This window comes from Kitasatospora sp. NPDC032757, assembly GCF_055579305.1.
Window position 1 is genome coordinate 15,770 of the sequence record NZ_JBVINN010000017.1, and the last position, 56,470, is coordinate 72,239.

A 56,470-nucleotide genomic window follows, 5' to 3' on the forward strand; every position below is an offset into this window, starting at 1 on the left:
GCCTTTCGGGGAGTTTTTTTTGACCTTGTCCCCCCCCCCCAAGAGTCCCTCGCTCCCCCCGGGGGGTCGACCCTCTGTGGGGGGTGGGGCGCCCCCCCCGTGCCCCCCCCCGCCCCTGGCACATCGGCGGAACCGGCGACGGCATCTGTTCGGTATCAATTCGCCCAGGGCGTAGGGCAGACCTGGCGAAGAGGACGGAATCAGGGGCCCGGCAGAGTACCGTCGGATAGCGAGACCGATCGCCGTCGGCGTTGACGGTCCACAGCACCAGGCCCCGGAACCCCCGCGGGGCCCCTGGCGAAGGGGAAGCACCTCGTGGCACGCATCGGAGACGGTGGCGACCTGCTCAAGTGCTCGTTCTGCGGCAAGTCGCAGAAGCAGGTGAAGAAGCTGATCGCCGGCCCAGGCGTGTACATCTGCGACGAGTGCATCGACCTGTGCAACGAGATCATCGAGGAGGAGCTCGCCGAGACCTCCGAGGTGCGCTTCGAGGAGCTCCCGAAGCCGCGCGAGATCTACGAGTTCCTGGACCAGTACGTGGTCGGCCAGGACCTCGCCAAGAAGGCGCTGTCGGTGGCCGTCTACAACCACTACAAGCGCGTGCAGGCCGGCGAGGCGGGCCGCAGCGGCGGCAACGGCCGTGAGGACGCCATCGAGCTGGCGAAGTCCAACATCCTGCTGCTCGGGCCGACCGGCTCCGGCAAGACGCTGCTGGCGCAGACGCTGGCCCGGATGCTGAACGTGCCGTTCGCGATCGCCGACGCCACCGCCCTCACCGAGGCCGGGTACGTCGGCGAGGACGTCGAGAACATCCTGCTCAAGCTGATCCAGGCGGCCGACTACGACGTCAAGAAGGCCGAGACCGGGATCATCTACATCGACGAGATCGACAAGGTCGCCCGCAAGAGCGAGAACCCGTCGATCACGCGCGACGTCTCCGGCGAGGGCGTGCAGCAGGCGCTGCTGAAGATCCTGGAGGGCACCACCGCCTCGGTGCCGCCGCAGGGGGGCCGCAAGCACCCGCACCAGGAGTTCATCCAGATCGACACCACCAACGTGCTGTTCATCGTGGGCGGCGCGTTCGCGGGCCTGGAGCGGATCATCGAGGGCCGCGCGGGTGCCAAGGGCATCGGCTTCGGCGCCAACATCCGCTCCAAGCGGGAGCTGGACGCCAGCGACCACTTCCGTCAGGTGATGCCGGAGGACCTGGTCAAGTTCGGCATGATCCCGGAGTTCATCGGCCGTCTCCCGGTGATCACCAGCGTGCACAACCTGGACCGCGAGGCGCTGCTGCAGATCCTCACCGAGCCGAAGAACGCGCTGGTCAAGCAGTACCGCAAGCTCTTCGAACTGGACGGCGTGGAGCTGGAGTTCTCCCGCGACGCGCTGGAGGCCATCGCCGACCAGGCGATCCTGCGCGGCACCGGCGCGCGTGGCCTGCGGGCCATCATGGAGGAGGTGCTGATGTCCGTGATGTACGAGGTGCCCTCGCGCCAGGACGTCGCCCGCGTGGTGGTCACCGGGGACGTCGTCTCCAAGCACGCCATCCCCACGCTCGTCCCGCGGGACATGATCAAGCGGGAGCGGCGCGAGAAGAGCGCCTGACCCGGCCGGCGCCCCCGGCGTCGGTGCGCATGGGACAGGGCCCCCGGAGACCACGGTCTCCGGGGGCCCTTCGCTGTTCCGCGGGGTGCCGCCGGACTTACTTCGGTACCTCGGAGGCGGCGCGCAGGTCACGGGCGTCGGCGGCCAGCTTGTCGAGGTCCGGCTGCTTGCCCTCCTCGGGCGCCTGCATCATCAGGATCAGGCTGCTGTTGTCGGCCCAGGCGCAGATGCCCAGGTCGGTGCCCTCCTGGGTGGCCTTGGCGCACTCCATGGTGCCGCCCTTGGGGCCGGCGTCGACCGCGTGCCGGTTGCTGACGGTCGGGCCACCGGCCGAGAAGCCCTTGAACATGGCGTCCAGCTCCTGCTTGGGCAGCAGCACCTTGCCGTAGCCGCCGACCACGATGAGCTTCGGGTCGTCCGACGGGTCCAGGTAGACGGCGCTCACGCCGGTCGGGTGCCAGGCGCCGTCGCCCTTGCCGAACTCGGAGGTGATCTCCTCCTCCATCTTCCGGGCGATCTCGTTGTCGTCGTCCTTGGAGAGGTCCTTGAACTTGGCCGGCAGGACGATCTTCTGGGTGCCCGCGTTGGACGTCACGTCGAAGACGAAGTACGCGACGGCGCCGCCGATCAGCGCCAGCAGCAAGGCGAAGACGCTGAGCAGGATCCAGAGCGTCTTACGGGACTTGCGCGGCGGCACCGGGGCGTAGGCGCCGTACCCCGGGAGGCCGGGCTGGCCGCCGGGAGGCGGGCCCTGCGGCGGCACGGAGCCGTAGGGCGCGGCGGCGGGCGGCGGGGGCGTCGCCCCGTAGCCGGGCTGCTGGGGCGGCACGGGCGCGCCGTCGTACGGCTGGCCGGCGGGCGGCGGCGGGGTGCCGTAGGGGTTCTGCTCGGTCACGATGGCCCTTTCTGGGGCGGGACGGGCGGGACGGACGGGAGCCGACCTGCGGCCGCGGCGCACTCCCGCCCGGGACGGGGTGGCAGTCGCGGCGGCCGCGCGGGTGTGGCGGTGGCGCGGGTGTGACGACCGCGCGCGGGTGTGACGGTGGCGCCGGCTACTTGGCGACGACCATCGCGGAACGGATCGCCCGCGTCTTGTCGGCGGCCTGGGCCGGGGTGAGCGGCGTCGAAGCGGCGCCGCTGAGGCTGGACTTGAAGAAGGTGACCCGGGCCGTGGTCGACTTGTCGGCCCAGACGCAGACGGTGGACTGGGACTTGCCGCCGAGCACGCTGAAGACGCCGCAGGAGAGCTTCCCGGAGGAGTTGTGGCTGTCCTGGGCCGGGAAGTCCGTCAGCGGGGTGGCCCAGCTGCCGCCCTCGCTGGGCTTCTTGGAGTCCTCGATGATCTTGTCAGGGTCGCTGAGGTTGCCGTAGACGCCGATCACGCTGATCGTGTCCAGTGCGTCGGAGCCCTTGGCGTAGCTGGCGACCAGCACGTTCAGGTCGGAGCCGAGCTTGGACGTCTCGGCCTTGCCCGGGTCGGCCGCCTGCTCCTTCGCCGACTTCTGGGTGTAGCCGTCCGGCAGCGACTGCGCGGCGGTGATCTTGTACTTGCCGCCGGAGTCCCCGCCGAGCAGCTTGTAGAGGCCGAAGCCGCCACCGCCCAGCACCAGGGCGCCGATCACCAGGCCGACGACCAGCCCGCCCTTGCCCTTCTTCGGCGCAGGCGCCACCGGGTAGCCCGGCTGGCCGTACGGGGCCTGCTGCGGCGGCACCCCGTAGGGCGGCTGCGGGGCGCCGTACTGCGGCTGGGGCGCGCCGTACTGCGGAGCGGGGGCGCCCTGCTGCGGGTAGCCGTACTGCGGCTGCGGCGCGCCGTAGGGCGGCTGCGCCCCGTACGGCGGCTGCGGCTGCGGCGCCCCGTACGGCGGCTGTGCCCCGTAGGGCTGCTGCGGCTGACCCTGCGGATACTGCTGACCCTGGCCGTACATCTGCCTCTGTGCTCCCCCGCCGCACCTGCGGCCTGTCGCGATCTGGAGTCGTCCGTGTCCGTACGAAGGACCGGACGAGTGTGCGGGCACGCTACCGCACCGGGCCGACGGCCGTCCGGACCGGACGCGCGCAGCGCGCGGACCGAAAGCGGTTCGTAACCCAGGTCCCCGGTTACGTAAACTGTGCGTCGTGACCGACAAGAACCAGCGCCCCGTGAGCAGCCATGCCGGGGACGACGCAGCCACCCTCCCGACGACCTACGCCCCGGCGGAGGTAGAGGGCGAGCTGTACGAGCGCTGGGTGGAGCGCGGTTACTTCACGGCCGACGCCAAGAGCGAGAAGCCGCCGTACACCATCGTCATCCCGCCGCCGAACGTCACCGGTGCCCTGCACCTGGGCCACGCCTTCCAGCACACGCTGATGGACGCGCTGACCCGCCGCAAGCGCATGCAGGGCTACGAGACGCTCTGGCTGCCCGGCATGGACCACGCCGGCATCGCCACCCAGAACAAGGTGGAGCAGCAGCTCGCCGAGTCCGGCCTCTCCCGCCACGACCTGGGCCGCGAGGCCTTCGTCGAGAAGGTCTGGGAGTGGAAGGAGAACTACGGCGGCAGGATCCTCGGCCAGATGCGCCGTCTCGGCGACGGCGTCGACTGGTCCCGCGAGCGCTTCACCATGGACGAGGGCCTCTCGCAGGCCGTCCAGACCATCTTCAAGCGCCTCTTCGACGACGGCCTGATCTACCGGGCCGAGCGCATCATCAACTGGTGCCCCCGCTGCCTCACCGCGCTCTCCGACATCGAGGTGGAGCACGAGGAGGTCCCCGGCGAGCTGGTCTCGATCCGCTACGGGGAGGGCGACGACTCGATCGTCGTCGCCACCACCCGCGCCGAGACGATGCTCGGTGACACCGCCGTCGCCGTCCACCCGGAGGACGAGCGCTACCGGCACCTGGTCGGCCGGACCATCAAGCTGCCGCTGACGGACCGGGAGATCCCGGTCGTCGCCGACGAGCACGTCGACCCGGAGTTCGGCACCGGCGCCGTCAAGGTGACGCCGGCGCACGACCCGAACGACTTCGCCATCGGCCAGCGCCACAACCTGCCGAACCTGAGCGTGATGGACGAGCACGGCGCGATCACCGTGCACGGCCCGTTCCTCGGCCTGGACCGGCTGGAGGCCCGCTCGGCCGTGGTCGGCGCGCTGCGCGAGCAGGGCCGGATCGTCGCCGAGAAGCGCCCGTACATGCACGCCGTCGGCCACTGCTCGCGCTGCCACACCGTGGTCGAGCCGCGCCTGTCGCTGCAGTGGTGGGTCAAGGTCGCCCCGCTGGCCCAGGCCGCCGGCGACGCCGTCCGCGACGGCAAGGTGGAGATCCACCCGAAGGAGCTGGAGCGCCGCTACTTCGACTGGGTCGACAACATGTACGACTGGTGCATCTCGCGCCAGCTCTGGTGGGGTCACCGGATCCCGGTCTGGTACGGCCCGGACGGCGAGGTCGTCTGCGTCGGCCCCGACGAGCAGCCGCCGACCGGCGAGGGCTGGCACCAGGACCCGGACGTCCTGGACACCTGGTTCTCCTCCGGCCTCTGGCCCTTCTCCACCCTCGGCTGGCCGGAGAAGACCCCGGACCTGGCGAAGTTCTACCCGACCGACGTCCTGCTCACCGGCCACGACATCATCTTCTTCTGGGTCGCCCGGATGATGATGTTCGGCCTGTACGCGATGGACGGTCAGGCGCCGTTCAAGACCGTCGCCCTGACCGGCCTGGTCCGCGACGAGTTCGGCAAGAAGATGTCGAAGTCCTCCGGCACCGCCGTGGACCCGCTGGACTGGATGGACGCCTACGGCGCCGACGCCGTCCGCTTCACCCTGGCCCGTGGCGCCAACCCCGGCGCCGACGTGCCGATCGGCGAGGACTGGGTCAAGGGCTCGCGCAACTTCTGCAACAAGATCTGGAACGCGACCCGCTTCGCGCTGATGAACGGCGCCACCGTCGAGGGCCCGCTGCCCGCGCCGGAGGAGCTGACCGCGGTCGACCGCTGGATCCTGTCGCGGCTGAACGCCACCGTCGCCGAGGTGGACGCGCTGTACGACGACTACGAGTTCGCCAAGGTCTCGGACGCGCTCTACCACTTCGCCTGGGACGAGGTGTTCGACTGGTACGTCGAGCTCTCCAAGACCACCCTGGCCAAGGGCGGCGCGCAGGCCGACGCCTCCCGCCGGGTCCTGGGCGAGGTCCTGGACGTCACGCTGCGACTGCTCCACCCGGTCGTCCCGTTCGTCACCGACACGCTGTGGACGACGCTCACCGGCGCCGAGTCCCTGGTGGTCACCGAGTGGCCCAAGGACAGCGGCTTCCGGGACGCCGAGGCCGAGGCCGAGGTCGCCACGCTCCAGCAGGTGGTCACCGAGGTCCGCCGGTTCCGCTCGGACCAGGGTCTGCAGCCCGCGCAGAAGGTCCCCGCCCGGCTCGGCCTGGACGGCACCGTCCTGGCCGTCCACGAGGACGCGATCCGCTCGCTGCTGCGCCTGACCCTGCCCGAGGACGGCTTCACGGCCACCGCCTCGCTCCCGGTCGCCGGCGCCACGGTGGCGCTGGACCTCTCCGGCACCATCGACGTCGCGGCCGAGCGCAAGCGCCTGGCCAAGGACCTCGCGGCCGCCGAGAAGGAGAAGGCCCAGACCACCGCCAAGCTCGGCAACGAGGCGTTCCTCGCCAAGGCGCCGGACGACGTGGTCGCCAAGATCCGGGTCCGCCAGGAGGCCGCCGAGGCCGACATCGCCCGGATCACCGCTCAGCTCGCGGCGCTGCCGCAGGCCTGACGGACCGCAGCTCCCGAGGGGCCGCATCCCGCCGACGCGGGGTGCGGCCCCTCGGCGTTTCCGGGGGCGGCCCGCGGCGGTGCCCCGTGCCGACGGCCATTTCCGCGGTTCCTGCCCCGAATAGCGCACGGTCATTGCTCTGTTCCGGCGAATATTCATCCTGGACCGGGTGAAGTCCTATTCCGCCCGAATTCATTCCGGTCTTGCCCGCGCGGGTTCGCGGAAGTTAGCAGGTGGGATGTGTACGGTGTGCAGGAGTTCCGCTGAGCCGACGGCACCGAACGGGAGGGCATGGCGTGGTGGTGACCAAGGAGTTGGCCGACGAACTGCCTGTTGAGGCGGTCGAGGAGGCCAAAGCCCGGGCAGCGACGCTGCTGCTCGCGTTCCGGCACGGAAACCAGTTGGCGTTCGACGACGAGCTGGACCGGATTTTCGAGGAACACGCGCACCGCGAGGTCACCACCCTGCTCACGTGGATCGCCGCCGAGGCGGTCCGCAAGGCGTACGCGCCCGAGGTCGGCGACCGGGTGCTGCGCGCCATGGCCCGCCGTGCCCCGGCCGACACCGCAGCGGTGGACGTGGACGAGGAGACCGCCGACGCGGCCCGGCTGATCGAGGCCGTCGCCGGCGGCCGGGTCACCGAGGTCCGCGGGCTGGTGGCGGCCACCGCCGACACCACCTTCCTGCTCGGCGGTCTGCTCCAGGGCGTCGCCATGATGCTGCCGTTCCTGCCCGAGGGCGAGCTCGCCGAGATCGCAGCCGAGCTGCGCCGCCGGCACTGCGGCCCGTGTCCGGAGATCCCCGAGGCCCGGGCCGGGGTCTGACACCCCGGTACCCGGCCCCGGGCCGGTTACGGCATCGCGTGCAGGTGCGAGCCGATGGTGCCGGCGATCCCGCCGCCCGCCTTGGCGTCCCAGTTGGTCGACCAGGTCATCGCCCCGCCGATCCCGGGCCAGGTGGTGTCGGGCCTGAAGCTCCCGCAGTTGGTGCCGGAGGCCAGGCAGTCGAGCGCGTTGTCGACCACGCCGGGGCTGACGTAGCCGCCGCCCGCCGCGCTGGTGGAGGCCGGCACGCCGAGCCCGACCTGGTCGGGCCGCAGCCCGCCCTTGAGCTGGATGCAGGCCAGCGCGGTCAGGAAGTTCTCGGTGCCCTGCCCGTAGACCTGGCCGTCGCAGCCGAGCATCGTGCCGGAGTTGTAGTACTGCATGTTGACGATGGTGAGGACGTCCTTCACGTTCAGCGCCAGCTTGAAGTACTCCGTCCCGGTCGACTGCATGTCGATGGTCTGCGGCGCCATGGTGAGGACGAACCCGCTGCCAGCCCTTGCCGCCAGCGTGTGCAGTGCCTGGCCCATGTAGGTGGCGCTGACCCCGTTCTCCAGGTCGATGTCGATCCCGTCGAAGCCGTAGCTCTGCATCAGCGCCCAGGCCGTGTCGGCGAAGGTGGTGGCGGAGGCGGAGCTGTTGACGGAGACGGTTCCGTTCTGGCCGCCGACGGAGAGCACCACCTTCTTGCCGGCCGCCTTCTTGGCCGCGATGTCGGCCTTGAACTGGGCGTCGGTGTAGCCGCCCAGCCGGGAGGAGAGCGTGCTGTCCAGCGTGAAGCTCAGGCCCCCGGGCGTGCTGGTGGCGTCCGCGAAGGAGACCGCGATGACGTCGTAGGCGGCCGGGACGTCGCTGATCCGCTGGACGGTGGCGCCGTTGTCGAAGTTCTGCCAGTAGCCGGTGAGGATGTGCTTGGGCAGGCCCGGCGGCCGGCCGGTCGGGGTGGCGGTGGGGGACGCCGTTCCGGTCGGCGAGGCGGTCGCGGTGGTGGTCGCCGTCGGGGTGGGGGCCGGGGAGGTGGAGCTGGGGGAGGGCTTCGGGTCGCCCGGGCCGATCAGTGACACGTCGTCGGCCAGGAAGGCCGGCTGCCCGTACCAGCCGTGCAGGAAGACGGTGACGCTGGTGGTGCCCGCCCCGGTGGTGAAGGTGGTGCTCAGCCTGGAGTACCCGGTCGAGGTCGTCCAGGTGCTCGGGTCGGTCCCGCCGGTGCCGCGGGCGCCCAGGTAGACGTAGGAGCCCTGGACCCAGCCGCTCAGCGTGTACGTCGAGGACGGTTTCACGGTGACGGTCTGGACGCACTCGCCGGTGTCGCCGGCGCCCGGGGTGGAGCGCAGCGCGAACGAGCCGGAGTGGACGGTGGCGGTCTCGGGTGCGCCGGCGGAGCAGGTCCAGCCGGTGAGGTGGTTGCCGGACTCGAAGCCGCCGTTGGTGATCAGGTCGATGTCGGCGGCCTGGGCGCCGGCGCCGCCGGCGAGGGCGAGGCCGCTCAGGCCCAGCGCGATCGCGCCGGCCCCGGCGAGCAGGCTGTGGACGGCGCGCGGGCGCGCGTGTCGGGCAGGTGGCATGGCTCCATCTCCTGTGGGGGGAGGCCGGGCGGCTCGGGTGTCCCGTGTGCGCGGGGAGCCGTCCGGGTGTCGATGGGTGTGCGTGCGGGAGCTACCGACAACTCAAGTCCCTGTCGGGGGAGGAGACTTGCCTCACAAGGTGGAGTAGACCAATCCGGCTGTCAAGAGGACCGGCCACGCGGACCGGCCACTCGGGCGGCGAGCAGCTCCGCCGGCTCCCCGGCTCCCCAGCGGGCCGCGCCGTCAGCCGGGCGACCCGGGCCGAGGCCGGCCCGTCCCCGTACGGGCTCGGGGGGCCGCCGGCCGGGCGAGCAGCTCGGCGGCCCGGACCAAGCCGTCCTGGCGGGCCGGGACGTACTGGTGCAGGGCGTCGGGCATAGGCGATCCTCCTGGTAATCAAAGGTGATGCGGCTCCTGGGCTTGTGAATCGATGCTTTTTTGCGGTCAAACTCGCTAAATCAATAGTAAACGGACTAAATCGGAAAGTCAGGGCAAAGTGGCCGTTCTCACCCGGCCGCGGCTTCGGGGCGCCCTGTGGGGAGCGTCGGCCGCGGCTCCGTAGACTGTGGACGTGAGCGACAAGGCCGACCCGAACCCGTACACCCTCCGCCCCGCCGACGCCGGCACCGGCGACGCCCTGCGCGACGTCGAGACCGAGCTCTCCAAGCGCTGGCCGGAGAACAAGCTGGAGCCCTCGCTCGACCGGATCGAGGCGCTGATGGACATCCTGGGCCAGCCCCAGCGGTCCTTCCCTTCCATCCACGTCACCGGCACCAACGGCAAGACCTCCACCGCCCGGATGATCGAGCAGCTGCTCAACACCTTCGAGCTGCGCACCGGCCGCTACACCAGCCCGCACGTGGAGTCCGTCACCGAGCGGATCAGCCTGGACGGTGTCCCGATCAGCCCCGAGCTGTTCGTCGAGGTCTACCGCGACATCGAGCCGTACGTGCAGATGGTCGACACGCAGCAGCCGGTCCCGATGTCCTTCTTCGAGGTGCTGACCGGCATGGCGTACGCCGCCTTCGCCGACGCCCCGGTGGACGTCGGCGTGATCGAGGTCGGCATGGGCGGCTCCTGGGACGCCACCAACGTGATCGACGCCGCCGTCGCGGTGATCACCCCGATCGGCCTGGACCACACCGACAAGCTGGGCGGGACCACCGGCGAGATCGCGGTCGAGAAGTCCGGGATCATCAAGACCGGCGCCGTCGCCGTCGTCGCCCAGCAGCAGCTGGACGCCGCCCAGACCATCCTGCGGCGCGCCGTCGAGGTGGACGCCACGGTGGCCCGCGAGGGCATGGAGTTCGGCGTGATCCGCCGTGAGGTCGCCATCGGCGGCCAGCTGATGACACTGCGTGGGCTCGGCGGCGAGGAGTACGAGGACGTCTTCGTCCCGCTGCACGGTGCCCACCAGGCGCAGAACGCCGCGCTGGCGCTGGCCGCCGTCGAGGCCTTCTTCGGCGTCGGCGGCGCGCGCGGCGGGCAGCTCGACGTCGACAAGGTCCGCCAGGCCTTCTCCGGCGTCGCCTCGCCGGGCCGGCTCGAGGTCGTGCGCCGCAGCCCGACGATCCTCCTGGACGCCGCACACAACCCGAACGGCGCCCAGGCCACCGTCGCCGCGATCGGCGAGGCCTTCGGCTTCACCCGGCTCGTCGGCGTGATCGGCACCAGCGGCGACAAGGACGTGGCCGGCCTGCTGGAGGCCTTCGAGCCGATCCTGGCCGAGGTCGTGATCACCCAGAACTCCACCCACCGCGCGATGGACGTGGACGCGCTGGCCGCCCTGGCCGTCGAGGTCTTCGGCGAGGACCGCGTCCAGGTCGAGCCCCGGCTCGACGACGCCATCGCCGCCGCCGTCACCCTCGCCGAGGAGGAGGGCGACCTCGGTGGCGCCGGGGTGCTGGTCACCGGCTCGGTCATCACGGTGGGCGAGGCCCGCCTGCTCCTCGGGAGGAAGTCACGATGAGGACGCTCTGCTCCTCGACCCTGATCGGCGAGGCGTTGCTGATCATGTTCGCCGCCCTGGTCGCCATGCAGCTCTCCGACGTCCCCACCGCCACCGTCTGGACGGTCAGCGGTATCGCCATGGCGCTCTGCGTCCTGCTCTGCGGCATGATCACCCGCCCCGGCGCGGTGGCGATCGGCTGGGCGCTGCAGCTCGGCCTGATCGCCAGCGGCTTCGTCCTGCCGACCATGTTCGGCCTGGGCGTCGTCTTCGCCGGCCTCTGGTGGTGCTCGGTGCACTACGGCCGCAGGATCGACGAGTTCAAGGCCGCCCGCGCCGCCGCCCAGGCGGCACCTGCGGCGTAGGCCCAGCCGGTCGGTCCTGCCGGGCGCGCGACGCAGGATCGACCGGACGGGACGCGGGTGTCCTCTCGGCCGGACGGGGCCCCGGACCAGGCGGCGGCCCGCCTGCTCACGCAAGGTAACCTCTGCGGTAGTCGCACTCCGCGCATCGATCCGAGTGCATGCCGAACCGATTCCCCAGGAGACGCACCGTGTCCCAGCGCACTCTCGTCCTGCTCAAGCCCGACGCCGTCAAGCGCGGCCTGGCCGGCGAGATCATCAGCCGCATCGAGCGCAAGGCCGGCTGGCAGCTCACCGCCGTCGAGCTGCGCACCTTCGACCGGGCGACGCTGGAGCAGCACTACGCGGAGCACGTCGGCCGTCCGTTCTACGAGCCGCTGCTGGAGTTCATGACCTCCGGTCCGTCGATCGCCCTGATCGTCGAGGGCGAGGAGGTCATCCCCGGCATCCGGATGCTGGCCGGGGCCACCAACCCGCTGGAGGCCGGCGCCGGCACCATCCGCGGCGACTACGCGACGATCACCCGCGAGAACCTGATCCACGCCTCCGACTCCCCGGAGTCCGCCGAGCGCGAGATCAAGATCTTCTTCCCGGCCCACGCCTAAGCACCGCCCCGGGCGACACGCCCGAGGGACCTTCGGGTGCCCCGGCCGGGACCATTGGCCCGGCCGGGGCATTCTTATCGTGAAATAGGGAACTGGGGCCGCCGACACGGCGTCCCAATGCTCGGAGAAGCGATCACGCTCCGGACAATGGACGGTATGCCCCACGTCGACGTCCGTACTGGCCGGCGTGACTACGATGGACGCGACTCTAGGGCCCGGTACGGCTGGTCAGCTGGTTTCCGCCCAAGCCGTGGGCGCACGCTTCTCGTCCACCCCCGCTAATGACTCCGAGCCCGGGAAGGCACCTACACCCCATGGCAACCAACCTGTCGTTCATCGGCCGCGACCTGGCGATCGACCTCGGAACCGCCAACACGCTGGTGTATGTCAGGGGCAAGGGGATCGTCCTCAACGAGCCGTCCGTCGTCGCGGTCAACACCAACACCGGCGGCATCCTGGCGGTAGGCGCCGAGGCCAAGAAGATGATCGGCCGCACCCCGGGCAACATCGTCGCCATCCGCCCGCTCAAGGACGGCGTGATCGCCGACTTCGAGATCACCGAGCGGATGCTCCGCTACTTCATCCTCAAGATCCACCGCCGCCGCTACCTGGCCCGCCCCCGGGTCGTGGTCTGCGTGCCCTCCGGCATCACCGGAGTCGAGCGCCGTGCCGTCATCGAGGCCTCCTCGCAGGCCGGCGCGCGCCAGGTGCACATCATCGAGGAGCCGATGGCCGCCGCGATCGGCGCCGGCCTGCCCGTCCACGAGGCCACCGGCAACATGGTCGTCGACATCGGCGGCGGCACCACCGAGGTCGCCGTCATCTCGCTCGGCGGCATCGTCACCGCGCAGTCCATCCGGGTCGCCGGCGACGAGCTGGACAACGCCATCGTCCAGCACATCAAGAAGGAGTACTCGCTGCTCCTGGGCGAGCGCAGCGCCGAGCAGATCAAGATGAGCATCGGCTCCGCCTTCGCCCTGGAGGGCGAGAAGGACGAGCACGCCGAGATCCGCGGCCGCGACCTGGTCAGCGGCCTGCCCAAGACCGTCGTGATCTCCGCCGCCGAGGTCCGCGACGCCATCGACGAGCCGGTCAACTCGATCATCGACGCCGTCAAGACCACCCTCGACCAGTGCCCGCCCGAGCTGGCCGGCGACGTCATGGACCGCGGCATCGTGCTCACCGGCGGCGGCGCCCTGCTGCGCGGCCTGGACGAGCGGCTGCGCCGCGAGACCGGCATGCCGATCCACATCGCCGAGAACCCGCTCGACTCGGTCGCCCTCGGCTCCGGCAAGTGCGTCGAGGAGTTCGAGGCGCTCCAGCAGGTACTCGACGCCCAGCCGCGCCGTTAGCACAACCGACAGACCGTCACACCGGACAGCCAAACTGAAACGGCCCCCGCCCGGGCCCCACAGCCCGGGTGGGCGGCCAGGTACGAAGGGGCAGTACCAGCACCGTGAGGGACACACGAGAGAGCCGGCTGCTGCTCATCCTGCTGGTGGCCGTCGCCTTCGCACTGATCACCGTGGACATCAAGGGCGGTGAGAGCTCCCCGCTCGGCGGCGCCCGCCGCGCCGCGGCCGGCGTCCTCGGCCCGGTCGAGCGCGGCGCCGCCACCGTCGTCGACCCGGTCGCCGACACCGTCCGCGCCTTCCGCGACGCCGCCACCCACAGCGGCCGCACCGACCAGCTCGCCCGCGAGAACACCGAGCTGCGCCAGAAACTGGCCTCCTCCGACGCGGCCGGCGCCCGCACCAAGCAGCTCGACGACCTGCTGCGCACCGCCGGCGCCGGCGGATACACCGTCAAGGCCGCCCAGGTCATCGCGATCGGCCCGGCCCAGGGCTTCTCCTGGACCATCACCGTCGACGCCGGCAGCGACGACGGCCTGAGCCGGGACATGACCGTGATCAACGGGCAGGGCCTGGTCGGCCGGATCACCACCGTCGCCCCGACCACCTCCACCGTGCTGCTCGCCTCCGACCCCGGCTTCAGCGCCGGCGCCCGGCTGGAGGGCACCGGCGAGATCGGCTTCGCCTCCGGCGGCGGCACCAGCGCCATGAAGGTCTCCCTGCTCAACGGCAAGGCCCAGGTGAAGGAGGGCGACCGGCTGGTCACCTTCGGCTCCCAGAGCGGCCGCCCGTTCGTGCCCGGCGTCCCGGTCGGCAAGGTCGTCCAGGTCGAGGCCAACCCCGGCCAGCTCACCAAGACCATCCTGGTCGAGCCCTTCGTCCAGTTCACCCGGCTCGACCTGGTCGGCGTGGTGGTGGTGCCGCCGCGCACCGACCCGCGCGACGCCGTCCTGCCGCCCGCGCCCGCCGCGCAGGGCCAGGCACCCGCGGCGCCCGCCGCCGCACCGCCCGCCAAGCCCTCCGGGGGGAACTGAGCCATGCGCCTCGCCCGCGTCCCCGTCACCGCCGTCCTCGTCCTGCTCGGCCTGATCCTCCAGGTCAGCGTCTTCGGCCGGCTCCAGCTCCCGGGCGCCACCCCGGACATACTGCTGCTCGTGGTGGTCGGCCTCGCCATGGTCTACGGGCCGACCGGCGGATGCCTGGTCGGCTTCGCGGCCGGCCTGCTGGCCGACCTCGCGCCGCCGTCCGACCACGCCATCGGCCGCTACGCCCTGGTGCTCTGTCTGATGGGCTACGCCGCCGGGCTGCTCCGCCCCGACCACGGCCGGCAGCGCTCGGTCTCCAGCGCGCTGCTGGTGGTGGCCGTCGCGGCGGTCGCCTCCACGCTGCTGTACGCGATGGTCGGCGCCCTGGTCGGCGACACCGCCGCCCGCCACGTCGGCCTCGGCAGCCTGGTGGTCACCGCCCTCCTGTACGACCTGCTGCTGGCGCCGTTCGTGGTGCCCGCGGTGATGCTGATCGGGCGCCGCTTCGGGAGGGACCCGGTGGCCGCCGCCGCCGGGGACGACGAGGGCGGCCCGGGGCTCGGCACGCTCTCGCGCTACCGCACCACCCGTGAGGCGTCGTCCGGGCCGAGCTACAAGAAGAAGCGCTCGCTCGGCTTCGCCAAGCGCCCGTAACACCGGCGCCCGTAACACCCCGCGCCCGCGACACCCGGCGCCCGCAAGACCCCGACCCTCTTGTCCGGAACCCCGCACTCTGGAGCGCACGAGACGTGAGCAACATCCCCGAGACCGGCCGTACCCGGCGGGTGACGATCCGTCTGGTGGTGCTGCAGATCCTGGTGCTGTCGCTGCTCGCCACCCTCGGCGGACGGCTCTGGTACCTGCAGATCCGCAACGCCAGCGTCTACACCGCCAAGGCGACCGGCAACCACATCCGCGAGGTGGTCGAGCCGGCCGTGCGCGGCGAGATCCTGGACGCCTCCGGCCGCATCCTGGCCGGCAATGAGACCCGCCTGGTGGTCTCGGTCAGCCGCACCTCGCTGCTCCAGCAGAAGGACGGCGGCAAGGCGGTGCTGGGCCGGCTCGCCGAGGTGCTCGGCATGCCGGCCAAGGACGTCCAGGAGAAGGTCCGGCTCTGCGACGCCAAGACCCAGCAGCCCTGCTGGAACGGGTCGCCGTACCAGCCGATCCCGGTCACCAAGGAGGCGACCACCCAGCAGGCGCTGCAGATGATGGAGCGCCGCGAGGACTTCCCCGGGGTGACCGCGCAGCCCACCGCCGTACGCCACTACACCGGCGTCGAGGGCGCCAACATGGCCCAGGTGCTCGGCTACCTCTCGCCGGTGACCGACGAGGAGGTCTCCAAGACCGCCGACAAGAGCGGCCTGGACCGCTACCTGCCGGCCGACCAGATCGGCCGGGCCGGGCTGGAGTCGGTGTACGACCGCGACCTGCGCGGCACCGCCGGCATCACCAAGCTGGAGGTCGACAACCTCGGCCGGGTGATCGGCACCGCCGGCGCGGTCGAGCCGCAGACCGGCAACAACCTGGTGACCAGCATCGACGCCCGGGTGCAGAAGGTCGTCGAGGACAACCTGGCGCAGGCCATGAACGACGCCCGCAAGACCTTCGACAAGGTGACCAACCGCAACTACGAGGCCGACTCCGGCGCCGCCGTCGTGATGGACGTGCACACCGGTCGGATCGTCGCGATGGCCAGCGCCCCGACCTACGACCCCAACCTCTGGCAGGGCGGCATCTCCGGCAAGGACTACCAGGCGCTGACCAGCAAGGAGTCCAACTTCCCGCTGCTGAACCGGGCCATACAGGGTCAGTCGGCCCCCGGCTCGACCTTCAAGGTCATCTCCACCACCGCGGCCGTGCAGGCAGGCTACTCGCTGGACGGGACGTACCCGTGCCCGAAGAGCCTGACCATCGGCGGCCGTGAGTTCAAGAACTTCGAGAGCGAGAACTTCGGCTCGATCACGCTGGAGAAGGCCCTGGAGGTCTCCTGCGACACCGTCTTCTACGGTCTGGCGTACGACCAGTGGATGAAGGACGGCGGCATCAAGCCGAAGAAGGAGACGGCGGACTGGTTCTACAAGACCGCCCACCAGTTCGGCCTCGGCGCCAAGACCGGCATCGACCTGCCCAGCGAGGTCACCGGCCGGGTGCCGGACCGGCAGTGGAAGCAGTCCTTCTACGACAACAACAAGGACGCCTGGTGCAAGCAGGCGGAGAAGGGCGGCAACACCTTCTCCGACCAGATCGCCCGGGAGAACTGCGTCGACGGCTACCAGATGCGCGCCGGTGACTCGGTCAACTTCGCGATCGGCCAGGGCGACACGCTCGTCACCCCGATCCAGATGGCCCGGATCTACTCGGCGCTCGCCAACGGCGGCACCTTCTACCGGCCGACCGTCGCCAAGGCGGTGATAAGCCCGAGCGGGGATCTCGTCCGCGAGATCGCCCCGCACGAGGACGCCAGGTTCCCCGGCGACCAGAAGCTGCTGAGCTACATCGACCAGGCCACCGCGGGCGTCGTCACCAGCGGTACCGCCGCGTGGAAGTTCACCGGCGCCGGGTGGCCGCAGGGCAAGATCGAGCTGCACGCCAAGACCGGCACCGCCGAGGTCGAGGGCAAGCAGACCACCTCGTGGCTGACCACCTACAGCGGCGACTACGCGGTCGTGATGACGATAAGCCAGGGCGGCACCGGTTCCGGCGGTTCCGGTGATGCGATCCGGCGGATCTACCAGTCGCTGTACGGCGTGGACGACAAGGGCAACGTCGACGGCGGCAAGGCGCTGCTGCCCAAGCCGCAGGCCGAGCTGCCGAAGTTCAACCCGGACGGCACCGCGATCATCAAGCCGGCCGCGTACTCCCCGGCCGGTCCGGGCGACGCGGGCGTGACCGGCAGCTCGCCGAGGGTCTTCCTGGACCCGGCACAGCCGTCCGGCCCGACGACCCTGTTCACCGCGGCGGACACGGCGCTCGAACCGGTCCGGAGCACGGGAAGGGGCCGGGCATGAGCGAGCGGGTCGTTGCAGGGCGCGCGTGGGCGGACGCCCCGGCCGGGCGAAGCGAGGCGGGCGCATGAGTTCCTACGGGTCGTACCGGCAGCTGCGGCTGGCCCCGCAGCGCAGCGGGGTCTCGAAGGCCCTCGCCAAGGACTCCCCCCTCTGGCGGATCGACTGGATACTGCTGCTGGCCGCGCTGGTGCTGTCGCTGGGCAGCTCGCTGCTGGTCTGGTCGGCCACCCGCGGGCGGGACTCGCTGACCCACGGCGATCCGCAGTACTTCCTCTTCCGGCACCTCACCAACGTGGTGATCGGGATGGTGCTGTGCGCGCTGGTGATAGGGATAGGGAGTCGCCGGTTCCGCACGGTGGTGCCGTTCCTGTACGCCGGTGTGATCCTGCTGCTGGCGGCCACGCTGAGCCCGCTCGGCTCGACCATCAACGGCCAGCACTCCTGGATCCAGCTGGGCGGCGGCTTCTCCGTCCAGCCGGCCGAGTTCGCCAAGCTGGCGATCGTGCTGGCGATGGCCGTGGTGCTGTCGGACCAGGTGGACGCGGGGGAGCGGGAGTTCCCCTCCAACCGGGCGGTCTTCCGCGGGCTGGTCTGGGCGACGCTGCCGATGGCGGTCGTGATGCTGATGCCGGACGCCGGCTCGGTGATGGTGATGGCCGTCATCGTGCTCGGCATCCTGCTGGCCTCCGGCGCGGCCAACCGGTGGGTGTTCGGGCTGATCCTCGCCGGGGTCGGCGGCTGTGTGGCGATCTGGAAGCTCGGGGTGCTGAGCAAATACCAGATCGACCGCTTCGCCGCCTTCGCCAACCCGGCGCTCGACCCGTCCGGCGTGGGCTACAACACCGCGCAGGCCCGGATCGCGATCGGGTCGGGCGGGCTGACCGGCAAGGGGCTGTTCCACGGGACGCAGACCACCGGGCAGTTCGTGCCGGAGCAGCAGACCGACTTCGTCTTCACGGTGGCCGGCGAGGAGCTGGGCTTCCTCGGGGCGATGGCGATCATCGTGCTGCTCGGCGTGGTGCTCTGGCGGGGCTGCCGGATCGCCCGGCAGGCGACCGACCTGTACGGGACGATCGTGGCGGCCGGGGCGGTCGCCTGGTTCGCCTTCCAGGGGTTCGAGAACATAGGGATGTGCCTGGGCATCATGCCGGTGGCCGGCATCCCGCTGCCGTTCGTCTCGTACGGCGGGTCGTCGATGTTCTCGACCTGGGTGGCGATCGGGTTGTTGCAGGCGGTGCAGAGTCAGCGGCCGATAGCGGCCTGAGGCGGTGGACGGGGCCGGTCCGGGATGACCCGGGCCGGCCCTCGCGCGTCAGGGCAGCAGGCAGTCGGCGGCGGCCCTGACCGCCCGGACCTGGTGGGCCACCTGGGTCTCCACCGGCACCCAGCGGGTGCCGAGCCGGTGCAGGCCGTCCAGGCCCGCCGTGACGACGGCCCGGGCCTCCTCCCGGGCGGCCCCGGCCGCCGGTCCGCCGGCGTCCGCGAGCAGGCGCAGCAGCACCGACGCGACCCGCAGCGGGATCCGCTCGGCGGCGATCCCGGCCGCGGTGACCCGGGAGACCGAGAGCGGCCGGCCGTGCCAGTCGGCGAGCCACTCGTCCGCGAGCGGCGGGCAGACCCCCAGGTTGAACTCGGCGGTGCGCAGCAGCGCCCCGCCCGCCGCGCGGGCGTGCGGCGGGACGAGCGGCAGCAGCGAGCCCAGCCGCTCGGCGCGCTCACGCAGGGTACGGGCGGCCGCCGCGACGGCCGGGCCGGGCGCCGGGTGCCGGCCGGCGTCGCCGACCGCGTCGACGGCCCACATCGGTACCTCCAGCACGGCCGTCACCCCGCCGTACCGCCCGGCGTACGACCAGGTGGAGAGCTCGGGCCGGTCGGGCAGCACCCGGGAGCCGCCGCCCGGCACCGGCATCACGTACGCCCCCGGGGCCGGGCTGTGCCAGCCCACCGCGTCGTAGGAGTCGACGTCCAGCGGGAGGCCGCCGCGCGCCACCGAGGCGGCGAACCGCGCGGGCAGGCCCGGGACGGGCCTGGTCAGCTGGACGAAGGCGCCGCCGAAGTCCACCCCGTGCAGCGAGCACTGCAGGACGGGGCGCAGCTCGTCGATCAGGCCGGTCAGCGCCAGGCTCTCCGGCATCGGGGCGCGGCCCCGGCCGGCGGGCGGCAGCTGCTCCGGCTGCTCCTCGAAGGCGGGCCGGTAGAAGTGCTCGTAGTGCCGGGCGGCGGTGAGCGGGCCGTCCAGCCAGCCCTCGTTGAGGGCCGCGCCGTCCGGGTCGAGGCAGAGCAGGATGTGCCAGGCCACGCCGGGGCGCGGCGCCAGCTCCAGCAGCCGCTCGGCCAGCCGCAGCGCGGCGGCCCGGCCGACCGGCTCGTTCGGGTGCGGGCCGCCGACCACCAGGACGGCGCGCGCGCCGTCGTCGACGGAGAGCAGGAGCAGCGGGCGGCCTGCCCGGGAGCGGCCCGCCTCGCGCAGCCGGCAGCGGTCCGGGTGGAGCCGGGCCAGCCGGCGGGCGGCGGCCTCGGCGCGGGCCGCCGTAGGGTAGCCCGGGGTGTCCTGGCGCGGCGCTCCGGTCCGGAGCGCCCGAGGACCGGTGCCGGTGCCGTCGTGCATGGTCAACTTCCTTGTCCCGATGGTGTGCTGGGCCTGGCGGCGGAGCCCAGCAAGTACGGCACGGTCCGTCCGGGGCTGTCAACAGCCGGTGAGCAGGGCCGGGAGTCCGCCGGCGGCGCTGCGAGAGACCGGCCGGGCGGCTCCGGGATTCGGCTACCCTTGAGGGTCACCCCTCCCAGACGTCGCCCAGCACCCCCCGACCGGGATTCGATGCGCGCGACACCTCTCAACGTCGTAAGGGTTCCTAGTACATGACTGTCGAATCGGTCTTCCCACGCCTGGAGGCCCTCCTCCCGCACGTCCAGAAGCCGATCCAGTACGTCGGCGGCGAGCTGAACTCGACCGTCAAGGACTGGGACGCCTGCGACGTCCGCTGGGCGCTGATGTACCCCGACGCCTACGAGGTGGGCCTGCCCAACCAGGGCGTCATGATCCTCTACGAGGTGCTCAACGAGCGCGAGGGCGTGCTGGCCGAGCGGACCTACAGCGTCTGGCCGGACCTCGAGGCGCTGATGCGCGAGCACGGCGTCCCGCAGTTCACCGTGGACGCCCACCGCCCGGTCAAGGCCTTCGACGTGTTCGGGCTCTCGTTCTCCACCGAGCTCGGCTACACCAACATGCTGGCCGCGCTCGACCTCGCGGGCATCCCGCTGGAGGCGAAGGACCGCACCGACGAGGACCCGATCGTGCTGGCCGGCGGCCACGCGGCGTTCAACCCCGAGCCGATCGCGGACTTCATCGACTGCGCGGTGGTCGGCGACGGCGAGCAGGCCGTGCTCGACATCACCGAGCTGATCCGCGGCTGGAAGGCCGAGGGCCGCCCGGGCGGGCGCGACGAGATCCTGCTGCGCCTGGCCCGCACCGGCGGCGTGTACGTGCCCCGGTTCTACGACGTGGAGTACCTGGCCGACGGCCGGATCGCCCGCGTCGTGCCGAACGCGCCCGGCGTGCCGTGGCGGGTCTCCAAGCACACCGTCATGGACCTCGACGAGTGGCCCTACCCCAAGCAGCCGCTGGTCCCGCTCGCCGAGACGGTGCACGAGCGGATGTCCGTCGAGATCTTCCGCGGCTGCACCCGCGGCTGCCGTTTCTGCCAGGCCGGCATGATCACGCGCCCCGTGCGGGAGCGAAGCATCACCGGTATCGGCGAGATGGTCGAGCGCGGCCTCAAGGCGACCGGCTTCGAGGAGGTCGGCCTGCTGTCGCTGTCCAGCGCCGACCACACCGAGATCGGTGACATCGCCAAGGGCCTGGCCGACCGCTACACCGACGACAAGATCGGCCTGTCGCTGCCGTCCACCCGCGTCGACGCCTTCAACATCGACCTCGCCAACGAGCTGAGCCGCAACGGCCGCCGCTCGGGCCTCACCTTCGCCCCCGAGGGCGGCAGCGAGCGCATGCGCAAGGTGATCAACAAGATGGTGTCGGAGGAGGACCTGATCCGCACCGTCGCCACCGCGTACGGCAACGGCTGGCGCCAGGTGAAGCTGTACTTCATGTGCGGCCTGCCCACCGAGACCGACGACGACGTGCTCCAGATCGGCGAGATGGCGAAGAACGTCATCCAGAAGGGCCGCGAGGTCACCGGCCAGAACGACATCCGCTGCACCGTCTCCATCGGCGGGTTCGTGCCCAAGCCGCACACGCCGTTCCAGTGGGCCCCGCAGCTCTCCGCCGAGGCCACCGACGCCCGCCTGGCCAAGCTGCGCGACTCCATCCGCGGGGACCGCAAGTACGGCAAGAACATCGGCTACCGGTACCACGACGGCAAGCCCGGCATCGTCGAGGGCCTGCTCTCCCGCGGTGACCGCCGCATCGGCGCCGTCATCCGCGCGGTCTACGAGGACGGCGGCCGCTTCGACGGCTGGCGCGAGCACTTCTCGTACGACCGCTGGATGGCCTCGGCCGAGAAGGGCCTGGCCGGCACCGGCGTCGACGTCGACTGGTACACCACCCGTGAGCGCACCTACGAGGAGGTGCTGCCCTGGGACCACCTGGACAGCGGCCTCGACAAGGACTGGCTCTGGGAGGACTGGCAGGACGCCCTCGAGGAGGTCGAGGTCGACGACTGCCGTTGGACCCCGTGCTTCGACTGCGGCGTCTGCCCGCAGATGGACACGACCATTCAAATCGGCCCGACGGGCAAGAAGCTGCTGCCGCTGACCGTGGTCAAGTAGTTCCCGCGCCTCCTGCGACCCCCGTCCGGACCCCTCCGGGCGGGGGTCGTCGCGTCCTGGCTGACCAGGGGCGGAGCGAGCGGGGCGGCGGGGCGCGTACCCTTTGAGGTGACAGAGTCCGGACAGTGGCGCGAAAACGCCACGACGGACGGGGACAACTGACTAAGGACTGAGCGACCCTGGCACGCCGTACGCCCGACGGTCCGCCGCCCGCGCCGACGGTGCAGCGGATCCGTCTCCGCTACACCAAGCGCGGCCGGCTCCGCTTCACCAGCCACCGCGACTTCCAGCGCGCCTTCGAGCGCGCCCTGCGCCGGTCGGCCGTGCCGATGGCCTATTCGGCCGGCTTCACCCCGCACCCCAAGGTCTCGTACGCCAACGCCGCTCCGACCGGGGTGGCGAGCGAGGCGGAGTACCTGGAGATCGGGCTCGCCGCGGTCCGCGACCCGGAGGAACTGCGTGCGCAGCTCGACGAGTCGCTGCCGAACGGCCTGGACGTGATCGACGCCGTCGAGGTCCGGACGCCGAACTTCGTGGAGCGCCTGGAGGCCTCCGAGTGGCAGGTCCGGCTGGACGGTGTCACCCGGGAGGAGGCGGTCCGCGCGGCCGGTCTTTTCCTGGCCGAGGAGCGGGTCGAGGTCGAACGCCTCACCAAGAACGGCGTGCGGGTCTTCGACGCGCGCGGCGCTGTCGCGGCACTGGAAATCCTCCCGCCGCAGGTCGACGGCGTTGCGGACACGGACGGCGAAGGGGCCCGCGATGTTCGGACCGGCCGTCCCTGTGCGATACTGCGCCTGGTAGTACGACACGCCACACCCGCCGTACGACCCGACGACGTATTGTCCGGTCTCCGTGCGACGGCCGACCTGGCGCCGCCGGTCCCCGCAGAGGTGACCAGGCTGGCGCAGGGGCCGCTCGACGAGGAGACCGGCACGGTGACCGACCCGCTGGCGCTCGACCGCGCCGCGGCCCCGGCCGGCCCAGTGGCGGCCGGCGAGCCGCGCGCAACCGCGTCCGCCTAGCGGGCGGAGGCCGGGGCCAGTACCCACTGGGCCCGCTGTTCCTCCAGGCCCCCGCGGCTCCCCAGGGGAGCGAGCGTCGTCGAAGCACAGGCCGGCCTCTTGCGGCCCGCCGACCCCGATGGTCGGTGGGCCCGAGGACCCCGTCCGGGAGCCACCCGGGGTTGGGGGACGGCGCAGCTTGGGAAAACCTCAGAAGACTGGTCAGACCAGAAGACTTTCGACACCCCGCCGAGGGCGGGGCGCCGAGCGAGACTACGAGCCCCTGTGCGGCCTCGCGTCCGCACGGCGGCACCGAGAAAGGGTCCGGCCCGAGCATCCGTCGCGATGCCGGCCGGCCACCGGTGCCCTGCCGTGCCCGGATACGGAGCCCGGGGGCCTGACGGGAGATCTACCCGCATGCTCGATAACACCGATCCGCAGCAGTCTGCGGCAACGGAACAGAACGAATCCGCCGTCACCGGTGGCGAGGGCGCGTCCGCCGCGCCGCCGCGTCGCCGTCGCCGTGCGGTGTCCCGCCCGGCGGGCACCCCGCAGGGGGCGGCCGCCGAGGCCGCCGAGACGGTGATCCCGGCCGAGACGCCGGCCGCCGAGGCGCCCGCCGCCGTCGAGGCCGCGCCCGCCGAGGCCGAGCCGGCCGCCGAGAAGCCGGTCCGGGCCCGCCGGACCCGCAAGCGCGCCGAGGCCCCCGCCGGGGCGCCGGAGGCCACCCCGATCGTCGTCACCGAGGCGCCCGCCGCCGCCGAGGCCGCGCCCGCCGAGGCCGAGCCGGCCGCCGAGAAGCCCGCCAGGGCCCGCCGGGCCCGCAAGCGTGCCGAGGCGCCGGTCAGCACGCCCGCCGCCGCCGAGGAGCCCGCCGCCGCGCCCGCGGAGGCGCCCGCCGCCGTCGAGGCCGCGCCCGCCGAGGAGGCCCCGGCCGCGCCGGCCCGCCGCGCCCGCCGCCGCCGTGTGGTCGAGGCCGCGCCGGTCGTCGAGGAGACCCCGGTCGAGGAGCCGGCCGCCGAGGAGGAGAGCGCCGAGGAGGCGGCCGAGGCCGTCGCGCCCGAGCCGGCCGCCGCCCCGGAGCCCGCTCCGGCCCCCGTCGCCGCCGAGGCCGAGCCGCCGCAGCGGGTGCGCCGCCGCGCGGTCCGCCCGTCCACCGCGATCTTCCAGGCCCCGGTCTTCCAGGAGCCGGCCCCCTACACCGCCACGTCCGCCCAGCCCGGCCAGCCCGCCGCGCAGCCCGCCGCCGCGGCGGCTCCGGCCCAGGCCCAGGCCCAGGCGCCGGCCCCGGCCGTGCAGGCCTCCGCGGACGAGGACGAGTTCGAGTACAGCGGCGTCGGCCGTCGTCGTCGTACCCGCACCCAGGTGCGGGTCCAGACCCCGTCCCGCCGCAAGGCCGCCGCTTCGGCGGCCCAGGCCGTCCAGGCCGCCCCCGTCGTCGAGGAGCCGGTCAAGGCGCCCGCCGTCGAGGCCCCCGCCCCCGCCGAGGCCCCCGCCCCCGTCGAGGCGCCCGCCGCCACCGGCCCCGAGGTCGAGGGCGAGTGGGAGGAGGACGGCCGTCCGTCCCGCCGTCGCCGCCGGGGCGGCCGCCGCCGCCGTCGCGGTGAGGCCGAGGAGTTCGAGGCCGAGGCCGCCGAGGCCGAGCAGCCCGTGGAGGAGCCCGCCGCCGCCGCTGCCGACGACGAGGAGGAGGACGAGGACGACCTGTCCGCCGGCCTGGCCTCGTCCCGCCGCCGTCGCCGCCGTCGCCGCCGCAGCGGTGAGGCCGGCGCCACCGAGGCCGCCGAGACCACCGAGGACGGCGTCCGCACGGTCGTGAAGGTGCGCGAGCCGCGCCGCCGCTCCACCGAGCCGTCCTTCGACCCGGACGAGGTGCAGTCCATCAAGGGCTCCACCCGCCTGGAGGCCAAGAAGCAGCGCCGCCGTGAGGGCCGCGAGCTGGGCCGCCGCCGGGTGCCGATCATCACCGAGGCCGAGTTCCTGGCCCGCCGCGAGTCGGTCGAGCGCGTCATGGTGGTGCGCCAGAACGGCCAGCGCACCCAGATCGGCGTCCTCGAGGACGGCGTGCTGGTCGAGCACTACGTCAACAAGGAGCAGGCCACCTCGTACGTCGGCAACGTCTACCTGGGCAAGGTCCAGAACGTGCTGCCGTCGATGGAGGCCGCCTTCGTCGACATCGGCAAGGGCCGCAACGCGGTGCTGTACGCCGGTGAGGTCAACTTCGGCTCGCTGGGCGGCCACGGCGGCCCGCGCCGGATCGAGTCGGTGCTGAAGTCCGGCCAGTCCGTGCTGGTGCAGGTCTCCAAGGACCCGATCGGCCACAAGGGCGCCCGCCTGACCAGCCAGATCTCGCTGCCCGGCCGCTACCTGGTGTACGTGCCCGAGGGCTCGATGACCGGCATCTCCCGCAAGCTGCCGGAGAACGAGCGCGCCCGTCTGAAGCAGATCCTCAAGAAGATCGTCCCGGACGACGCGGGCGTCATCGTGCGCACCGCCGCCGAGGGCGCCTCCGAGGAGGAGCTGACCCGCGACGTCCAGCGCCTCCAGCAGCAGTGGGAGGACATCCAGAAGAAGGCCGCGACCGGCAACGCGCCCGCGCTGCTGTACGGCGAGCCGGACATGACCGTCCGGGTCGTCCGCGACATCTTCAACGAGGACTTCACCAAGGTCATCGTCTCCGGCACCGAGGCGTGGAACACCATCCACGACTACGTCTCCAACGTGGCCCCGGACCTCACCGAGCGGCTCCAGCGGTGGACCTCCGAGGTGGACGTGTTCGCCACCTACCGGATCGACGAGCAGCTGATGAAGGCGCTGGACCGCAAGGTCTGGCTGCCCAGCGGCGGTTCGCTGGTGATCGACCGCACCGAGGCGATGGTCGTCATCGACGTCAACACCGGCAAGTTCGTCGGCCAGGGCGGCAACCTCGAAGAGACCGTCACCCGGAACAACATCGAGGCGGCCGAGGAGATCGTGCGCCAGCTGCGGCTGCGCGACCTCGGCGGCATCATCGTCATCGACTTCATCGACATGGTGCTGGAGTCCAACCGCGACCTGGTGCTGCGCCGGCTGCTGGAGTGCCTGGGCCGGGACCGGACCAAGCACCAGGTGGCCGAGGTCACTTCGCTGGGCCTGGTGCAGATGACCCGCAAGCGGGTCGGCCAGGGCCTGCTGGAGTCCTTCTCCGAGCCGTGCGTGCACTGCAACGGCCGTGGCGTGATCGTCCACATGGAGCAGCCGAGCACCCACGTCCACGCTCCGGCGGCTCCGGCCGGCGAGGCGGGCGCGGGCAGTGGCAAGCGCCGTCGCCGGGGCAAGGGCGGGGCGGGCCAGGAGGAGCCGCACGCCGCCGAGGCGGTCGTGGAGGCCGCCGAGGACCTCGCCGAGGTGCTCGAGCGCGAGGAGATCGAGGGCCAGCTGGCGATCGAGGTGCCGGAGGCCGAGGTCGTCGCCGAGCCGCAGGCCGAGGCCGCCGAGGTCGCTGCCGAGGCGCCCGACCGCCCGAGCCTGGTCGAGATCCCGGCCGCCGCCGCGGCGCCCGCCGGCCGCACCCGCCGCCGCGCGGTGCGCAAGGCGACGGCTCCGGCGGGTGCGCCCGCCGAGGCCGAGATCGTGGTGCTCCAGGCCAGGGCCGACGCGGCGCTGCAGGCGGCCTTCGCGGCCGCCGAGACGCCGGCCGAGACCCCCGCGCCGGCTCCGGCCGAGGCGGAGGCCGGGACCCCCGGGCAGGCTCCCGCCGAGGCCGAGCCGGTCGCCGAGCCGGTGGCAGAGGCTCCCGTCGAGGCCGCTGCCGAGACCGAGGCTCCGGCCGAGGCCGCTGCCGAGGAGCCCGCCGAGGAGGCGCCGGCGCCGAAGAAGCGGGCCGCGCGCAAGACCGCCGCGAAGAAGACGGCCGCCAAGAAGACCACGGCGGCCGCCGCGAAGAAGACCACCGCCCGCAAGACCGCCACCAAGCGGACCAGCGCGGCGGCCAAGAAGGCCGCGGCCGCCGAGGGTGATTCGGCAGCCGAGTAGTGCCCGCGGACCGGGGGCGGGCGACCGCCCGCCCCCGGTCCCGTACGGTCCGGTTTGCCCCCGCGGCGGCCGGTCCGTATTCTTGACCCTCGGCGTGTCTACGCCTTGCTCCCGAGCACATCACCTCCCGGGCCCTCGTCAGAGATGCCGGGGAGAGGCCCCTGTGTCCGTACCCAGGTGGCTGGCATCAGGAGCTCCGACCGAGTTAGGAAAGTGGGTACCGCATGTACGCGATCGTTCGCGCAGGCGGCCGCCAGCACAAGGTCGCCGTCGGCGACGTGCTGGAGATCGACCGTATCGAGGCCAAGCCGGGTGACTCGGTGGAGCTCTCCACCATCCTGGTCGTCGACGGTGACGCTGTCACCTCCGACCCGTGGGTGCTGGCCGGCGTGAAGGCTCACGCCGAGGTGGTCGACCAGACCAAGGGCGACAAGATCGTCATCCTGCGCTACAAGAACAAGACCGGCTACCGTCGTCGCCAGGGTCACCGCCAGCAGCACACCGCTGTGCGGATCACGAGCATCGACTCCGTCAGCAAGTAAGGGGATAGCGAGATGGCACACAAGAAGGGCGCAAGCTCTACCCGTAACGGCCGTGACTCGAACGCCCAGCGCCTCGGCGTCAAGCGCTTCGGCGGTCAGACCGTGAACGCCGGCGAGATCATCGTCCGCCAGCGTGGCACCCACTTCCACCCGGGCGCCAACGTCGGCCGTGGTGGCGACGACACCCTGTTCGCGCTGACCGCCGGTGCCGTGCAGTTCGGTACCCGTCGCGGCCGCAAGGTCGTCAACATCGTGGCCGTCGAGGCCTGAGTCCGACAAGACTCACAATGAAGGGTGGGCCGGAATGATCCGGTCCACCCTTCTTGCTTTACAGCAGGTCAACACTTTCTTCGCACTGGAGGCACACCCATGACCACCTTCGTGGACCGCGTCGAGCTGTACGTCGCCGCGGGTAACGGGGGCCACGGCTGCGCCTCCGTGCACCGGGAGAAGTTCAAGCCGCTCGGGGGGCCGGACGGCGGCAACGGCGGGGAGGGCGGCAGCGTCATCCTCACCGTGGACGCCCAGGTGACGACGCTGCTGGAGTACCACCACTCGCCCAAGCGCAAGGCGACCAACGGCAAGCCGGGCGCGGGTGGCAACCGCACCGGCGCCGACGGCCAGGACCTCGTGCTGCCGGTGCCGGACGGCACCGTGGTGATGGACAGGCAGGGCAACGTGCTCGCCGACCTGGTCGGCCACGGCACCAGCTTCGTCGCCGCCGCCGGCGGCCGCGGCGGCCTGGGCAACGCGGCGCTGGCCTCGGCCCGCCGCAAGGCGCCCGGCTTCGCGCTGCTCGGCGAGCCCGGCGAGACCCGCGACATCGTCATGGAGCTCAAGTCCGTCGCCGACGTGGCCCTGGTGGGCTACCCGAGCGCGGGCAAGTCCTCGCTGATCTCGGTGCTCTCCGCGGCCAAGCCGAAGATCGCGGACTACCCGTTCACCACCCTGATCCCCAACCTGGGCGTGGTCACCGCCGGCGACACCGTCTACACCGTCGCCGACGTCCCCGGCCTGATCCCGGGCGCCAGCCAGGGCCGCGGCCTCGGCCTGGAGTTCCTGCGGCACGTCGAGCGCTGCTCGGTGCTGGTGCACGTGCTGGACTGCGCCACCCTGGAGCCCGGCCGCGACCCGCTGACCGACCTGGAGACCATCGAGGCCGAGCTGTCCGAGTACGGCGGCCTGGACGACCGGCCGCGCCTGGTCGCGCTCAACAAGGTCGACGTGCCGGACGGCCAGGACATCGCCGACCTCACGCGTGCCTCCCTGGAGGAGCGCGGCTACCGCGTCTTCGAGGTCTCCGCCGCCTCCCGCAAGGGCCTGCGCGAGCTCGGTTTCGCGATGGCGCAGATCGTCGCCGAGGCGCGGGCCGCCAAGCCGGTCGAGGAGTCGACCCGGATCGTGCTGCGGCCCAAGGCCGTGGACGACGAGGGCTTCACCATCACCGAGGAGGACGGCGCCTTCCGCATCCGCGGCACCAAGCCGGAGCGCTGGGTCCGCCAGACCGACTTCTCCAACGACGAGGCCGTCGGCTACCTCGCCGACCGGCTGGCCCGCCTCGGCGTCGAGGACAAGCTCTGGAAGGTCGGCGCCCACGAGGGCGACACCGTCATCATCGGCCCGGACGAGAACGCCGTCGTCTTCGACTGGGAGCCGACCATGGCTGCCGGCGCGGAGATGCTCGGCCGCCGTGGCGAGGACCACCGCTTCGAGAACCCGCGCCCGGCGGTCGACCGCCGCCGCGAGAAGCAGAAGGGCCGGGACGCGGCCGAGTCCGAGTTCCTCGCCTTCGAGGCGCTCTCCAGCGGCCGCCAGGCCGCCATCGAGGGCGACGACGACGAGGACTGACGAGCCTGAACGCCGCGGCCCCCGCCACCTTCCGAGGTGGCGGGGGCCGCGGCGTGTTTCCGGCGTGACGAAACGTTACTTCGACCAGGAGGCCTGGTACTTGGTCCGGTCGGCGTTGTCCGTGTAGGCGACCAGGGCGGCCGGCGCCTTGCCCGGGAGGCTCACGACGTCACAGCCCTTGACCTCCATGCCCTTGCCCGCGCCCTGGAACGTGGGGGCGGCGCACTTGGGGAGCGGCTTCGAGGAGTTCCCCGCGAAGGAGCCCTGCTTGCCCTCCTGGTCGAACACCAGGAACTTGGAGTTCGGCGCGCTGAACGAGAGCTTCTTGTCGCCGAGGTTCTTGATGTTGTAGCTGACGTACACGAGGGTGCGGCCCTCCAGGCCCGCGGTGCTGACGCCGGCGGCCTTGAGGTCCTCGATGGAACCCGTCTCGTAGCCGGTGACGGTGATCTCCAGCTTGTTGTTCATGTCGAACGTCTTGTCGATGTACTCGACGGTGGCCGGCTGGCCGACCTTGACCGCGGTGGCGGCCTTCGGCAGGCCGGCGGCGCCGCCGCCACCGGCAGCCGCGCCACCCGCGGCGGCGCCACCCGCGGCGGCACCACCCGCGGCGCCGGTCGCACCCGCGGACGGAGCGGTGGTCGCCCCGCCGGCGGCACCGGCCGCACCGCCCGCAGCGGCAGGGGAGGTGGCCGTACCGCCGGCCCCGCCCGTGGCGGCACCGCCGGCGGTGGCCCCGCCGGCCGCCGCGGCACCGGCCGGCGTGGTGGCGGCCGCAGCGCCGCCGGCGGCGTCGGAGTTGTCCGGGCCGCAGGCGGCGAGCGAGAGTGCGGTGGCCGCCGCCAGGACGGCGACGGTGAGCTTCATGCTGTTCGAACGCATCTGTGCGCTAACTCCTGGGCACGCGCCCGCGAACCGTTCCCGGCCTGCCCATGCGGCGGTGCCCGATCCACGAATGATTGGAGACATGGGTACAGCGGGCAAGAAGCCGTCCCCCGATCTGGCTTTCGGTCAGGGACCATACCAGTCGGCCGGATTGCCGCACGCCCTGTGGCGAGGCCGTGACCGGGCCGGGTCCAGCCGGTGAAATGCCCTGCGGGCGGAGTGCGCCGATCGCGTAGATTGCGGATAACGGCAGGGCTCCGGCCCGTCGTACCCGCACCACACCGGAAGGGCGTACAGCGAGATGAGCGAGGACTCACTGCGGGAGGAGGTGCTGACCGCACGCCGGATCGTCGTCAAGGTCGGCTCCTCCTCACTCACCACGGCGGCCGGCGGCCTGGACGCCGACCGGGTCGACGCCCTGGTCGACGCCCTCGCCAAGATCCGCAGCCGCCCGGACGCCCCCGAGGTGGTGCTGGTCTCCTCCGGCGCCATCGCCGCCGGCCTCGCCCCGCTCGGCCTCGACAAGCGGCCCAAGGACCTCGCCCGCCAGCAGGCCGCCGCCAGCGTCGGCCAGGGCCTGCTGGTCGCCCGGTACACCGCCTCTTTCGCCCGGTACGGCATCCGCGTCGGCCAGGTGCTGCTCACCGCCGAGGACGCCAGCCGCCGCGCCCACTACCGCAACGCCTACCGGACGCTCGACCAGCTGCTGGCGATGGGCGCCATGCCGATCGTCAACGAGAACGACACCGTCGCCACCGCCGAAATCAAGTTCGGGGACAACGACCGGCTGGCCGCCCTGGTCGCCCACCTCGTCCGGGCCGACCTGCTGGTGCTGCTCTCCGACGTGGACGGCCTCTACGACGGCGACCCGAGCCGCCCCGGCACCAGCCGGATCTGCGAGGTGACCGGCCCGCACGACCTGGACGGCATCGAGATCGGCAGCGCGGGCAAGGCCGGTGTCGGCACCGGCGGCATGGTCACCAAGGTCGAGGCGGCCCGGATCGCCACCGGCGCGGGCATCCCCGTGGTGCTCACCGCCGCCAGCCAGGCCGCCGACGCACTGGCCGGCCGGCCCACCGGCACGCTGTTCCTGCGTACCGGCAGCCGCTCCTCCGACCGGCTGCTCTGGCTGGCCCACGCCAGCAGCCCGCGCGGCTCCCTGCACCTGGACGACGGCGCGGTCGAGGCGGTCGTCTCCGGGGGCGCCTCGCTGCTGCCGGCCGGGGTCACCAAGGTCGACGGCGAGTTCGCCGCGGGCGATCCGGTGGACCTTCTTGCCGAAAACGGCCACATCGTGGCGCGCGGACTGGTCAACTTTGATGCGAGGGAGTTGCCCCGCCTGCTCGGCCGGTCCACCCGCGACCTGGCCCAGGAGTTCGGCGCCGCGTACGAGCGGGAGGTCGTCCACCGCGACGACCTGGTCGTCCTTCGCGGCTGACCGGGCCGCGGGCGGCACGGGCGGCTCCGCACGGGGTGCACGCCAGGCCGCTGGCGAGGAGGGGCTCAGCCGTACGCGCCGGGCCGGGGCCGGCGGGTACGACGACACGACATCGCCGAACAGGAGGCCGCCGGTGGAACGCAGGCGCGAGGCAGCGCTGACCGGAGGAACGGCGGGCCGGCGGCTGACCAGAATCGACGGCGGACGCGGGAGCGACGACGCCGCCGAGCCGGCCGGCCCGCCACCGCACGGGCCCGGCGCGGTACGCGGCGCCCGGCCGGACCGGCGGGGAGAGACCGAGCCGCCCACCGTGCCCGAGCAGGCCCGGCTCTGGCACGTGGTGCTGAGCGTCTCCGGGCAGGTCACCCCGCTCTCCGAGCTGCGGGCCGGGCTGGAGCGGCTGGCGCACGACCACTCGTTCTTCCTGACCGCCCGCTACGCTGCCGACCACGCAGAGATCCGCTACTGGGAGCAGGCCCGCGACCTCCACGACGCGGCGGCGATAGCCCTGCGGCTGTGGGGCGAGCACAAGGCGACGGCGAAGCTGCCGCCGTGGGAGATCGTCGGCCTGGAGGTGGTCGACCGGGCGACGTACCACAAGCGGGTCGCCGAGGGCTTCGGCGATCCGCCACCGCACCTCGGCGGCGTCCACCCGTACTGACCTACGGGACCCCGACCCGCCGGCCCGTCCGGCCTCCGTCTCACCGGGCGAAATGCCCGGAGGGCGGCGGTTGCGGAGTCGCTACCCTTGGCGCATGACCAGCGACCTCGCCACCGCCGACAGCCCCGTCCTCGCCGTAGCGCGCCGAGCGCGGGAGGCCGCAGCCGCGCTCGCCCCGCTGCCGCGCCGGGCGAAGGACGCCGCGCTGCTGGCGGTCGCGGACGCCCTGGTGGCCCGCAGCGCCGAGATCACCGCGGCCAACGCCGAGGACGTCGCGCGGGCCCGCGAGGCCGGCACCGCCGAGTCGGTGATCGACCGGCTGACCCTCACCGACGAGCGGATCGCCGCGATCGCCTCCGACGTCCGCGACGTGGCCGGCCTGCCCGACCCGGTCGGCGAGGTGGTCCGCGGCTACACGCTGCCCAACGGCCTGGACGTCCGGCAGGTCCGGGTGCCGCTCGGCGTCGTCGGCATCATCTACGAGGCCCGCCCGAACGTCACCGTGGACGCCGCCGCCCTCTGCCTGAAGTCCGGCAACGCGGTGCTGCTGCGCGGCTCGGCCTCCGCGTACCGCTCCAACACCGCGCTGATCACCGTGCTGCGCGACGCCGTGGCCTCGGCCGGCCTGCCCGCCGACGCGATCCAGCTCGTCCCCGGCGAGAGCCGGGACTCCGTGCAGGAGCTGATGCGCGCCCGCGGGCTGGTGGACGTGCTGATCCCGCGCGGCGGCGCCTCGCTGATCCGCACCGTGGTCGAGGGCTCGACCGTCCCCGTGATCGAGACCGGCACCGGCAACTGCCACGTCTACGTGGACGCGCAGGCCGACCCGGCGATGGCCGTCGGCATCCTGCTGAACTCCAAGGCCCAGCGGGTCAGCGTCTGCAACTCCGCCGAGACCCTGCTGGTCCACCAGGACATCGCCGACACCTTCCTGCCGCTCGCGCTCGCCGCGCTGGCCGGGGCCGGGGTGACGGTGCACGGCGACGACGCGGTGCTCAAGGCCGCCGAGGGCTCGCCCGCCACCGTGGTGCCGGCCACCGAGGAGGACTGGGAGACGGAGTACCTCTCCTACGACCTCGCCGCCGCCGTGGTGCCCTCGCTGGACGCCGCCGTCGCGCACATCCGCCGCTGGTCCTCGGGCCACACCGAGGCGATCGTCACCACCTCGCAGGCCGCCGCCCGCCGCTTCACCCAGCTGGTCGACGCCACCACGGTGGCCGTCAACGCCTCGACCCGGTTCACCGACGGCGGTGAGTTCGGCTTCGGCGCCGAGATCGGCATCTCCACCCAGAAGCTGCACGCCCGCGGCCCCATGGGACTGCCCGAGCTGACCAGCACCAAGTACATCGTCACTGGTGACGGCCATGTCCGGGGCGAGGCGACGCAGACCGTGGGCGGCGCGGCCGACGCCGGCTGAGCCCCTTCGCGACGGGCTCCGTCACACGTGTGACGGACCAACTGCGAGGAGCCACAGACAAAACGCCCGCCCGGTAATACGCTGAATCCGTGGCTGAGGATGTGGGGGGCTTGCCGTACCCCGACGGCGCCGACCACGGTGGCGCGGACGACGAGTTCGCCACCGTGGTCTTCGATGAGGCCTTCGTCCGCTCCGCCGCCGTGCACGAGCCGACGGCCAAGGAGCGGCAGCTCGCCGCCGCCGAGGCCCGGTTCGAGCCGGACACGGCGACAGCGGGCTGGGGCTATGACGTCCCGGTCGGTGACGGGCTCCCGCTGGAGCTGCGCCCGTACCCGAGCGGGCTCGACGACGACCGCCTCTACCCCGACCCGTGGTCGGGCCCCGGCCGGGCGGCCGGGCGCCGGACCCGCCGGTGGGGCCGGGCGGGCGGCTACGATCCGGTGCGGGCGCCGAGCGGGCGCTACGTCGCCCAGCAGCGCTGGCACCGGCCGGTGGCCTGGGTGCTCGCCGTGATCATGGGCGTGAGCCTGGTCGCGGTGGCGGTCGCGGCGGTCTACCAGGGCGTGGGCGGGGCCGGCAGCGGTACGCCCCGGCGGCCCGAGTCCGGCAGCAGCAGCGTGGGGGCCGACCCGGCGTCCTCGCCGGCCGAGCCGTCGCTCGTGGTCACCGCTCCGGCGGGCTGATCTCTGCGGGTGGTGCGCCCCGGGGCGGGCGGTCGCGGACCGTCCCCGGGAATGTGCGCGGGGACCCTCGTGGCGGGGTGCGGATGCGTCTTACCCTGGTGTCATGGGTGACCCGCGAGAGCCTCCGGAGGGTGCGCCCGACGGTGGTTCCGGAAACGAGGACGAGTACCGGTCCGTCGTGTTCGACGAATCGTTCGTCCGGGCTGCCCGCATCCAGGAGCTGTCCGCCCGGGAGCGGCTGGCCGGGTCCTTCGGCCGGGCCACCCGCCCGCGCGTGCGGCTCGGGCCGCTGGGCACCGTGCCGCGGCAGGCGCTCGCGCTGCTGTTGCTGATCCTGGTCGCCTTCTCCGCCGCCGTGTACTTCGGCATCAGTGCGCCGAACCGGCAGTCCGCGCGTCCCGAGGGCAGCCAACTGACCGTCAGTCTGGTGGCGTTGAGTCCGGCTTCGACGGTCCGGCCGGTCGCCGACCCGGCAAGTCCGTTCGCCGGGCTCCCGGCCGGCTACGGCGACGGCGCGCTCGGTCTCGGGACGCCCACGGGGGCGGCCACCGAGCACTTCAGCAGGGTCGAGGTGACCAAGGCGCTCGACACCGTGCAGCGCTACCTGGTCGCCTCCTCGCTGGCGCCGGTGGCGCTGGTCCAGGGGGCCACCGCCGACGTGCGGGTCTTCGTCACACCCGGCGAGCAGGCCCAGTTCGACACCAGTGTGGCCCGGCCGGTCGACGACCGGCACCACGCGCTGACCGGCTGGGTGGTCCGCTTCGACCCGGCGCAGGTCGCGCTGGCGGCCGACACCGTGAAGGTGGCGGGCGCGATGCGGATCGACGAGGCGGACAGCGGGACGCTGCAGATCACCACCGACCACACCTTCGTCTACGCGCTGAAGCCGGCCGGGGCGCCGAGCGGCGCACCGGTGACGCTGGAGACCGTGCGGCGGCAGCTGACCTTCCAGTTCGACCGGATCGACCTGGCCTCCGCCCAGCTGCGGCTGGTGGACTCGGTGCTGCAGGCCGGACCGGTGCCGTGCACCGGCTCGCTGGCGGCCTTCGTCCAGCCGGTGCTGGCCGGGCCGGACGGCACCCCGGCGCCCAGCCCGACGGCGATCGACCCGGGCAACCACGCCCGGCCGGCCTGGCAGGTCTGCGGCGTGCTGGCGGGCGGCTGAGCGGTCCCGTTCCGCGCCCGGACGCGCCGACGGCCCCCGGCGGGGAGCCGGGAGCCGTCGGGCGGAGCGGCGTCAGCCCTGGTCGCGGCCGTCCTGCCCGTCGCGGGGCGCGGAGTTGGTGCCGCGCGCGGCGCCGGCGAAGGTGTCGCGGAGCTTGCCGCCGACCGTGGCCGCGCCGCCGGCGACGTCGCGGATCAGGCCCATCAGCGGGTCCTTGCTCTCCTTCACCGAGCTGCTGTAGTGGTCGGCGGCGGCCTTCCACTGCTCGCCGACCGAGGTGTCGGCGTCGTCGGTGCGGCGCGGGTAGGCACCGGCCAGGATCGAGCGGTACTCCTCGCTCTCCGCCCACTTCTTCAGCTTGGCGACCCGCACCACGGCGAACGGGTGGCTCTGCGGCAGCACCTGGAGCAGCTTGAGCACGCCGTCGCGCAGGTCCCCGGCCTTCTCGTACTCCTCGGCCTGCTCCAGGAAGGCGTCGACGTTCATCTCGGCCAGGTTGTGGCCGCCGGCCAGCTTCATCAGGGCCCGCATGGACGCCTGGAGGTCCTGTCCGGCGAGCAGCCCGGCACGGTCGCTGGAGAGCTCGGCCTTGCGGAACCACTCCTTGAGCGCGGTGACGATCGCCATGATCGCCAGGTTGCCGAGCGGCACCCAGGCGATCCTCGCGGCGATGTTGGTGAGGATCAGCAGCATCGTCCGGTAGACCGCGTGGCCGGACATCGCGTGGCCGACCTCGTGGCCGATGACGGAGCGCAGCTCCTCCTCGTCCAGCAGCTCCACCAGGCCGCTGGTGACCACGATGATCGGGGTGTCGATCCCGATGCAGTACGCGTTGACCGTCGGGTCCTGGCTGACGTAGAGGTCCGGGACCTTCTCGAGGTCCAGCACGTAGGCGGCGTCGCGCACCATCTCGTGCAGCTCGGGGAACTGCCGCTCGGACGTCTTCACGGCGGTGGCCAGGAACATCAGCCGGATCGCGCGCTCGGAGACCAGGCCGGCGAGCCTCTTCAGCACGTCGTCGAAGCCGGTCAGCTTGCGCAGCGCGACCAGGGCGGAGCGGTCCGCCGGGTGCTCCCAGGCCCTGGTGGAGATCTCCGGGAAGCGCTGGCGGCGCCGGCTGGGGGTCTTCGCGGTGATGTCGGTCATTGGTGTGAGTACCTCCTGGTCGAACGGCGGCCCCGGCTGCTGGCCGGCCCCCGCTGGTCTTCGCCTGCAACGACTGTCTGTGCAACGTCCGTGGTTGCGTACTCGTCCCCGCGCTCACCCTACGTGGCACGGAACGCGGCCCGGAGCGGCCCCAGCCGCGCCGCGGACGCGGCGGGCCGGGGTGGGCCTGAGGGGGCGGTGGGCGGCGCGGGTGTGAGGCCGGTTTACCCTGAATGCCCTGGAGAGCCGAGACCAGACCTGGCCGCGGTACCGAGCAGTCCGAGGAGCCCGCAGATGTCCACCGACGCCCTTGTCAGCCTGGCCGGCCCGATCTCCACGGAGAACGGCCCGGGGCTCTTCCTGCGGGTCATCGTGGTGGCCTCGTTCGTCGGTGTCGGCCTGCTGGCCTGGATCCTGCTGCGGGCCGGCCGCAACAACTGAGCACCCCACCGGGCATCCTCCCCGCGCTCCGCGCGCTCTCCGGGCGTCCGGCGCCCCGCCTCGCCGCCGGGGCCCGGCTCACACCGGATCAGACGCGGTGGGCCGCCGAGCGGTTGCCTTGCAGGCCCCCGTACGATGACGGGTGGGCCCTCACCGGCCCGCACACCCCCTGGTCCGTCATCCGAGCCGAGAAGGTCCGCCGACCATGAGCACTGCCGCCGCACTTCCCGTCCTGAACCTGCTCGCCTCCGAGGGCGAGGGGGGCAACCACGAGAGCCTCAACCCGTATCTGACGGGTGGCGCCGCGCTGTTCATCCTGCTGCTGCTGCTCTACGTGACCACCCGCTTCAACCGGGACCGCTGAGCCGCGCTCCGGGACCGCCCGGCCTCGTTCCGGGGCCGCGGGCCCTCGCTTTCGGGGCCGCGGGCCCTCGATTCGGGTCCGCTCGGGGAGCGTCCGGCAGGTGTGCCGGCCGCTCCCTCACGCATCTCCAGGGCGCTCGCACCCGGGCGTTCCCGCACCGTAACGGGCGTCGCGTATGGTGTGACGCCATGGGAGAGCAGGCCGGGAATCCCGGCGGACCGGCACCGGTGAAGAAGCGCCTCGGCGTGATGGGCGGCACCTTCGACCCGATCCACCACGGGCACCTGGTCGCCGCCAGTGAGGTGGCGAGCGCGTTCCACCTGGACGAGGTGATCTTCGTTCCGACCGGGCAGCCGTGGCAGAAGACCGACCGGCACGTCACCCCGGCCGAGGACCGCTACCTGATGACGGTCATCGCCACCGCGGAGAACCCGCAGTTCTCGGTCAGCCGGATCGACATCGACCGCGAGGGCCCGACGTACACCGTCGACACCCTGCGCGACCTGCGCGCCATGCACCCGGACGCCGACCTGTTCTTCATCACCGGTGCCGACGCGCTCGCCCAGATCCTCTCCTGGCGGGACTCGGAGGAGCTTTTCTCGCTCGCCCACTTCATCGGCTGCACCCGGCCGGGGCACACTCTTTCGGACGCCGGGCTTCCGGTGGGCGGGGTCTCCCTGGTGGAGGTCCCGGCGCTGGCCATCTCCTCCACGGACTGCCGCAACCGGGTCGCCAAGGGCGAGCCGGTCTGGTACCTCGTCCCGGACGGCGTGGTCCGCTACATCGACAAGCGGGCGCTCTACGCGCCGCACGGGACCTGATCCCCGGAGGGGCCGACCGATGAGCGATCGCAGGGGACCGCAGGACGACTGGTCCACCGGGCAGCACCCGCAGCACGGGCAGCAGTACGGGCAGCCGGTGCAGGGTGGCGGTTACGAGCAGCAGCACGGGCAGCAGTACGACCAGTACGACCAGTACGGGCAGCCGGTGCAGCAGCCGTACGGGCAGGACCAGTACGGGCAGCCGGTGCAGCAGCCGTACGGGCAGGACCAGTACGCGTCCTACCCGGGGCAGGGCCAGGACCAGTACCAGCAGGCCTACCAGCCGTACGAGCAGCCGGTGCAGGGTGGCGGTTACGAGCAGCAGCACGGGCAGCAGTACGACCAGTACGACCAGTACGCGCAGCCGGTGCAGCAGCCGTACGGGCAGGACCCGTACGCGTCCTACCCGGGGCAGGGCCAGGACCAGTACCAGCAGGCCTACCAGCCGTACGAGCAGCCGCAGCAGTACGCGACCGGGCCGATGCCGGTGGTCACCGAGCCGGAGCCCGGGCCCGCAGCCGCGGCTCCCACGGCCGTCCCGGCGGCGGCCCCGGTGCCGCCGCGTCCGCGCACGCCCCGCCCGGCCGCGGCCGAGCCGCCCGCCCGGCCCGAGCCGCCGTCCGAGCAGGTCGGCGGGAGCCGCGCGGCCAGGGCCGCCGGCGCCGGCAAGGCGCCCAAGGACGACTACCCCACCGGCGAGTTCACCTTCGTCGACGAGGAGGCGGAGGAGTCCGAGGACGTCATCGACTGGCTGAAGTTCGCCGAATCACGCAGCGAGGTGCGCGCCGAGCGCCGCCGCAAGCTGCGCAACCGGCTGGTCGGCGTGGGCGTCGTGCTGGCGCTCGCGGCGGCCGGCACCGGCGGCTACCTCTGGTTCACCGGCGCGGACAAGCAGAGCGCGGCCACGGCGGCCGGCCCCCGCCAGGTCAACGTGGTGCACCTGCGCGACCTGCAGGGCAAGGTCTCCAGCGCGCTGCTGGTCAACGACTCCGCCGGGCACAAGGGCACCGTGCTGCTGCTGCCCGACACCCTGCGGCTGCCCGGCCCCAGCGACCCGCCGGTCACCACCGTCGGCCAGGCCATGGACAGCATCGGCCCGTCCGCCACCCGCGACGGCCTCACCACCGTGCTCGGCGCCCCCGTGGCCGGCACCTGGCGGCTGGACACCCCGTACCTGGAACTGCTGGTCGCCCAGCTCGGCGGCGTCCGGGTGGACACCAACGCCGAGACCCACGAGGGCGGCAAGCCCGACGGCAAGCTGCTCTCCGCCGCCGGCAAGAACACCCTGCTCAGCGGAAAGGCGGCGGTCGCCTACGCCACCCTCCAGGCGGCCGGCGAGAACCGGGACGCCCAGCTGGCCCGGTTCGGCCAGGTGATGGACGCCGTGGTGCGCAGCATGCCCACCGATTTCAAGGACGCCAAGGACGACGTGCACCGGATGAACGCGGTGCTGGACCCGTCCCTGCCGGAGGACGCCCTGGCCGGGGTGCTGGGCCAGCTCGCCCAGCAGGCCAAGGACGGCCACCTCGCCACCACCGTGCTGACCGTCAAGCCGGACGGCTCCCTGGACGACGCCACCGCCGGCAAGCAGGTCAAGGACGTCCTCGGCAGCACGGTGAAGTCCGCCGTCACCGGCGACGCCCCGGCCCGGGTCGCCATCCAGGACGCCACCGGCAACGACCAGGCGGCGGCCGCCGCACAGGTCCAGGTGGTCAACGCGGGCCTCACCTTCATCCCCGGCGGGGCGAAGACCGCGCCGCAGGCGGCCAGTGAGATCCGCTACACCGACGACGCCCGGCAGGCCGCGGCGAAGTCGCTGGCGATCAGCCTCAACCTGCCGGAGACGGCGGCCAAGAAGGTCACCGACGCGCAGAACGCCGACCTGGTGGTCGTCCTCGGCAAGGACTACCAGCCGCCGAAGGCCCAGTAGCGCGGCCCGGCCCGGCACGGCGGGCCCGGGCGGCCCCGGAAAACGGTTCCGGGGCCGCCCGGGCGGCGTGAGATCCTGGAAGGCGATGCCCGGCCGCGTGCCGGGCTCGCCCCCCAAGCAGCCGAGCCGGAAGAACACCGTGACCGCCACCGAGCACAGCCAGAACCTCATCACCGTCGCCGCCCAGGCGGCGGCCGACAAGCTGGCGCACAACATCATCGCGTTCGACGTCAGCGAGGTGCTGTCGATCACCGACGCCTTCCTGATCGCCTCCGCGAACAACGACCGCCAGGTCAAGTCGATCGCCGAGGAGATCGAGGACCAGCTGCGCGAGCAGCTGGACATCAAGCCGGTGCGCCGCGAGGGCGAGCGCGAGGGCCGCTGGATCCTGCTCGACTACCTGGACATCGTGGTGCACGTCCAGCACTCCGAGGAGCGCTCCTTCTACTCCCTGGACCGTCTCTGGAAGGACTGCCCCGAGCTGCCGCTGCCGGCCGACGCGCTCGCCTCGCGCAACCGCCCCGACGCGGACACCGACGCCGCCGGCAACGCCCTCTCCCCGGTCGAGGCCGCCCCCGCGGACAACTTCGGCGCCGAGGACTACACCGCCGAGGACAACAGCTGAGCCGGGACGCGCGGGGCCCGCGTATCGTCTTCTGGCGGCACGGCCAGACCTCCTGGAACCTCGAATCGCGTTTCCAGGGCACCACGGACATCGAGCTGACCGGCCAGGGCGTCCTGCAGGCCCAGCGGGCGGCCCGGCTGCTCTCCGGCCTGCGCCCCGACCTGCTGATCTCCTCCGACCTCCAGCGCGCCCGGCGCACAGCCGACGAGCTGGCGGAGGTCACCGGCCTGGACGTGCAGCACCACGAGGGGCTGCGCGAGACCTACGCCGGTTCCTGGCAGGGGCTCACCAACGCCGAGATCCGCGAGCGCTTCCCCGAGGAGTACGAGGCCTGGGCGCAGGGCGAGCCGGTCCGCCGCGGCGGGGGCGAGCTCTCCACCGAGGTCGCCGACCGCTCGGTGCCGGTGGTGCTCGAAGCGGTCGGGAAGCTGCCGGAGAACGGCACCCTGGTGGTGGTCAGCCACGGCGGCACCATCCGCACCATGCTCGGGCGGCTGCTCGGCCTGGAGCCGGCGCTCTGGGAGTGCTTCGGCGGCCTGTCCAACTGCTGCTGGTCCGTGCTGGGCCGGGGCGCGCGCGGCTGGCGCCTGCTGGAGCACAACGCGGGCACCCTGCCGCAGCCGGTCATCGGCGACGACACCTGAGAGACGCCGGAGCGGTGCCTGCGGGGGCGGATTTCGCAGTTCCGGGCCTGACCAGTTAGAGTCTTCCTCGTTCGCACGGAGGGAACGCGGCCCGGAAAAAGGGAAGCGGGAAATCCGGTGAGTGCGGGGCTGTAGCTCAGTTGGTAGAGCGCTTGCATGGCATGCAAGAGGTCCGGGGTTCAATTCCCCGTAGCTCCACTCCGCACCTGCGGTCCGCGAGGACCGTGCGTGTCGCGGGGCTGTAGCTCAGTTGGTAGAGCGCTTGCATGGCATGCAAGAGGTCCGGGGTTCAATTCCCCGTAGCTCCACAGACAGCGGGAAGGCCGCCACCCACCGGGTGGCGGCCTTCGGCGTTTCCGGGCGCCGGGATCGGCCATCTGCGGGCAGCGGGGCCACCGGCCGCGGCGGATCTCCAGGCCGCGGGGAGCACCGACTGCGGCGGATCACCGGACGTGGCGGAGGACCGGCTTCGGCGGAGCGCCGGCCGTGCGGGACTGCCGGCCGCGTCGGACCGCCCGCCGTGCCCGCCGGTGCTCAGGCGCGGCAGCTGTGCTTCCAGCCGCCGCGCGGCAGGGCGGCGAGCCGCTCGATCCGCTCCCGGTCCTCCGGGCCCTCCGGCAGGTAGACCACGATGTACGTCTCGGGCACCCCCGGCATCGTCAGGTACGAGGCGTTCAGCCGCAGCACCCCGACCTCCGGATGCCGGAACACCCGCAGCCAGGTCGCCGGCGGCGCCACCTCCTGCCGGTCCCACAGCTCCCGGAACAGCTCGCTGCCCGCATAGAGCTGCTGCACGTGCTCCTCCCACACCGGCTCGCCGACGTGCTTGCCGTACGCGGAGCGCAGCACCGCGACCATCCGGGGCAGCGCCTCGTCCCGGTTCAGGAAGGGGTTGCAGCACGGATCCGAGAAGAGCGTGCACCAGATGCTGTTGAACGTGCCGTTGGGGGTGACGCTCCGGTCGGTGCCGAACAGCGACTCGTACCCCCGGTTGTACATCAGTACGTCGAACCGGGCGTTGGAGACCGCCGCCGGCAGCGGCGCGAGCGCGTCCAGGATGACCTGGGTGGACGGTTCGAGGACCGGCGGGTCGGACGGCGAGCGGGGAACGGCGGCCACCCCGGCCAGCCGGAACAGGTGCTCCCGCTCCGTCGCGTCCAGCCGCAGCGCCCGGGCCACCGCCAGCAGCACCTGCTCACTGGCGTTGATCGGCCGCCCCTGCTCCAGCCACGTGTACCAGGTGACCCCCACCCCGGCGAGCTGCGCGACCTCCTCGCGGCGCAGCCCCGGCGTCCGGCGGCGCAGGCCGGGCGGCAGGCCGACGTCCTCGGGCGTGACCCGGGCCCGGCAGGCCTTCAGGAACCGGGCCAGTTCCGTTCGGCGGCGGTCCTGCCGGCGCGGCTCGACGGCGGTGACGGTGTGGTCGTCCAGAACGGTCATACCCGCCATCGTGCCGCAGACCGCGCCGCGCAGACAGGTGCTGCCAGTACCAGGATCAGCAGGCTCTAACCACCAGTACCCGCCGGGCCCCACGCTGGAGTCATGACGGACCTTCAGATCCGGCCCCGCGTGGCCGGCGGCACCACCCCCGGCCCGGCCACCCGGCCCGGGATGCTCCTCGCCCTCGTCCTCTGCGGCCAGTTCATGGCCGTCCTCGACGTTTCCATCGTCAACGTGGCCGTCCCGACCATCCGCACCGACCTGCACGCCTCCGGCGCCGCGCTCCAACTGGTCATCGCCGGCTACACCATCGCGTACGCCGTGCTGCTCATCACCGGCGCCCGGCTCGGCGCCCGTTACGGCTACAGCCGGCTGTTCCAGCTCGGCCTGGCCGCCTTCACCGCCGCCTCGCTCGCCTGCGGCCTCGCCCCGGCCACCGGGTGGCTGATCGGCTTCCGCCTGCTCCAGGGCGCCGGCTCGGCCCTGATGGTGCCCCAGGTGATGAGCCTGCTCCAGCGGACCTTCACCGGCGCCGCCCGCACCCGGGTGCTCGGCCTCTACTCGGCGGTCCTGGCCGTGGGCATGGCGCTCGGCCAGGTGCTCGGCGGGGTGCTGGTCAGCGCCGACCTGTTCGGCACGGGCTGGCGCCCGGTGTTCCTGGTCAACGTGCCGATCGGGCTGGCCCTGCTGGCGGTCGGAGCCCGGCTGCTGCCGAGCATGCCGGGCGACCGCGACCGCGGCTTCGACCTCCCCGGCCTGGTGGTGCTCGGCGCGGCCCTCGGGCTGCTGGTGGTGCCGCTGGTGCTCGGCCACGAACTGGGCTGGCCGGTCTGGGGCTGGGTGATGCTCGCCGGCAGCGCCGCCCTGTTCGCCCTGTTCGTGGTGGTCGAGCGGCGGATCGCCCGGCGCGGTGGCCAGCCGCTGATCTCCGGCCGGGTCCTGCGGGCACCCGGGCTGCGCCCGGCGGCCGGCGGCCTATTCGTGATCATGGCGGCCTTCGCGGGTTTCCTGTTCGCCTTCGCCCTCCACCAGCAGGCCGGGCTCGGCCACAGCGCGTTGCGGGCCGGGCTCTGCTCGGCGCCGGTCGCGGTCGGGTTCGGGGTGTCCAGCCTGCGCTGGCAGCGGCTGCCCGCCCGGCTGCACGGCGTGCTGCCGGTGCTCGCCACCGTCCTGCTCGCGCCCGGCTACCTGCTGCTCGGCGTCCTGCTCGGCGACGGCGCGGAGATCGGCGCGGTGGCGCTGCTGGAGATGACCGTGCTCGGGCTGGTCGCGGGCTGCGCGTACGCGCCGTTGTTCGCCCGGGCGCTGGGCGGCGTCGCCCCGGCGGACGCGGCGGACGCCAGCGGCGTGATGGTGACGGTCATCCAGCTCGGCCAGGTGGTCGGGGTGGCGGTGCTCGGCTCGGTCTTCCTCGGCGGGGCCGACCTCCCGGCACCGGCCCGCGACTCGGGGCACGCGCTGCTGGTGACCACCGGCGTGATCGCGGTGGCCGTCGCGGCCGCGGCGGTCTTCGCCGCCCGCACCCGGCGGTCGGCCGGGTAGGGCGTGCGGCGGTGCCCGCGGATCCGCCGGCCGGCCTGCCCGCGTGCCCGGCGGCGGACGCGCCCCGTACCTGTCCGTCGGGCCTTCGAGTGGTACGTCCGGGCGGTGCGGAACCTCCCGGACGTACGTCCGGTCAATGGATTCGTGGAGCACCCCTTCGACCGTGTAAAGTAGTCGATGTCGCCGAGGGAAACGGAAGAAAACCTCCGGTGACAACGCAGGTCAAGGGGCTGTAGCTCAGTTGGTAGAGCGCTTGCATGGCATGCAAGAGGTCCGGGGTTCAATTCCCCGTAGCTCCACAGGAATCGAAGGCCGCCTCCCGTTTCGGGGGGCGGCCTTCGGCGTTCCCGGGGGTTCTCCGGGGATCGCGATGGGTCGGCGGTGGGCCGGGGTCCACGGGGCTTCCGGCGGCGGCCGGTTTTCGTGAACGCCTCGGCGGCCGGCCCCGGGGGACCGCTACCGTCGTGCCATGGCCGATCTGGAGCGCAGGCGCAACGAGGAGTTGGCGCGGATACTCCACCAGCTGGGCTGGAACCCGGAGCGGCTCGCCCGGGAGGTGAACCTCACCCTGCCTCCCGGCCTGGCCATCAGTTCCACCGCCCCGTACAAGTGGCGCGACCGCGGCATGGTCCCGCGCAGCCCGCACGACCAGACCGTCTGCGAGGTGCTCGGCCGCGCCCTCGGCATCGCCGTCACCTACGAACAGCTCTGGGGCCGGATGGGCGGCAACCGGGGCGCCAAGATCCTCTCGCCGCACCTGCTCACCGACCCGTGGACCGCCGACACCGCCCAGACCGCGCTGCGTGAGGCGGCCACCGACGCCGGCCCGGTCCGCCTCACCGACCTCTTCCGCGGCGCGGACCTCGACCAGGCCGCCCGGCGGCTGACCACCCCGCCGCCACCGGTCGGCGGCGGTGAGGGCGCGCTGCGGATCGACCCCGGTCTGGTGGGCGACCTCGGGCTCTCCCACCGGAGCAAGCAGCGGCTGGAGCGCGCCTGCGGCGGCGGGCTGGTGCTCGGCCCGGCCCGGGCCGAGCTGGCCATGGTCGCCAAACTGCTGGAACTCGGCGGGTACGACGAACGCCTCGGCCGCGCCCTGTACGGGACGGCCGCCCGGTTCGCCCGGCTGGCCGGCTGGGCCGCGTACGACCTCGGGCACGAGGCGGCCGCCCAGCGGGCGTTCGTCGCCGCGCTGCGGGCCGCGCACCTCAGCGGGGACCTCCGGCTCGGGGTGGGCGTGGTCGGCTGCCTGGTGGTGCTGGCCACCCAGAGCACGGGCGGGCGCGGGCTGGACGCGCGGGGGCTGGACGCCGTCGGCGCGCTCGCCGGGGCGCTGAAGGCGGCCGGGGACGCGCTGGGCCCGGCCGACCGGGCGTTGCAACTCGGCCGGATCGCCCGGGCGCACGGGCGGCGGGGCGAGCCGGCGGAGGCGCGGGCGGCGGCCGAGCTCGCGTTCGCGGAGCTGGACGGGCGGGTGGGCGCGGGGCCGGGCGGGCAGGACTTCGCTGGGCCGGGCGGGCGGATGTCCGTGGGGCCGGGCGGGCAGGACTTCGCTGGGCCGGGCGGGCGGACGGGGGGTTCGGACGGGGGCGCGGTCGTGGGTCCGGCCGAGGGCACCGGGGCCGCCTCGATGGCGGCCGACGGGTACGGGCAGGTGCGGGCGGATCTCGCGGGCATGGTGGGGGAGGGGTACCTCTTCCTCGGCGACCACCGGCGCGCCCAGGCCCTGCTCACCGAGGCGGTGGCCGGCCTCGGTGACGGCCGGGCCCGGGCCCGGGCGCTGTTGATGGTCCGACTGGCCGACTCCCAGCGCCGCACCGGCCGCCACCGGGAGGCCGCCGCCACCGCCGACCGGGCCCGCGCGCTCGCCGCCGGCATGCAGTCCGAGCGGGTCGCCCGGGCGCTGCGCGACTTCGACGCGGCCTCCCGTGCGGGATTGCCGGGAGAGGCCTGATGCCCTTGCGGTACCCTGAGCCCATGCGAACTGTGCGCCTGCTCCTTAGCCGGCCGCGCTGACCAGGACCGGCCCCGTTCACGGGCGGTTGCCGGAGTCGGCGTGGCATCCCCTCCTGCGAGGGGCTTTTTTGTTTTCCACCGCCTTTTCCGCAAGCGCCGCACCGGCACGGCCGTCCGCGGCCGGTCACCCGTCCGGTCACCGGCCGCGGTTCGCCAACTGACATCGATGGAGCCTGAAGGACCATGAGCGAGACGACCCCTGCTTCCGGCGCGGCCGAGGCCGCAACCGAGCCGTTCCGGTACAGCGCCACCCTGGCGGCGGAGATCGAGTCCCGCTGGCAGGACATCTGGGAGAAGGAAGGGACGTTCCACGCCCCCAACCCGGCCGGCGACCTGGCCGACCCGGCCGCCGGTGACGTCGCCGCGAAGCCGCACAGCTTCATCATGGACATGTTCCCGTACCCCTCGGGTGCGGGTCTGCACGTCGGCCACCCCCTGGGCTACATCGCCACCGACGTCTACGCCCGGTACCAGCGGATGACCGGCCACAACGTGCTGCACACGCTGGGCTACGACGCCTTCGGCCTGCCCGCCGAGCAGTACGCGGTGCAGACCGGCACGCACCCGCGGGTCTCCACCGAGGCCAACATCGCCAACATGCGCCAGCAGCTGCGCCGGCTGGGCCTGGGCCACGACCCGCGCCGCTCGATCTCCACGATCGACCCGGAGTACTACCGCTGGACCCAGTGGATCTTCCTGCAGATCTTCAACTCCTGGTACGACCAGGAGGCCGGCAAGGCCCGCCCGATCGCCGAACTGATCGCGCAGTTCGAGGCCGGCACCCGTGAGGTGCCGGGCGGCCGCGACTGGACGGAGCTGTCCGCCGCCGAGCGTGACGAACTGCTGGGCGAGTACCGGCTGGCGTACTCCAAGGAGGTGCCGGTCAACTGGTGCCCCGGGCTGGGCACCGTGCTGGCCAACGAGGAGGTCACCGCGGACGGCCGCTCCGAGCGCGGCAACTTCCCCGTGTTCAAGTCGAACCTGCGCCAGTGGATGATGCGGATCACCGCCTACTCGGACCGGCTGATCTCCGACCTGGACCTGCTGGACTGGCCCGAGGCCATCAAGCTGCAGCAGCGCAACTGGATCGGCCGCTCCGAGGGCGCCCGGGTCGACTTCGCCGTGGACGGTGAGAAGATCACCGTCTTCACCACCCGCCCCGACACCCTGTTCGGCGCCACCTACATGGTGCTGGCCCCCGAGCACGGCCTGGTCGACGCGATCGTCCCGGCCGCCTGGCCCGCCGGCACCCGCGACGAGTGGACCGGCGGTGCGGCCACCCCCGCCGAGGCCGTCGCCGCCTACCGCGCCGCGGCCGCCGCCAAGTCCGACGTCGAGCGCCAGGTCGACGCCAAGGTCAAGACCGGCGTCTTCACCGGTGCGTACGCGGTGAACCCGGTCAGCGGCGAACCCGTCCCGGTCTTCATCGCCGACTACGTGCTGATGGGCTACGGCACCGGCGCCATCATGGCCGTCCCCGCCCACGACCACCGCGACTTCGCGTTCGCCCGCGCCTTCGAGCTGCCGATGCGCTGCGTCGTCCGGCCGACCGACGGCCGCGGCGACGACCCCGCGCAGTGGGACGACGCGTTCGACACCTACGACTCCGTCATCGTCAACTCGGCGCACGACGAGGGCACTTCGGACGGCGTCTCGCTGGACGGCCTGAGCGTGGTCGACGCCAAGGCCGCCGTCACCGCCTGGCTGGCCGAGCGCGGCATCGGCGAGGGCACCGTCAACTACCGCCTGCGCGACTGGCTGTTCAGCCGTCAGCGGTACTGGGGCGAGCCCTTCCCGATCGTCTACGACGAGGACGGCGTCATGCACGCGCTGCCCGAGTCGATGCTGCCCGTCGAGGTCCCCGAGGTCGACGACTACTCGCCGCACACCTACGACCCGTACGACTCCACCTCCTCGCCGAAGACCCCGCTGTCGCGCAACGAGGCCTGGGTCACCGTCGAGCTGGACCTGGGCGACGGACCGAAGACCTACCGCCGCGAGACCAACACCATGCCCAACTGGGCCGGTTCGTGCTGGTACGAGCTGCGCTACGTCGACCCGACCAACGGCTCGCGCGTCGTCGACCCCGCCAACGAGCAGTACTGGCTGGGCCCGACCGAGCAGAAGCCGGCCGGCGGCGTCGACCTGTACGTCGGCGGTGCCGAGCACGCCGTACTGCACCTGCTGTACGCCCGCTTCTGGCACAAGGTGCTGCACGACCTGGGCCACGTCTCCTCGGTCGAGCCGTTCCACAAGCTGTTCAACCAGGGCATGATCACCGCGGACGTCTACCGCGACGAGCGCGGCTTCCCGGTGCCCGCCGCCGAGGTCGAGGAGCGCGACGGCGCGTACTTCTGGCAGGGCGAGCCGGTCAAGCGCGAGGCCGGCAAGATGGGCAAGTCCCTGAAGAACGCCGTCGCCCCCGACGAGATCGCCGACGAGTACGGCGCCGACACGCTGCGCCTGTACGAGATGTCGATGGGCCCGCTGGACGTCTCCCGCCCCTGGGACACCCGCGCGGTCGTCGGCTCGTACCGCTTCCTGCAGCGGCTGTGGCGCAACATCGTCTCCGAGGCCACCGGCGAGCTGGTCGTCACCGACGAGGAGCCGGACGAGGCGACGCTGCGCGCGCTGCACAAGGCCATCGACGGCATCCGCGGCGACATGGCCGGGCTGCGCTTCAACACGGCCGTGGCCAAGACGATCGAGCTGAACAACTTCCTGGTGAAGCGCGGTTCCACGCCGCGCTCGGTGGCCGACCAGCTGGTCCTGATCGTCGCCCCGCTGGCCCCGCACGTCGCCGAGGAGCTGTGGCGCCGTCTGGGCCACGCCGAGTCGCTGGCGCACACCGACTACCCGGTCGCCGACCCGGCGTACGTGGTGGACGAGGCGGTGACCTGCGTCGTGCAGATCAAGGGCAAGGTCAAGGCCCGGCTGGAGGTCGCGCCGTCGATCTCCGACGCCGACCTGGAGGCGCTGGCCCTGGCCGACCCGGCCGTCGTCGCGGCGATCGGGGACGCGCCGGTGCGCAAGGTGATCGCGCGGGCGCCGAAGCTGGTGAACATCGTCACCGGCTGACGGTTTGCTGCTGGGTGGGCGGGCGTCCTTCGGGGCGCCCGCCCGTTCGTTTGGGGCTGCTGGGGGCTGCTGGGGGCTGCTGGGGCTGGGGCTGCCGGGCGGTGGGTGCCGGCCGGCAGCCGTGGGGCGGTCGGCGCGGTGGGGCCGGGGGCTGATCAGGTGCCTGAGCCCGTCGAGGAGGCGGGCGACGTGGGCCGGCGCCCCGGCCGGGTCCGGCGGGGCGTGGCCGACCAGCAGGCGGTACCAGAAGAGGCCGTGCTCCGCTTCCTGGAGCAGTCCGACGCCGAGGCGCACGGCCGCTTCGCCGGTGTGCTGCTGGTCGCCACGCCGGCCCGGGACGTCGGCTACGACGTACTGAAGGAGTTCTTCGCCGAGCCGTTCGACTGGGAGCGGATCCGGGCCGCCGCGGACGGATTCCGCGTGCTCCAGGCCCTGGACGACCCGGTTAACCGGCCCGACCCGGCTGCGCACGCCCGCGACCTGGTGGCCGGGCTGGGTGCCACGGCCGTGCTGACGGCGGAGGGCGCGCACTTCGGGGCCACGCCGGACGACCACGTGGAAGTGCCGGAGGCGGTGCGGCTGGTGCGGGAGCTGCTCGCGGCGCGGCCACGGGACTGAGGTGGGCTGAGGTGAGGGTGGCGCCAGGGGTGCCGGGGGCGCCGGGGGTGCCGGGGGGTGCCAGGGGCGCCGGGGATGCCGGGGCGTTGGGGATCGGGGGCCGGGATCTGGGGGAGATCCCCCATCTGTCCCTGATCTCCGGCGCAGAGCCCCTATTGCCCTGCCCCCGGGCCCGGCGCGGCCGCTACCGTGGAACCCTCGGTGGGCCGGCCCGCGTTGGGTCCGGTGGGGGCCGGTTCGGCTGGCGGAAGGTGGCTCGTGATGGACGTGCTCGGCGTGATGCTCGGCCTGGCCCTGCTCTTCGGGCTCACGGTGGTGGTGCTGGCCGTGGTCGGCACCGTGAAGGCGGCGAAGGCGGTGGCCCAGAAGGTCGAGCGGCACGAGGCCAACGCCCGGCGCGCGGTCGAGAACGTCACCCTCAAGGCGAAGACGTACACCAAGCCCGGCCCGCAGGGCCAGATCTCGGCCGTCCGGCTCGGGCTGCGGACCTCCCTCGACGGCACCCGCCAGGTCCTGGAGAGCGGCCGCGCCCAGGACGGCCAGCTCGGCGAGTCGCTCGCCCTCCTGCGGCGGCTGGACGCCCACGCGGCGGAGCTGGACGGGGAGCTGCGACTCCTGGAGCGCGAGCCCGACGCCGGGCGGATCGCAGCCAAGCTGCCCGAGCTGCGGGAGCGGGCCGAGCGGATCACGCACTCCGCCGAGACCATGCGCTGGGCCGCCCAGGACCGGATGCACCGCTTCGCCGACGACGAGCTGAGCCGGCTCAGCCAGGAGTGCGAGAGCGAGGCGGGGGCGCTGCGGCACTGGGACTCGTCGGGCGGTGGCTCGGCGGGTGGTGTCGGAGGTTCCGGTGGGGCTGCTGCCGGGGGCGGCGAGGACGGGGGCCCTGCCCAGGGATCCGCCGCCGGCGGCGAGCAGGTGCAGCGGGCCGGGCTGACCGACGGCAGGAGCGGGCGGCCGAGCGCCGAGGAGCTGCTGGGGCTGGCCGACCCGCTGGCGCGGCTGGCGGACCGGCTGCGGAAGCCGTCGGCGGGCCCGTCGGCCCGCTGAGCAGGTGTGGGACCGGGGGCGGGCCTGGGCGGGCTCAAGCGGGTGTGGGCCCGGGGGGTGGCGGGCCTGAGCGTGTGTGGGCCGCAGGGCCGGGAGGGCGCGGGGCTCCGGGGTAGCGGCCGTTGCTCGGGGGGCGCCTTCGACCTGGTCGGTGCGCTGTCATCCGGGCCGGGCGCGGAGTAACCTCCGCCTCATGCCCGCCGCCCTCGCTCTCATCACCGATTCCACGGCCTATCTGCCGCAGGAAGCCGTCGACCGGTACGGAATCTCCGTGGTCCCGCTGAGCGTCGCGGTCGGTGACACGGTTCTCGCCGAGGGCGTGGAGATCTCCCCCAAGGACGTGGCCGAGGCGCTGCGTGGCAGGCAGCGGGTGACGACGTCCCGGCCCAGCCCCGAGGCCTTCGCCGCCGCCTACCGGGCGGCCGCCGAGGCGGGCGCGCAGGGGATCGTCTCGGTGCACATCTCCGGCGAGCTCTCCGGCACCGTGGAGGCGGCGCGGCTGGCGGCCGCCGAGGCGTCCGTCCCGGTGCAGGTGGTGGACAGCCGGCTGGTCGGCATGGCCCTCGGGTACGGCGTGCTGGCCGCGGCGGAGGCGATCGCGATCGGGCGGGAGGCGGCCGAGGTGGCCGCGGCCGTCACTCGGCGTACGGCGCTGACCAGTGGTTTCTTCTACGTGGACACCCTTGAGTACCTGCGCCGCGGGGGCCGGATCGGGGCGGCTCGGGCGCTGCTCGGGTCGGCCCTGGCGGTGAAGCCGCTGCTGCACCTGGACGGCGGGCGGATCGAGCCGCTGGAGAAGGTGCGGACGGCCTCCCGGGCGATCGCCCGGCTGGAGGAGATCGCGGTCGAGCAGGCGGGGGAGCGGGAGGTCGACATCGCCGTCCACCACCTGGCGGCCGAGGACCGGGCCGAGCCGCTCGCGGAGCGTCTGCGGGGGAGGGTCCCCGGGCTGCGGGAACTGTACGTGGGCGAGGTCGGTGCGGTGATCGGCGCGCACGCCGGGCCGGGGCTGCTGGCCGTGGTGGTCTCGCCGCGCTGAGGCGGGCTCGGACGGCGAGCTGAGACGAGCCGAAGCGGTTTGGGAGGGCGAGTGGTCAACCCTGAAGGGCGCTCCTCCCTCGTGTGAGTGACCTGATTTATCCACAACCCCCGGCTTTTCCACAGGCTTTCGGAAATTCTCACGCGGCCGTCCGGCCGCTCCTACCGTGCTCCGCATGACGCCCCTGACGAGCACGAGGATCGGCGCACGCAAGCGCCACGAGGTGGCCGAGACCGCCCGCCTGCGGATGGCGGCCCTGTTGCCTGCGGCCGAGGGACCGGTCGGAGCCGAGGAGACGACGACCACCGGGCCGCAGGCCGGTGGGTCGGCCGAGTCGTCCGTCGAGGCGTTGTCCGAGCAGCCGGCCGGTTCGCCGGCCGCGTCGTCGTCCGGGCCGCCCACCGGGCTGCCGTTCGGCCACCGGCCCGGTGGGCCGGCCGGTGAGGTGGCGGGCAGCGCGGTCGCCGCCGGCGCGGTGGCCGAGGGTGGCCCGTCGGCCGGCGCGCCGGATCGTGTGCCGTTCCGGTTGGGCCCGGCGGTGATGCTCGACCGGCGGGCCGTGGTGGGGCTGGCCGTCCTGCTGCTGCTCGCCGTCGGCTACGGCGTGCAGCACTTCTGGCTGGCCAGGCCGCAACCGGTCGACGTGCCGGCGATGGCGGTCGCCTCGGCGGAGCCGGGGGCTCACGTCCCGGGCCGGGCCGAAGCCACCCCCGGCCCGGCTCCGCCCGGTGCGGGCGGTCCGGACGCAAGCACCGTGGTGGTCGTCGACATCGGCGGCCGGGTGCACTCGCCCGGCGTGCACTCCCTCCCCGGCGGCTCCCGGGTGGCCGACGCCCTCCGCGTGGCCGGCGGCCCGCTGCCCGAGACGGAGACCAAGAACCTCAACCTGGCAAGGGTGCTGACGGACGGCGAGCAGATCCTCGTCGGCGAGTCCGCGGCCCCGCCGGCCGGCGGGGCGGGTGCCGGGCCTCCTGCGCCGGCCGGGCCGAAACAGCCGGTCAGCCTGAACCACGCCACCCTCGAACAGCTCGACACGCTCCCCGGAGTCGGTCCGACGCTCGCCCAGCGCATCATCGCGTTCCGCGCGGCCCACGGATCGTTCCGCTCGCTCGACCAGCTCCGGCAGGTGAGCGGCATCGGCGAGCGCACCTATGCGGAGATCAGGCCGATGCTCACCCTCTGACCGGCAGCCCTGTCGGGCCCGCCCGCCCTGCCCGTCGCCGTTCCCCGACCCGCCCAACCGGCCCCGCTGAAGGCCCGCTCAACCGACCCGGTCGAAGGGAGGTACCGTCATCGCCGCCACCACGGCCCTCGCCGTCCAGCCGCTCACCCGTCCGTCCTCGACTCCACCGTCGGTCAGCGACCTTCGCCTCCTCCTGCCCGCCGTCGCGGCGTGGTCCGTCACGGCGGCCGTCCTCGGTCCGGGCGCGGGCCACCGCTCCCTGCTGCTCCCGGCGGCGGCTGCGGCCGCGCTCGCCGCCGTCGTGCTGCTCATGCGCCCGGGCGTGCGCCGGCGCCGAGGCGCAGGCCTGACGGCGGCCGCGGTGCTGCTCACCGGTGCGGCGGCCACGGCCGTGACCTTGCTGCACACTGCTGACCTGCACCGGGGTCCGCTGCCGGCACTGGCCCACGTCGCCGGCCCCGCCCCCGAGGTGGGCGTCGAGCTGACCATCAGCGGCGACCCGAAGGCCCACACCTCCCGGACCAGAGGGACGGCCGCCGGGCAGGCAGTCCTCACCGTGGACGCCGTGGTGGACCAGGTCACCGTCCTGGCCGGTCCCGAACCCGGGCCGGGCGCCGGTGCGACCAGGACCCGAACCCCGGTGACCGTCCTGGCACGCGGACCGGAGATCGAGCAGTGGCAGCGGCTGCTTCCGTCGGCCCGGGTGGCCGCCGAGGCCGACGTCCGCCCCGCTGGGGAGGGCCACGACGACGAGTCGGCCGCGCTGCTGGTCGCGCACGGGCCGCCCCGAGAGCTCACATCGCCCAGCCTGCCGCAGCGGATCGCCGGCCGGCTGCGGGCGGGCCTGCGATCGGCGACCGACGGGCTCCCGCCGGACGCGCGCGGGCTGCTCCCGGGGCTGGTCGTCGGAGACACCTCGCGGCTGCCCGGCGACCTCCTGGACGCCTTCCGGGCCACCGACATGGCACACCTGGTCGCGGTGAGCGGGGCCAACCTCGCGATCGTCCTCGGCCTCCTGATCGGGGCGCCCGGCCAGGCCGGTACTCCCGAACGGCGAGGCCTGGCCGCCCTGTTCGGGATCCCCCTGCGCACCACCGCGCTGCTCGGCACGGCGGTCACGCTGGCCTTCGTCACCGTCTGCCGGCCCGAGCCCAGCGTGCTGCGAGCCGCCGGCACCGGTCTCATCGGCCTGCTGGCGCTGGCCACCGGCCGTCCGCGCCAGGCGGTGCCCGCCCTGTCCGCCACCGTCCTGCTCCTGGTGCTCGTCGACCCCTACCTGGCGCGGTCCTTCGGCTTCCTGCTCTCGGTGCTCGCCACCACCGGGCTGCTGGCCCTCGGCCCGCACTGGGCCCAGGCCCTGCGGGCACGTGGCTGGCCGCACCACCTGGCGGGCGCCGTCGGGGCGACGGCCGCGGCGCAGGCACTCTGCGCACCCGTGACGGTGGTGCTGTCCGGGCACATCAGCCTCGTCGCCGTCCCGTGCAACCTGCTGGCCGAGCTGGCCGTGGCCCCGGCGACGCTGCTCGGGTTCGCGGCGCTCGTCCTGGGTCCGCTCTCCCCGGCAGCAGCCCGGCTGCTCGCCGAGCTGGCAGGCCTCCCGGCCGGCTGGCTGGCGGCAGTGGCCCGGTACGGCGCCGAGCTGCCGGGCGGGCAGCTCTCCTGGCCGGGCGGCCTCCTCGGCACGGTGACGCTCGGGCTGGCCACCGTGGCGCTGTGCTGGACGGTGCCGCTCCTGCTGCCCCGGCGCTCCCGGGCACCCGGCCGCCGCCTTCGTGGCGGGTGGATCCGTCCGGTGGTCGCGGGTCTGCTCCTCCTCGTCCTGCTGGCCGTGCTGTTGCGCCCGCCCCTGCTCACCCGGCTCGCGACCGGTTGGCCGCCCCCGGGGTGGCGGCTGGTCATGTGCGACGTGGGGCAGGGCGACATGCTGGTGCTGCCGGTGGCTACGGACGGTGATTCGGTTCCGGACAGTGCGGTGGTGGTCGATGCCGGTCCGGATCCGCAGGCGGCCGACCGGTGCCTCCGGGATCTCGGGATCACCCGCGTCCCGCTCCTGCTGTTGACGCACTTTCATGCCGACCACGTGGAGGGTGTGCCGGGGGTGCTGCGGGGGCGTGCGGTCGGGGCGATCGAGGGAACGAACGTGAGCGACCCGCCGGGCGAGGCGGCACGGGTGTCCGGGTGGGCGACGGCTGCCGGGGTCCCGCTGTTGCGGGCCAGGCGCGGTGAACGGCGATCGGCCGGGCCGGGGTTGTCCTGGCAGGTGGTATGGCCGGAAGCGGAGCTGCCGGTGGATGCGTCCGGTGCCAACAATGCCAGTGTGGCGCTGTTGGTGACCCTCGCGGGCGGGTTGCGGCTGGCGCTCTTGGGCGATCTCGAACCACCGGCCCAGTCGGCGCTGCTGGGCAGATTGGGAGGCGGGGTCACGGTGGACGTCCTGAAGGTGGCCCATCACGGTTCGGCGCATCAGGACTGGGACTTGGCCGCGGCGCTACGCCCCCGGTTGGCGTTGGTCTCCTGCGGCGAGGGCAATCCGTACGGCCACCCGTCGGCCAGGACGGTCGATCACCTGCGTGCTCTCGGTGCCACGGTGCTGCGTACGGACCGCGCCGGGGACATCGCCGTCACGGGTGACACCCCGGCCCACCTCGCCGCGGCCGTCCACCCGCACAACGCCCATGCCGCGCACGGGCTTCGCGCTTCCCGTGGCCTCCACCCGGCCGGCGGGCCGCGCGGCCCGCCGGCCTGACCGCCCCCGCTCTCCGCTCTCCCCACCGGGAGGAGGGGACAGGGTGGGGAGGGGGTGGGGGGTGGGGGCGGGGCCCCAGGGTGACACGCCGGCCCGGGCACTGCCCGGGCCGGCGTGAGAAGAGCTCCCAGGCCATCGCTTCGGGCCCTGGCCCGGCACTCATGAAGCGGACCGGAAGGCCCTCAGCGCGGAGTGGGGGGGGGGGGGGGGGGGGGGGCCCCCCCCCCCCCCCGGAGAGAGAGGTGGCCCCCCCCCCCCCCCCCCCCCGCTCCTTCTTCCATTCGGCTTGGGCAGCC

Annotated in this window: 44 protein-coding genes and 3 tRNA genes; 39 read left to right on the forward strand and 8 right to left on the reverse strand. The window is 73.2% G+C overall.

Features of this window, described 5'->3' with window-relative positions:
- The first annotated feature begins 315 nt into the window (after positions 1 to 315).
- On the forward strand, positions 316 to 1,605 hold the full coding sequence (clpX, locus tag ACZ5WK_RS20040) for an ATP-dependent Clp protease ATP-binding subunit ClpX (RefSeq protein WP_030309676.1): 1,290 nt from the start codon (positions 316 to 318) through the stop codon (positions 1,603 to 1,605).
- Between the two features lie 97 nt (positions 1,606 to 1,702).
- Here the strand turns inward: clpX and ACZ5WK_RS20045 are convergent, their stop codons facing one another.
- Both ACZ5WK_RS20045 and ACZ5WK_RS20050 read right to left on the reverse strand, forming a co-directional pair.
- Complete coding sequence (locus ACZ5WK_RS20045; protein WP_465548712.1) at positions 1,703 to 2,500, reverse strand: hypothetical protein; 798 nt, start codon at positions 2,498 to 2,500, stop codon at positions 1,703 to 1,705.
- A gap of 157 nt (positions 2,501 to 2,657) precedes the next feature.
- A complete protein-coding gene (locus tag ACZ5WK_RS20050) occupies positions 2,658 to 3,533 on the reverse strand; it encodes a hypothetical protein (protein WP_465548713.1) in 876 nt (291 codons plus the stop codon).
- Between the two features lie 190 nt (positions 3,534 to 3,723).
- Here ACZ5WK_RS20050 and ACZ5WK_RS20055 point away from each other — a divergent pair, with 190 nt between their 5' ends.
- A complete protein-coding gene (locus tag ACZ5WK_RS20055; protein WP_465548714.1) occupies positions 3,724 to 6,360 on the forward strand; it encodes a valine--tRNA ligase in 2,637 nt (878 codons plus the stop codon).
- Between the two features lie 296 nt (positions 6,361 to 6,656).
- Positions 6,657 to 7,184, forward strand: a complete 528-nt coding sequence (locus ACZ5WK_RS20060; RefSeq protein WP_465548715.1) for a hypothetical protein — start codon at positions 6,657 to 6,659, stop codon at positions 7,182 to 7,184.
- A 26-nt stretch (positions 7,185 to 7,210) separates the two neighbouring features.
- Here ACZ5WK_RS20060 and ACZ5WK_RS20065 read toward each other — a convergent pair whose 3' ends face one another.
- A complete protein-coding gene (locus ACZ5WK_RS20065; protein ID WP_465548716.1) occupies positions 7,211 to 8,749 on the reverse strand; it encodes a chitinase in 1,539 nt (512 codons plus the stop codon).
- Positions 8,750 to 8,992: 243 nt separating this feature from the next.
- Complete coding sequence (locus ACZ5WK_RS20070; RefSeq protein ID WP_465548717.1) at positions 8,993 to 9,127, reverse strand: hypothetical protein; 135 nt, start codon at positions 9,125 to 9,127, stop codon at positions 8,993 to 8,995.
- 193 nt (positions 9,128 to 9,320) lie between these two features.
- Here ACZ5WK_RS20070 and folC point away from each other — a divergent pair, with 193 nt between their 5' ends.
- From folC to rodA, 8 genes are all read left to right on the forward strand, one after another.
- Positions 9,321 to 10,718, forward strand: a complete 1,398-nt coding sequence (gene folC, locus ACZ5WK_RS20075) for a bifunctional tetrahydrofolate synthase/dihydrofolate synthase (protein ID WP_465548718.1) — start codon at positions 9,321 to 9,323, stop codon at positions 10,716 to 10,718.
- The gene (locus ACZ5WK_RS20080) at positions 10,715 to 11,062 is read left to right on the forward strand and encodes a DUF4233 domain-containing protein (RefSeq protein WP_396323170.1); all 348 of its coding nucleotides are present in this window, start codon (positions 10,715 to 10,717) and stop codon (positions 11,060 to 11,062) included. The genes folC and ACZ5WK_RS20080 overlap by 4 nt, the downstream gene beginning before the upstream one ends.
- Before the next feature lie 188 nt (positions 11,063 to 11,250).
- Positions 11,251 to 11,664 (forward strand): nucleoside-diphosphate kinase, encoded by a 414-nt coding sequence (gene ndk / locus ACZ5WK_RS20085; RefSeq protein WP_396323171.1) that lies wholly within the window; start codon positions 11,251 to 11,253, stop codon positions 11,662 to 11,664.
- Between the two features lie 326 nt (positions 11,665 to 11,990).
- Entirely contained in the window at positions 11,991 to 13,016 is a 1,026-nt protein-coding gene (locus ACZ5WK_RS20090; RefSeq protein ID WP_465548804.1) for a rod shape-determining protein, read from the forward strand.
- 104 nt (positions 13,017 to 13,120) lie between these two features.
- The gene (gene mreC, locus ACZ5WK_RS20095) at positions 13,121 to 14,050 is read left to right on the forward strand and encodes a rod shape-determining protein MreC (protein WP_465548719.1); all 930 of its coding nucleotides are present in this window, start codon (positions 13,121 to 13,123) and stop codon (positions 14,048 to 14,050) included.
- 3 nt (positions 14,051 to 14,053) lie between these two features.
- Complete coding sequence (mreD, locus tag ACZ5WK_RS20100) at positions 14,054 to 14,695, forward strand: rod shape-determining protein MreD (protein WP_465548720.1); 642 nt, start codon at positions 14,054 to 14,056, stop codon at positions 14,693 to 14,695.
- 95 nt (positions 14,696 to 14,790) lie between these two features.
- Positions 14,791 to 17,052: a penicillin-binding protein 2 gene (mrdA, locus tag ACZ5WK_RS20105; protein WP_465548721.1), complete on the forward strand. Its 2,262-nt coding sequence runs from the start codon at positions 14,791 to 14,793 to the stop codon at positions 17,050 to 17,052.
- 64 nt (positions 17,053 to 17,116) lie between these two features.
- Positions 17,117 to 18,316 carry a rod shape-determining protein RodA gene (gene rodA / locus ACZ5WK_RS20110; RefSeq protein ID WP_465548722.1) on the forward strand — a complete coding sequence of 400 codons (1,200 nt, stop codon included), beginning with the start codon at positions 17,117 to 17,119 and terminating at the stop codon, positions 18,314 to 18,316.
- 48 nt (positions 18,317 to 18,364) lie between these two features.
- Here the strand turns inward: rodA and ACZ5WK_RS20115 are convergent, their stop codons facing one another.
- Positions 18,365 to 19,660: a M14 family zinc carboxypeptidase gene (locus ACZ5WK_RS20115; protein ID WP_465548723.1), complete on the reverse strand. Its 1,296-nt coding sequence runs from the start codon at positions 19,658 to 19,660 to the stop codon at positions 18,365 to 18,367.
- Between the two features lie 251 nt (positions 19,661 to 19,911).
- Between ACZ5WK_RS20115 and ACZ5WK_RS20120 the strand changes: the two genes are divergently transcribed.
- The 6 genes from ACZ5WK_RS20120 to obgE all read left to right on the forward strand — a co-directional run bounded on the left by ACZ5WK_RS20120 (position 19,912) and on the right by obgE (position 29,242).
- Positions 19,912 to 21,837, forward strand: a complete 1,926-nt coding sequence (locus ACZ5WK_RS20120; RefSeq protein WP_465548724.1) for a TIGR03960 family B12-binding radical SAM protein — start codon at positions 19,912 to 19,914, stop codon at positions 21,835 to 21,837.
- Between the two features lie 221 nt (positions 21,838 to 22,058).
- Positions 22,059 to 22,859 (forward strand): TIGR03936 family radical SAM-associated protein, encoded by an 801-nt coding sequence (locus ACZ5WK_RS20125; RefSeq protein WP_405365817.1) that lies wholly within the window; start codon positions 22,059 to 22,061, stop codon positions 22,857 to 22,859.
- Positions 22,860 to 23,123: 264 nt separating this feature from the next.
- The gene (locus ACZ5WK_RS20130; protein ID WP_465548725.1) at positions 23,124 to 26,852 is read left to right on the forward strand and encodes an Rne/Rng family ribonuclease; all 3,729 of its coding nucleotides are present in this window, start codon (positions 23,124 to 23,126) and stop codon (positions 26,850 to 26,852) included.
- Positions 26,853 to 27,076: 224 nt separating this feature from the next.
- Positions 27,077 to 27,394 (forward strand): 50S ribosomal protein L21, encoded by a 318-nt coding sequence (gene rplU / locus ACZ5WK_RS20135; RefSeq protein ID WP_045696828.1) that lies wholly within the window; start codon positions 27,077 to 27,079, stop codon positions 27,392 to 27,394.
- A gap of 12 nt (positions 27,395 to 27,406) precedes the next feature.
- A complete protein-coding gene (rpmA, locus tag ACZ5WK_RS20140; protein ID WP_148645173.1) occupies positions 27,407 to 27,664 on the forward strand; it encodes a 50S ribosomal protein L27 in 258 nt (85 codons plus the stop codon).
- Positions 27,665 to 27,763: 99 nt separating this feature from the next.
- Complete coding sequence (obgE, locus tag ACZ5WK_RS20145; RefSeq protein WP_465548726.1) at positions 27,764 to 29,242, forward strand: GTPase ObgE; 1,479 nt, start codon at positions 27,764 to 27,766, stop codon at positions 29,240 to 29,242.
- Between the two features lie 75 nt (positions 29,243 to 29,317).
- Here the strand turns inward: obgE and ACZ5WK_RS20150 are convergent, their stop codons facing one another.
- Entirely contained in the window at positions 29,318 to 30,124 is an 807-nt protein-coding gene (locus tag ACZ5WK_RS20150; RefSeq protein WP_465548727.1) for a hypothetical protein, read from the reverse strand.
- Positions 30,125 to 30,428: 304 nt separating this feature from the next.
- Here ACZ5WK_RS20150 and proB point away from each other — a divergent pair, with 304 nt between their 5' ends.
- The 5 genes from proB to ACZ5WK_RS20175 all read left to right on the forward strand — a co-directional run bounded on the left by proB (position 30,429) and on the right by ACZ5WK_RS20175 (position 35,491).
- Positions 30,429 to 31,565: a glutamate 5-kinase gene (gene proB, locus ACZ5WK_RS20155; RefSeq protein WP_465548728.1), complete on the forward strand. Its 1,137-nt coding sequence runs from the start codon at positions 30,429 to 30,431 to the stop codon at positions 31,563 to 31,565.
- Positions 31,566 to 31,698: 133 nt separating this feature from the next.
- Positions 31,699 to 32,226, forward strand: a complete 528-nt coding sequence (locus ACZ5WK_RS20160) for a hypothetical protein (RefSeq protein ID WP_465548729.1) — start codon at positions 31,699 to 31,701, stop codon at positions 32,224 to 32,226.
- A 94-nt stretch (positions 32,227 to 32,320) separates the two neighbouring features.
- Positions 32,321 to 33,643 (forward strand): glutamate-5-semialdehyde dehydrogenase, encoded by a 1,323-nt coding sequence (locus tag ACZ5WK_RS20165; RefSeq protein WP_465548730.1) that lies wholly within the window; start codon positions 32,321 to 32,323, stop codon positions 33,641 to 33,643.
- 89 nt (positions 33,644 to 33,732) lie between these two features.
- The gene (locus ACZ5WK_RS20170) at positions 33,733 to 34,326 is read left to right on the forward strand and encodes an SCO2584 family spore wall biosynthesis protein (RefSeq protein WP_465548731.1); all 594 of its coding nucleotides are present in this window, start codon (positions 33,733 to 33,735) and stop codon (positions 34,324 to 34,326) included.
- Between the two features lie 103 nt (positions 34,327 to 34,429).
- Positions 34,430 to 35,491, forward strand: a complete 1,062-nt coding sequence (locus ACZ5WK_RS20175; protein ID WP_465548732.1) for an SCO2583 family membrane protein — start codon at positions 34,430 to 34,432, stop codon at positions 35,489 to 35,491.
- Between the two features lie 72 nt (positions 35,492 to 35,563).
- Here the strand turns inward: ACZ5WK_RS20175 and ACZ5WK_RS20180 are convergent, their stop codons facing one another.
- Positions 35,564 to 36,637: a M48 family metallopeptidase gene (locus ACZ5WK_RS20180; RefSeq protein ID WP_465548733.1), complete on the reverse strand. Its 1,074-nt coding sequence runs from the start codon at positions 36,635 to 36,637 to the stop codon at positions 35,564 to 35,566.
- Positions 36,638 to 36,931: 294 nt separating this feature from the next.
- Between ACZ5WK_RS20180 and ACZ5WK_RS20185 the strand changes: the two genes are divergently transcribed.
- The 8 genes from ACZ5WK_RS20185 to ACZ5WK_RS20220 all read left to right on the forward strand — a co-directional run bounded on the left by ACZ5WK_RS20185 (position 36,932) and on the right by ACZ5WK_RS20220 (position 41,770).
- Complete coding sequence (locus ACZ5WK_RS20185; RefSeq protein WP_396323191.1) at positions 36,932 to 37,078, forward strand: hypothetical protein; 147 nt, start codon at positions 36,932 to 36,934, stop codon at positions 37,076 to 37,078.
- Between the two features lie 205 nt (positions 37,079 to 37,283).
- Complete coding sequence (locus ACZ5WK_RS20190; protein WP_396323192.1) at positions 37,284 to 37,442, forward strand: hypothetical protein; 159 nt, start codon at positions 37,284 to 37,286, stop codon at positions 37,440 to 37,442.
- A 188-nt stretch (positions 37,443 to 37,630) separates the two neighbouring features.
- Positions 37,631 to 38,263, forward strand: a complete 633-nt coding sequence (gene nadD / locus ACZ5WK_RS20195; protein ID WP_465548734.1) for a nicotinate-nucleotide adenylyltransferase — start codon at positions 37,631 to 37,633, stop codon at positions 38,261 to 38,263.
- Positions 38,264 to 38,282: 19 nt separating this feature from the next.
- Positions 38,283 to 40,193 (forward strand): LCP family protein, encoded by a 1,911-nt coding sequence (locus ACZ5WK_RS20200; RefSeq protein ID WP_465548735.1) that lies wholly within the window; start codon positions 38,283 to 38,285, stop codon positions 40,191 to 40,193.
- 139 nt (positions 40,194 to 40,332) lie between these two features.
- Positions 40,333 to 40,818, forward strand: coding sequence for a ribosome silencing factor (gene rsfS, locus ACZ5WK_RS20205; RefSeq protein ID WP_465548805.1), 486 nt, complete (start codon positions 40,333 to 40,335; stop codon positions 40,816 to 40,818).
- On the forward strand, positions 40,815 to 41,462 hold the full coding sequence (locus ACZ5WK_RS20210; RefSeq protein WP_465548806.1) for a histidine phosphatase family protein: 648 nt from the start codon (positions 40,815 to 40,817) through the stop codon (positions 41,460 to 41,462). The genes rsfS and ACZ5WK_RS20210 overlap by 4 nt, the downstream gene beginning before the upstream one ends.
- Positions 41,463 to 41,587: 125 nt before the next feature.
- Positions 41,588 to 41,660: transfer RNA gene (locus ACZ5WK_RS20215), tRNA-Ala, on the forward strand.
- A 37-nt stretch (positions 41,661 to 41,697) separates the two neighbouring features.
- Positions 41,698 to 41,770 (forward strand) — tRNA-Ala (locus ACZ5WK_RS20220).
- A gap of 226 nt (positions 41,771 to 41,996) precedes the next feature.
- Here ACZ5WK_RS20220 and ACZ5WK_RS20225 read toward each other — a convergent pair.
- Positions 41,997 to 42,902 (reverse strand): helix-turn-helix transcriptional regulator, encoded by a 906-nt coding sequence (locus ACZ5WK_RS20225; protein WP_465548736.1) that lies wholly within the window; start codon positions 42,900 to 42,902, stop codon positions 41,997 to 41,999.
- A 102-nt stretch (positions 42,903 to 43,004) separates the two neighbouring features.
- Between ACZ5WK_RS20225 and ACZ5WK_RS20230 the strand changes: the two genes are divergently transcribed.
- The 9 genes from ACZ5WK_RS20230 (at position 43,005) to ACZ5WK_RS20270 (ending at position 56,174) form a co-directional block, all read left to right on the forward strand.
- A complete protein-coding gene (locus ACZ5WK_RS20230; protein ID WP_465548737.1) occupies positions 43,005 to 44,444 on the forward strand; it encodes an MFS transporter in 1,440 nt (479 codons plus the stop codon).
- Positions 44,445 to 44,670: 226 nt separating this feature from the next.
- Positions 44,671 to 44,743: transfer RNA gene (locus tag ACZ5WK_RS20235), tRNA-Ala, on the forward strand.
- Between the two features lie 170 nt (positions 44,744 to 44,913).
- Positions 44,914 to 46,398, forward strand: a complete 1,485-nt coding sequence (locus tag ACZ5WK_RS20240) for a hypothetical protein (RefSeq protein ID WP_465548738.1) — start codon at positions 44,914 to 44,916, stop codon at positions 46,396 to 46,398.
- A 245-nt stretch (positions 46,399 to 46,643) separates the two neighbouring features.
- The gene (leuS, locus tag ACZ5WK_RS20245; protein WP_465548739.1) at positions 46,644 to 49,538 is read left to right on the forward strand and encodes a leucine--tRNA ligase; all 2,895 of its coding nucleotides are present in this window, start codon (positions 46,644 to 46,646) and stop codon (positions 49,536 to 49,538) included.
- A 159-nt stretch (positions 49,539 to 49,697) separates the two neighbouring features.
- Positions 49,698 to 50,156, forward strand: coding sequence for a hypothetical protein (locus ACZ5WK_RS20250; protein WP_465548740.1), 459 nt, complete (start codon positions 49,698 to 49,700; stop codon positions 50,154 to 50,156).
- A gap of 261 nt (positions 50,157 to 50,417) precedes the next feature.
- Positions 50,418 to 51,206 carry a hypothetical protein gene (locus ACZ5WK_RS20255; protein WP_465548741.1) on the forward strand — a complete coding sequence of 263 codons (789 nt, stop codon included), beginning with the start codon at positions 50,418 to 50,420 and terminating at the stop codon, positions 51,204 to 51,206.
- A gap of 193 nt (positions 51,207 to 51,399) precedes the next feature.
- Positions 51,400 to 52,245 carry a DegV family protein gene (locus ACZ5WK_RS20260; protein ID WP_465548742.1) on the forward strand — a complete coding sequence of 282 codons (846 nt, stop codon included), beginning with the start codon at positions 51,400 to 51,402 and terminating at the stop codon, positions 52,243 to 52,245.
- Positions 52,246 to 52,420: 175 nt separating this feature from the next.
- A complete protein-coding gene (locus ACZ5WK_RS20265) occupies positions 52,421 to 53,428 on the forward strand; it encodes a helix-hairpin-helix domain-containing protein (RefSeq protein WP_465548743.1) in 1,008 nt (335 codons plus the stop codon).
- Between the two features lie 322 nt (positions 53,429 to 53,750).
- The gene (locus ACZ5WK_RS20270; protein WP_465548744.1) at positions 53,751 to 56,174 is read left to right on the forward strand and encodes a ComEC/Rec2 family competence protein; all 2,424 of its coding nucleotides are present in this window, start codon (positions 53,751 to 53,753) and stop codon (positions 56,172 to 56,174) included.
- Positions 56,175 to 56,470 lie beyond the last annotated feature (296 nt).

Bases quoted from the DNA above. Each gene is read 5' to 3' on its own strand.
- ACZ5WK_RS20050 (WP_465548713.1), bottom strand. From the start codon at position 3,533: ATGTACGGCCAGGGTCAGCAGTATCCGCAGGGTCAGCCGCAGCAGCCC.
- ACZ5WK_RS20065 (WP_465548716.1), bottom strand. From the start codon at position 8,749: ATGCCACCTGCCCGACACGCGCGCCCGCGCGCCGTCCACAGCCTGCTC.
- ACZ5WK_RS20070 (WP_465548717.1), bottom strand. From the start codon at position 9,127: ATGCCCGACGCCCTGCACCAGTACGTCCCGGCCCGCCAGGACGGCTTG.
- ACZ5WK_RS20080 (WP_396323170.1), top strand. From the start codon at position 10,715: ATGAGGACGCTCTGCTCCTCGACCCTGATCGGCGAGGCGTTGCTGATC.
- mreD (WP_465548720.1), top strand. From the start codon at position 14,054: ATGCGCCTCGCCCGCGTCCCCGTCACCGCCGTCCTCGTCCTGCTCGGC.
- rodA (WP_465548722.1), top strand. From the start codon at position 17,117: ATGAGTTCCTACGGGTCGTACCGGCAGCTGCGGCTGGCCCCGCAGCGC.
- ACZ5WK_RS20115 (WP_465548723.1), bottom strand. From the start codon at position 19,660: ATGCACGACGGCACCGGCACCGGTCCTCGGGCGCTCCGGACCGGAGCG.
- ACZ5WK_RS20120 (WP_465548724.1), top strand. From the start codon at position 19,912: ATGACTGTCGAATCGGTCTTCCCACGCCTGGAGGCCCTCCTCCCGCAC.
- rplU (WP_045696828.1), top strand. From the start codon at position 27,077: ATGTACGCGATCGTTCGCGCAGGCGGCCGCCAGCACAAGGTCGCCGTC.
- rpmA (WP_148645173.1), top strand. From the start codon at position 27,407: ATGGCACACAAGAAGGGCGCAAGCTCTACCCGTAACGGCCGTGACTCG.
- obgE (WP_465548726.1), top strand. From the start codon at position 27,764: ATGACCACCTTCGTGGACCGCGTCGAGCTGTACGTCGCCGCGGGTAAC.
- ACZ5WK_RS20150 (WP_465548727.1), bottom strand. From the start codon at position 30,124: ATGCGTTCGAACAGCATGAAGCTCACCGTCGCCGTCCTGGCGGCGGCC.
- proB (WP_465548728.1), top strand. From the start codon at position 30,429: ATGAGCGAGGACTCACTGCGGGAGGAGGTGCTGACCGCACGCCGGATC.
- ACZ5WK_RS20165 (WP_465548730.1), top strand. From the start codon at position 32,321: ATGACCAGCGACCTCGCCACCGCCGACAGCCCCGTCCTCGCCGTAGCG.
- ACZ5WK_RS20175 (WP_465548732.1), top strand. From the start codon at position 34,430: ATGGGTGACCCGCGAGAGCCTCCGGAGGGTGCGCCCGACGGTGGTTCC.
- ACZ5WK_RS20180 (WP_465548733.1), bottom strand. From the start codon at position 36,637: ATGACCGACATCACCGCGAAGACCCCCAGCCGGCGCCGCCAGCGCTTC.
- ACZ5WK_RS20185 (WP_396323191.1), top strand. From the start codon at position 36,932: ATGTCCACCGACGCCCTTGTCAGCCTGGCCGGCCCGATCTCCACGGAG.
- ACZ5WK_RS20190 (WP_396323192.1), top strand. From the start codon at position 37,284: ATGAGCACTGCCGCCGCACTTCCCGTCCTGAACCTGCTCGCCTCCGAG.
- nadD (WP_465548734.1), top strand. From the start codon at position 37,631: ATGGGAGAGCAGGCCGGGAATCCCGGCGGACCGGCACCGGTGAAGAAG.
- ACZ5WK_RS20200 (WP_465548735.1), top strand. From the start codon at position 38,283: ATGAGCGATCGCAGGGGACCGCAGGACGACTGGTCCACCGGGCAGCAC.
- ACZ5WK_RS20225 (WP_465548736.1), bottom strand. From the start codon at position 42,902: ATGACCGTTCTGGACGACCACACCGTCACCGCCGTCGAGCCGCGCCGG.
- ACZ5WK_RS20230 (WP_465548737.1), top strand. From the start codon at position 43,005: ATGACGGACCTTCAGATCCGGCCCCGCGTGGCCGGCGGCACCACCCCC.
- ACZ5WK_RS20240 (WP_465548738.1), top strand. From the start codon at position 44,914: ATGGCCGATCTGGAGCGCAGGCGCAACGAGGAGTTGGCGCGGATACTC.
- leuS (WP_465548739.1), top strand. From the start codon at position 46,644: ATGAGCGAGACGACCCCTGCTTCCGGCGCGGCCGAGGCCGCAACCGAG.
- ACZ5WK_RS20255 (WP_465548741.1), top strand. From the start codon at position 50,418: ATGGACGTGCTCGGCGTGATGCTCGGCCTGGCCCTGCTCTTCGGGCTC.
- ACZ5WK_RS20260 (WP_465548742.1), top strand. From the start codon at position 51,400: ATGCCCGCCGCCCTCGCTCTCATCACCGATTCCACGGCCTATCTGCCG.
- ACZ5WK_RS20265 (WP_465548743.1), top strand. From the start codon at position 52,421: ATGACGCCCCTGACGAGCACGAGGATCGGCGCACGCAAGCGCCACGAG.